We start from the raw sequence: 57,671 nt of genomic DNA on the forward strand, positions 1-57,671 counted from the left end.
GGTAGCTGTGAAATCCGTGGATAGACTTCCATTCCACCATGAGTATGGAGGATGGAAATTATGCACCCAGGTCACCTCAGAGTCAGACTTTTCGAAACTATGATCAAAATCATTGGATTCAAGGAAATTCACTACTTCGTGAACAAGGTCAACTTCAGTAAAACTATCTACTTCTTTTTGATCGGCAGATATCAAATTACCCCCGACAAAACTTACGTTGACCTGATCATCAGAATAAACGGTTTCATTATCCAAAGTCAAGATGATTTCGGCAGGATTATCCGGATTGGAGGCTGCCTCTAAAATTGATGGCGTGATTGTACCTGCCCCTACTGTCTCTATGACTACAGAGAAGTCACTTGCCTCCACAGTTGAAGGATCAATGTCTCTCGAGAACTCAACAGCAATACCACCATCTCTGTCAGATATCTTGAATACATCTACTGGTTGTGTAGAACCAATTGTCTGAACAAAATTGGTGAATCTAATGGTATCTGCACTTCTTGGCTGAGGGCGAGTAAACGCCGCCGTCATATCGTATGTACCTAATGATCCATACTTCACATCAAAATAACCTACCGCAGCCTCATCTTCTAGATAAGTTGCACCATCAAAGTTTCCAGAGATCACTGTAGGGTCTCCAATAGACTCATATGTATACCTTAATGTAGTACCAGCAACGATCTCTAATTTCGATTCACTCTGAAGAGGTATTGCTAATCCTATTGATCCATCTTTGTTAAGCACATTTGCCTTGATACTCGTAATTTCGACTCTAGGCAAAACTGTAACCGCTATCAAAGTGTCAAGCTCTGAACCTAGCTTCTCCTCTTCTCTTTCAACATAGGCAGAATCTTCGAATACCTGATGAAGGTTTACATCAAAATTACCCGCTTGTAGAAAGTAGACCGCTACTTGAGCATCTGAAAGCTCCCCTTCTAGTAAAATTGAATCTGGAAATGTCCAAAGTCTTTCAATTACCCCTTGAGACACATCCGCAAAATCAATTCTACTCCCAACCGTAATGGTATTAGCATTCTGTTCCTGATTGGTATAGAATATTCTGTGACTGGTCGTAGGACCAGCTGGTCCAATTTCTTCTTCACAGCTCACACATGCAAGGATCAAAAATAGACCCATGATGTATTTATATATGTTTTTATTATAGTTCTTCATGTTTCCCATTTTTATAGACCGTTGTTCAACTGAATTTCCAATGTCGGAATTGGCAAATAATCGTGTGCCTCAGAAGTATAGGCATTTGCATTATTCACATAATCCAATCTAAACTTACCATTGATGTACAACGGTGGCTGATTGTCACCACTACCACTATTGGTTGAATATCTTGCTATTCTGATATCCTCTACAGCTTTGTTTGCGTCGAGCACATCTTTGACGATCCCCCACCTCACCAAATCATTCCAACGACCACCTTCAAAACACATTTCAATTGGTCTTTCTACCATTCTCAGGTGAGTCAAAACGTTTGCCGCACTGGCTGATACTTCTGGTCTCACACCATAGGCATCCTTGCTCACATGTAATTGTGGAATCGTACCATTGGCATCAATATAATCTTGTAAGAGTACAACACCAGCCCTATTTCTAACCATGTCGATATAATCTATAGCAGTAGCAACATCAGGAGTAGCTTGAGACAATAGTGCCTCAGCATACATCAGATAAACTTCTGCTAACCTCATAATTCTCACATTAATCGAAGTCCGACCTTGGCCGTCCTCACTTTCCTTCCAATACCAATTCGTGTACTTCTTGATATAGGCACTTTCTCCAAAACTCCAAGGCTTATCAGCTTGCTCTGCAGGTACCTTGTTGTAATACAGCCCTTCATAGTTAGACGGTACGATTGAAGCATTGAATCTAGCGGAGTGACCGTTTGAACCTGCTACTGAATCTGTTAGCATTAACTCATGAATGAAGTAAGAAGCAAACATTGAACGATACCCTCCTAATGCCTCTGCGGCTGCCTGTCTAGGCATGTTGGTCGTCTCAGTACTGGTATTATATGGTGTATTATCCACCTGAAATGCGTTGGTAACCCCAGAATTAAAATCCTCATTATAAGGGACCTCAAATATCGACTCAGCATTGAGTTCAGTCAAATGAGAAAAATTATCAAGAGGATCAGAAACAAGGCTGTATGGGCCATTGTCTATGACATCCTTTAACTCGGCTGCAGCCAATTCGAACTGATTATTGAACAAGTACGCTTTGCCCAATAAGGACTTAGCTGCTCCCCAAGTAGCTCTACCCAAGTCTTCACCAGACCATGACATAGGAAGCTGGCCAATAGCGAATTGTAAATCGGGCACAATTACACTATCCATCACCTGATCAATAGTAGAAAGTTCCAAATGGAGTTCTTCTGTTAGCCCTTCTGCGCTGGTAGTAAGAATGGCTTGTCCGAAATTGTGAACAATCTTAAAGTAATAGTAAGCTCTCAAGAAACGTGCCTGAGCAATTATTACATTTTTATTGTTTTCTTCAAACTCGGCATCATCGATTTCAGTCACATTGTTAATGACTTGATTCGCTCTAAAAACACCTATGTAAGGTTCAGCCCATGCACTGGTTACATTTGGATTGTTATCGGTAACGTTCAAGTCTTTGAATGTCAACCAAGGTGTCCAATTATTGGTAGAAAGCATATCACTTCGTATATCCAATCCCCATACAATAAGTCCGTTTACTGCTGGAAACTGAAGCGCACCGTACACAGTAGTTAACGCAGCATTTGCATCCGCTTCATCCAACCAAAATACGTCAGAAGAAATTGCGTTAGGATTTACTTTTTCTAAAAAAGTATCCTCATTGCATGATGTAGCTACTACACCAAAGGCCAATACAAGGCCAAAAATTTTAAATATATTTTTCATGATCAATACTTATTTTAATTAAAAGTTTAACTCAAGCCCAAGCATGAACTGACGTGTAATCGGATAACTTCCGCTGTCAACACCTCTGGTCAAAGGACCATTTCCGCCAATTTCAGGATCGTATCCTTCGTAATTAGTAAACGTAAATGGGTTCAAGGAACTGAAGTAAACTCTCATATTTCCTACACCATATTTTTGCAGTGCTTTGATATTATACCCGAGCGACAACATTCTAATTCTAAAGTAAGTGCCATCTTCCAAGAAATAATCCGAACGTGATCTAACATTGGCATGTGTTGGGGACCTGTAAATTGGAATGTCAGATTCGGTGTTTTGAGGACTGTACATGGTGTATAGGTCTAGGTGTCTGCCACGCGCATAAGCGAACATTTTCGCACCATTGAACACTTTGGCTCCATGTGAGTAATATCCTTGGACTGCGAAATCGAAATTTTTGTACTTCAAGTTCACATTGATTCCCATTTCGAAATCAGCCTGACCTGATCCCATATAAACTCGATCGTTGTCGTTAATTTCCATGTCAGTGGTATCTGTATTTACATACATCAAATCACCCATGTTAGCGTCCGGATCAAGTTCTTGATATTCTGCCAATTGCTCTGGTGTCTTTATGATACCGTTGGTAGGAATGAGAAAAAATGCTCCCGCTGGATAACCCACTGCGAAAAATGTTGTATTATCATCTCCAGGAATGGTTTGCACTGGGCTACCACCAGGATATCCACGTTCTGGTCCATTCAAACTGGTCACCGTATTTCTATTCCTTGTAAAAGTTCCTGAAATAGAGTACTCAAGTCCAAAACTGGTTTGACTTCTATAGGACAAAGCAAGTTCTATTCCTTTGTTTGTCATATTACCTGCATTCGTGTTTCTAATTCCGAAATCATTTACCGCACCAGGTACGTAGGTTCCTGCACTTAGAGGTAATAATTGCCCTAAGAGCATATCCTCGCTATCAGTGATATAGTAGTCAGCAGTAAATTGTAGTTTATTGTTAATGAACCCGGCGTCTAAGCCTATGTTTTTAGAAATCGATGTCTCCCATTTTAAATCAGGATCAACATGAGTCCTTTGAACTAACCCACTGGACAGTGCCTCTTCAGCTCCGAACAAATAATTCACACCAGATTCTATGATTGGTGTATAGCTGTATGGCGCAATATTACTATTACCCACTGTACCCCAACTGGCTCTAAACTTCAAATCATTGATGAATCCAACATTAAAGAAAGACTCCTCAGCCACGTTCCAACCTAAAGAAACAGACGGAAACGCTTCGTATCTATTTTCTTTGCTAAATCTGGATGACCCATCATACCTAACTCCCATTGAAATCAAGTATCTATCTGCAAAGTCATATTCCACTCTGGCATATTTCCCCGTTTGTGACCACTCTTGTAAATCGCTGGTCGGAGATCCTGGTGTTTCACCCGCTCCCAACACCTGGATAAAATTTCGTGATTGTTCCGACATGGACACACTCACACCGACTTGATCTTGCACATAATCTTCATAGGACAACACACCCGTAAAAGACACGCTATGCTTGCCGAAATCCTTTTGATAGGATAAAACATTTTCCCAAGATCGGTTAGTTCTCCATAGATAGTTTTCTCTTAACGTAGCATTCGGACGACCCGCACTAGCACTCAGGAGACCTTCGTTATTATAAACCAGGTATTTAGGTTCAAATCGTACTCTCCTATTCTGGTAAGTATTTTGACCTAATCTCACTTCTAGGTTCAATCCGTCAATTACTTGATATCTAGCGCGCATCGCAAAATTGTATCGATCTCCATTGGTCTCATCTGTATTAGCCAAGTTGGCAGACAGCTGACTATAGTTGATTTCCCCTCCATCCGGAACTAGTACACCGTCTCCAAATTCTGGGAGATCTTTGATAGGTGTATTCCATGGCTTTTGTCTGATTGCATTCTCATAGATAGCCCATGGCTCCTGTTCTCTTTCTTCTTGACTCCACCCTAAACTTGTGAAAATTGAAAATTTTCCGTTTTCTGATCTATAATTACCTGTAAGACGGGTAGACAATCTGTCGAACAATGAATTTATAAGTACACCTTCTTGCTTGAAATAATTGACGTTTGCATTAAACGAAAATCCTCCATTGCCTCCTGAAACATTAAGGTCATAATTCATGATAGGTGCATTATCATTTTGGATATCACCCACAAAATCTGAATTGTTTTGAAGTGAATTGGGGTTTTGAGATAAAACAAAAGGGGATCTATTTTGCGCTGCCAATTGTATCTCATCATGGTAGAATTGTTCATGCAATCCCATCAATGGAGTACCCGAAGTGATCTTCTGAATCCCATAGTAAGAACTCATGTCAATACTTAGCTTGCCAGCGGCACCCTGTTTTGTCGTAATCAATATTACTCCATTGGCTCCTCTTACACCATAAACGGCAGCAGAGCCAGCATCTTTTAGTACGTCAATAGATGCTATCTGACTCGGCGCAATATTCGGATTGTCTGAATAAGGGATACCATCAACCACAAACAAAGGTGTATTATCTCCCTGCAGAGAACTAATACCTCTAATCTGAATATTAGATTGTGCCCCAGGCGCTCCACTAGACGCTTGTACATTGACCCCAGCAATCTGTCCTTGCAGTGCGTTGCCCAAATCTGGAACTGGAATGGCGGTTATTCTGTCGCCACTCAAGTTGCTAACTGCTCCAGTAACTTCCTTTTTCTTCTTTGAGCCGTATCCGATCACGACTACTTCTTCTAAAGATTTTACGTCAGATATTAAACTCACATCGAGAGTGGACCTGCTTCCCACTTCCACTTCTTGAGTCTGAAACCCAATGAAACTAAAAACCAAAGTAGCGCCTTCTGCCACGTCTATTTTATAGTTTCCTTCAATATCGGAGATTACTCCAGTGGTAGTACCTTTTACAAGTACATTCACACCTGGTAGAGATTCTCCTTCTCCAGACACTTTACCAGATACGGTATTATTTTGTGCCTGCACAAATCCAAAACTTATCATCAGCATCAGCGCTGATAATAGGCATTTGAATTTTGCTTGTTTTCTAACAAGTAGTTTTAGATTCATATTATTTTGTTTTTGTGTACTGATAATTAAGAGTAGAATGAACGCGAAGTCTAGACGACTTCCTTTCATCATTCTTCAATTACATTACTAAGCTTAGGATGTATAGCTATAGCTATAAAACAAATGTAGTTTAGGCCTTGAGGAAGCTTATTGCTAGATTTACCCTTCACTTCTTCAATATTACCCTACTAGATTTGCCCTAGCTTGTACAACTAATGGGTAGGCTCGTTTTGATTAGAAAACACATGCAAAATTCCTAATAATTCGGCTGACAACCAAAAAACAAGAAATGTCGAACGATGTCGTCAATTGCGGAATTAAGAAAAGCGCCCTAAAAAAGTGTTAACTCTTTTTAGACGCTTTCACATATTAACCCAAATATCTTTACTTCTCAATACCCATTCAATTCTTCATAAATACTATCTGTATTTATCCATTCTGTCAATATCGTATTTTTCATATTTTCTATCCAGAAGCCATAAAGGCCGCTCAAGTGTAAGCTCCCACTCGAAAAGTTTCTTATACATGGCTCTTAACTTTTCTGGATATTGTCCGGCCAAATCATTGTGTTCGGCTATGTCTTGCGATAGATCAAAGAGTTCTGCCGGACGGTCCGGCATTCTTATTAGTTTCCAGTCACCTTCTCTTATCACTGCTCTGGTTTCTTTCTTCCAATAGAGTGTTTGGTGTGGTCGCTCTTGATTGACACCTTTGAGAAATGGAAGCAGATCTACCCCATCTATGTCTGACAATTCAGACTGATTTCCTCCAGCGGCCAAATAGAATGTAGGCAGTAGGTCGAGCGTACTCACCGGATAGTTGTATGTAGACTTCTTCTCGATCTGATCTGGCCAGCTCATCACAAATGGTACTCTTATACCGCCTTCCAGATGATTTGATTTGGTGCCGCTCAATGGTTTGTTTACCGAGGCATTCTTATCTGTTGGGCCACCGTTGTCATTGGTAAATACTACAATGGTGTTATCAGATAGACCTAGAGATTTTAGCTCATCCAGTACTCTACCGCAAGCCCGGTCCATGGCCAACGTCATTGCTGCTAGCTCCTGCCTCTTGCCTCCCAGTTTCGGAAACTTCATTAAATCTTCTTCAATCGCTTCCATTGGGGTATGCACCGCGTTGAAAGCTAAATAAATAAAGAATGGCTTCTCTTTGTTCTTCTGCATGAAGCTTACCGCTTCATCAGCCAGTACATCTGTCACATATCCCTTTGGCTCTTCATACTGTCCAAAGCCCCGCTCCATTCTTTTGTCGTGGTGAATCTTTTCCGTATTCTTATATTCGAAGTAGCTTCTATCCCCTCCTCTAAACCCATAAAATTCATCAAATCCTCTCTTGAGTGGATGAAACCTATCGGCATCTCCCAAGTGCCATTTGCCATATACCGCAGTTTTATATCCCAGCTTTTTCAAATAATCAGCCATGGTGATCTGGTTCAACGGCAAGCCCATATCATCTCCCAAGAGGCCTGAATTTTTACTCATATAACCAGGCACGTTGATTTCTTCGTAGCCAAATCTCTGCTGATACTTTCCGGTAATAAGCCCGGCTCGCGATGGCCCGCAAGTGGCATCAGATACATAACCTTGAGAAAACACTACACCGCTTTTTGCCAAAGCATCTAGATGTGGTGTCTTCATTTCTTTACTTCCCTGAAACCCGAAGTCAGCATAACCGGCATCGTCAGCAAAAATTAATATGATGTTTGGCTGAGTGTTTTGTCCAAAAGCGCAGACTGATAAAATCACTCCTAATACAACGGTAAATATTTTATTCATATGTTCTCTCTTTTCCATAGGCAAGCGCTGCCATACCAATTTATCCAACAAAAATCTAAATTAATCAGATGGAAGACGCTGCTGTGTTTAACCCAATTCAGCACTCAGTTACCTTAATGTTAAACAGCCAACCTATAGTCCGAAGGAGTTCTTCCCATGATTTGTTTGAATTGTTTGTTGAAATTGGTGATGGTATTAAACCCAACCATGTAACAAACTTCTGATACTGGCACTTGTTCTTGGATAAGTAATCTGGAGGCGTTCTTGATCCGAACTTCATTCAAAAATCTTGTGAATGACTTATTTGTCATCCGCTTAAAGAATCTACAAAAAGAGTTGGTGGTCATACAAGCCACATCTGCAATATCTTCAAGCGTAATGTCATTCACATAATTATCAGATATATACTTCAACACTCTATCAATTCGATCTGGGTTCTCGTTGGTAGACTGTCTCATGTCAGAGGTAGATAATAATGCCCTTTCCTGAATAAGAGAAAGTGAGTCCAACATACCTAACAATTTAATTGACTGTTGAACAGGAGATAGATTAGGAAGATTGAGTAACGTAGAATGAAATGCTCTACTTTGTTCTTGATCAAAGTAAACACCGAATTTTGATGAGGAGAGTAGCTGATTAATTTTAGAAAACTCGGGTCTATCAAACATACCTTCACCCAGTAGTTCTCTAGTAAACTTGATTACAATAGTTTTTACTCTATCATTATTTCCCTTCTTTTGATATGAAGTATCGTTTCTCCATAGATGCGGAAGGTTTGGTCCTACAAGTACGAGCTCGCCCGGGCTAAAATGTGACACATTGTCTCCCACAAATCGAGTTCCGAAGCTTTGCGAAATGTATATCAATTCGTATTGTGCGTGATAGTGCCAAACCGAATCCAAACAAGGCACTTCTCGTTTGATAATTTTAAGTGGAGCATCGACAATTCCCTCAGTGTTGTTAGCTAGTAGTCTCATGATTTTGTGATCATATTTGTAAGATCAAAGATGAATCAAGATCAAAAAAGCTGAGATTCTTAGCGTGTCAAAGGTGTCACTTTGCGTGTCAAATCACATATTAGCACCTGCCAAAGCGCATATTTGGCTGTTTTCAAAAACAGGAACTTCACCATCCTCAGGCTCCTCTGTATTCATTTGGACTCTGGCCATACTGCTCTTTAAATACTTTAGTGAAGTAGGCTCTGTTTTTGAAGCCTGTTTTGTAACACACTTCTTGTACGGTGAATCGCTGGGTCTTTAAAAATTCAGCTGCCTTTTTCAGTCGATAGGTTCTAATCAGTTCTTGAGGAGTATGATTGGTGATAGCTTTCACCTTTCTAAACAATTGGCTTCTGCTCATATACAATTCCTGAGCAAACTGTTCGAGATCAATATTTTCATTGTCTAGGTGTTCTTCCAAGAGCTTATATATCCTTTCTATAAAGACCTTATCATTCTGATTGAACTTCTTTTTATCCAGTGAAAGGACATCATCCATTTGAAAACGTTCTCGGAGTTTTTGTCTCGTATCAAGTATGCTTTTGACACTGGCTATAAGGTGACGCATCTCAAATGGCTTGGTGATGTAAGCATCTGCTCCCATGGCTAAACCTTCTATGGTATCATCAGTGGTAGACCTGGATGTAAGTAATATCACAGGAATATGACTCGTCCTGATGTCTGCCTTTACGTTTTTGCACAATTCCAGACCATTCATCTCCGGCATGAGTATATCACTAATAATAAGGTCCGGCCATTCGCTTTCCATGGCTTCCAGGCATTCTCTCCCATTTTCGAAAGACGTCACATGGAAATACTTAGACAGCACCTCTTGCACAAAAGCTCTCAATTCTTGATTATCCTCAACGTAATACAAATCGATTTCAGCATGCGTGCCACTTTCGATAATATCAGAGAAATCCATCTCACCTGATTTCACCCGCTGCTTTTCTTCGTGACTTTCTGTGGCTAACGCTGCTTCCAAACGTTGTGGGCTAAAAATATCTTCTTGACTATACTGGACCGGAAGTTTTACCAAAAATTTGGTTCCATGCCCAAACTCGCTGATCACTTCTATTTCACCATAGTGAAGCTCGACTAGCATTTTGGACAATTCTAGGCCAATGCCTGAACCCACCGAAAACGCTTCTTCTTTGGAGGATTGGTAAAACCGCTCAAATAAGTGGACCAAATCTTCTTCTTTGATTCCTCGCCCTGTGTCCTGAACCTCGAAAAACAAGCCGTCTTCGTATGTGCCATAAGCAAGGGTGATGGTATCTCCTTTTTTTGTAAACTTAAAGGCATTGTTCAGCAGATTGTTGATCACTACTTCTAGCTTTGACTGATCGGCCAACACGAATAATTGTCGAGCGTCTCCTTCTAACAGCAGTTGTTTTCCAGATTCTTGAGCCAAAGCTTCAAAATCCTGCATTACCTCAGAAACAAACCCAGTAAAATCAAATCCTTGCCTATTCAATTTGAGCAAGTTTTGCTCTCCTTTTCTAAGATCATGCACTTGATCAACCAACTGCAGCATTTTCTTAGATTGCCTTTGAACTAAATCAATGTGCTGAAAAGCATCCTGATTGTTCTGAAACAGATTTTTCAACACGGCAATAGGTCCTAATATCAATGTAAGTGGTGTTCGAAATTCATGTGAGATATTCATAAAGAGTTTCAATCTTGCTGAATCTATCTCTACCACCTTGTCTTTTTCTATCTGCTCCAGCTTCAGTCTATGACTTAAGGAATTCATTCGAAGTAGAGTACTCAATATGATGTAAATAACAACTCCTGAAAAAACTATGTACACCAAATATGCCCATCCCGTTCGCCACAGGGGAGGATTGATGATAATGTACAATGTTCTCGTTTCAGACCATTCGTTTTTACTATTGGTTACTGCCGCTTCGAAAGTGTATTTCCCAGGCGGCAGTAGGCTAAAGTTGGCTATTTTGTTGTGCGAAGGCGTAACCAACCAATTTTCATCTGAAGGTAGGAGACGGTATCTGACATTGTGACTTTCAGTATTAGAATAATGAAGAGAAATCAATTCTATAGAAAAACTACCTTGATCATGGTCCAGAATAATTTCTTCTGTTTTATTCAACAATCGATTTAGGATTACTCTAGAGCCGACGGTGTCTCCTACATGAACCTGCTGATTATGAATCCTAAAATCTCCAAATAGCAACTTTGGTATTTCATTTTTGGTTGGCACTTGTACGGGGTCAAAATATGAGATCCCCTTGTTGCCACCAAATACAAGGGTACCATCAGCCAATTTTGATGAGTATACTTCGAAGCTCGCCGGATAGAGACCGTCTTCTATGGTATAGTTACTAAAGGTCCTTGTCTTTAAATTGAATGAATTGAGGCCCCTGTTGGTCGCTATCCAAAGTGCTCCATTATTATCTGGTTGAAAGGTCATGACATCGTTGTCATCCAGACCGTCAATTTCCCGGTAGGTCCTAAAGTGAAATTGGTCTTCTTGTGCAATAAGCTGACTGATACCTCCTTCAACCGAGCCAATCCAAAGTTGACCATTTTTCAACCGCTTGATGGAAGTGACGTAGTAACTAGGGAAACTTTGTGGATTGTTTTGTTCGGGAACAAAACTCTTCCAACGTAAGTTGTATAATGACTCATTTATTGATGATAGCCTGATGAGACCATCATTTACAGTGCCTAGCCAGATCAAGTCTTCTAATGGGTCAGCATAAATCACGTTTACCAATAAATTGCCTTCAATCGCCGATGATCCAAAGTCACTAAATGTCTCCCCTTCCGTCACTTCACCATCTTCATTCAAGGTTATTCTGTATAGAGCCCTAAACCCAGCAATCCAAAGTCTACCTTGACGATCTTCTGCGAAAGCTCGGGCTCTAGCATGTTCCAGTTCAGGCATGGACTCTGAAGACAACAATTGCCAAGAGTCCGTTCTTTCGTTTTGGAAGTAGATTCCGGGATCTCTGCTACCCAGGTAGATTGTTCCATTCTTAGATTGAAATGCTCTGGTAAAGTATCTTTCACCTAGGTCTGCTGGTCCAATTTCATTCACTTCACCAGAATTAACATCAAAAGTTTTACATGTATTCACATTCAAAGTGGCCAAAATGCGATGATCATCAATGGTGATCAAATTGATCACTTGACTGGAGGTATTAGCGGCATCTTCATCCTTAGTTTTTAGGCTCGAAAATCTAAATACTCTCTCTTTGGTTCTAAACTTGAATAACCCTTGATTAAAACTACCAATCCATCCTCCACCAGAGTCGTCTATTATCAAACTACTGATGCGAGTGAACTCATCACTAAACACATAATCTCTTAAATCAAATTGATTTTTAAGCAATTGATCGGGTTTGGATATCATGCTTATCACATTGTTACTTTTGGTGAGCCACAGATGTCCCGCATCATCCATACTCAGCTGAGTATAGCCTCTTCCACCCAAGACGGACTTCTTTCTAGTAAAATTCGGCATCCCTTGTTCGAAGTTGATGGATAAAATTTCCACCTGCCAATTGGTCAAAACGTATACAAAACCTTCTTTGCCATGCGCAACATCTGAGCAAGGCCCTATCTGATCAGAAAGAATCGCGGTGAATTTCCTGAGCTGCGTATCAAAACGAAAGAGTCCCTGATTAGAGGCCAATAGAAAATATCTATCGGTCAGCATGTCCATGTTATTGACCGTAAACGATGAAAGGTCTACGCCTTCGGGCAAAAATCGCCCAACAAACTCATAATTTGATTTATTGAATAGCAGCACTCCCTGCGATTCAGTATTGCAAATGATAAATGAACTTGTCTGGTCAATTTTATTGATAATGGGCCCGGCCATTCTTCGGTTCTGATCGCTGTTCGAATAAATCTGAACAAACCGATCAGTCGTGTAATTGTACATAGACAAACCTCTTTCCGTACCGATCAGAATATTGCCATTGGAGTCCTGCAACAAGGATTGAATACGACTGCTAGTAAGTGGCCCGTTAGAATTCTCTGTATTAAAAGTTTTGAACTCATAGCCATCATATATGTTGAGGCCTTTGAATGTACCTACCCATACCAGACCATTGTGATCTTCGATCAAAGAAGTAACACCAAAATGTGAAAGACCATCCTCAGTCGTCAGGTGTTTAGTAATGTCGATTTTCACCTGATTTTGTTGAGCAACAAGCCGATTTTGTATCAGGAAGAAAACAATACAAATAATTAACCGAATCATGTACGACATTAGTTTGAATCAATCACATTAGCTGTCAAATATATAGTGATAGCTTATCAAAAAACAACAGGTGAACGCAGACATGGAGATAAAAACGTGCTAAGTATTGATAAAGTACGAGTATTCCATTTGAATTAAAATCTTCAAACTTGTGGTAGATAAAGGATTTGGTTCCCATGAATAACTATATGAAAAAATTCTCCCTAGCAATTTCGATAAACGCACTAGCGATAACTAGCTTATTTCTTTTTAGCACCAATAGTGTCGCTCAAGGCCAACCAGCAAAAGTAACTCAATCATTTACGGAAGTCATCAAAGCATTTCCTGTAGAAGAAAAGAATCGCCGAAAATGGGATGCACCAGTTGTAGCCGATCTGGATCAGGATGGCTACCCAGACCTGCTACTCAACGACCACGGCTATGGGGTGAGTGTGGCCTGGAACAATCAAGGAAAATTCGCCAAACCCTATGACATTATCATGGGAGATATGCATGGTGTCTCTGCTGGCGATTTCGACCAAGACGGCAAGATTGAAATCATCATTTCCAGAGGTGGCGGTAGCGGTTCTAATGCTCGAAATTCAAGAATTTTCAAAGTGCAAAAGGATAGGGCTATCTCTCCCATTGCTAATTTCAAAGAGCCACTTGCCCTGATGCGAGGTAGGACGGTGAAGTTTGTAGATGGTGATAATGATGGATATTTAGACCTGCTCAACTTTGCCTTTCCGGACAAGAACAAAAAAGGCGAAAGCGAAAATTATATCTACAAAAACGATAAGAACGGACAGTTGATTTTGCACAGCCACCTCCCTGCGATTAAAAGAAATGGACAAAAAGTATTGTTATCTGATTTTAATGACGACGGTACCCAAGACATTATACTTTATGGCCATGGGACAGTTAAAGCCTATCAAGGCAACGGAGATCTAACCTACGAAGAAGTGAGTAATTCCATCCTTCCAGGTGAAATTGAAGATGTGTTTGGCATAATAGAATTGGATTACGATAACGACGGAGATATGGATTTGTATTTGGCCAGAGGTCAAGAGTTTAAAAAGAGAGAGACTTTCTATGATCAAGATTCAAAGACATGGGGATTCTTCACTACTAGGGGGGCGTTTCAATTTGAAGATCTCCAAACCGGAGATGTGCTAGAAATAGAAAACTACCAAGCCCAATGGCCTGTCAATGACGAAGTTTTCTTAGCCGAGACAGGTTACAACTATGTGTTTGAAGGAGAAACTCATTCTGGCAAAGACATGAAATTGGTGAGCAGTGATATCTTAGGATTCCCGGATTCTCTGTCGAAAAAAGGTTTGTATGTTGGGTTTGTAGGTAATGAATCCTGGCGATTGGCTGGCAACATCTGGTCACCTACGACTGGCATTGTATATGGAGTAGCAGCCTACCCTGCTATGAATCACCATCCAGGTTTCAATGATATTTTACTTGAAAACAAAAACGGAAAATTCGTTGATGTAACCGCCAGTGCAAAACTTCAATTCAAGGCACACTCCATGGGTGTGACAACCGCCGATTTGGACAATAATGGTTTTCAGGACATCGTGATTACCTCTCGTGGCGATCTGGTTCACCCGGTAACCTACCAGGTGTACATGAATATGCGCGAGCGTGGTTTTGAAAAATTAGAAAATCATGGAATAACCTCAACCGAGCTCGGTGCAATCGGAATGGCAATAACCACCGTAGACTATGATCTAGATGGAAAAGTAGATGTGGTAGCTGGAAATGAACGTGGTCGGTGGCATTTATACAAAAATGAATTTGCAACCGCCAATGAGAACAATTTTCTCACGATCTATGCGGGCAATAGTCCAAAATCAAAGGCCTCACCATTGGGTGCCCGAATTGAGCTAAAAGGATGTGAGCGACAAGTTCGTGTAGTAGGTGCTACCGGTGCTGCCTATTCATTAGATCATAATCCATTAGTCCACTTTGGCGTAGGTACTTGCACGAAAGCTCAAAAACTAAAAGTGCGCTGGAGCAATGGTGAAGTACTAGAGAAGTCGATAAAAACCACAAATCAGCAAATTAAGGTGGGCATTTAGTCAAGCTAAGACAAGTTTCTCTTCGCATGGGGTAAAATCGTGGAATAAGTTGATGGTGAAAAACACGAATTTGCCATAAATACATTCTTGAAATTATCAGGCTGATTGGTATCAGCCATAAAACAATACGAGCTATGCATGTGATGAAATTATTGACACTTGTCGCCACCTATATTTTCATATCAACGACCGCCCTTTTCGCTCAGGATTATCCACTCTCTGATCCTGATAATACTGGCAAATGGATCCTCAACGGTGATTTTAGTGATGAGTTTGAAGCAGATACACTCAACCGTTCTCGATGGCACCTGCAAGGAGAGTACCTGCCTGGCTGTGAAGGAGACGCCTGCCGAGACGGCATTTACTACAATGGGTTTAAAGGAAGGTGGCCAGCACAATTTTCGAAAGACAATGCATGGTTAGCTCAAGGCAAATTGATTCTAGAGACCAGATGGGATTCAGATTTCAATTTTTTGAATGACTGTGATGACGGAAACACTGAATATTGTTACGGTAAAGACCTTGATGGCAATGCGCTGCCTATCACCACCGCAGGGGTCAATACCCTCAAGCAATTTACTTACGGCTATATGGAAATATCTAGCAAAGCAGCTGACGCAGAAATCACGAGTGCATTTTGGACCATAGGGAGTGGTGCCGAAATTGATATGTTTGAGATGTTTGGAAAATACGAGCCAGCAGCAAAAAAACATAAAGAAAAGGAACTAAAATTTAACATGATTGAGTGGGCTACTGGATTTGAGCCCAGGTTCGACACTTTTATTCCTACTGATTGGCGAGTAGCCGATGATTTTCATGTCTACGGTTTTGAGTGGGATGACAAATCAATTTCTGTCTATCTCGATGGAGAATTTGTGCAAACATTCACTGCAGCAGACTTCAATAAAGGAGAAGGAACGGATTGGTTTTTTACAGGTTCTCAAAGGCTATGGGTAGACCAGGAGTGCTTTCCATGGAACGGCCTCCCAAACGAAGAGGACCTGCCTGCACAATACGAAATTGAATACATTCGTGTCTGGCAAAAAGAAAATCAAATAGAGGATCAAACCGCACCTATTCTATCTGATTTAGATATTACCCTAGCTGAAACTGGTGGGCAAGTGTCTGCTATCACCAGTGAACAAGCACAAGTATATATGGTACCAGAAGGAACCGCCAAAGATTTGGATGAAATCAAAGCCAAAGATACAAACCCTCACGTATCCAATGAAGGACTCGCTACCGTAGAAACACGCGGCTATGACCCTAACCGATACATCCTATACGCCGTAGACTGGGCTGGCAATATCAGCGAAGCTTCTGCAGCATTTAAGGTAGAGAGTGCTCCTGTACTTGACATTGATCAGAGAAATTCAAATTGGCTATTGGCTCCAAACCCTGCCAGGTCTGAGATCAAAATACTGGGATTAGAACGGTATGCTTTGGATAGTTTAGATTTTCACAACACCATGGGACAAACATTTAGATTACCTGTTATAGGAAATAACATGATCAATGTTGAAACCCTACCTACGGGGATATATCTCATTAACGCACCACACCAGTCGCCTATCAAATTTGTTAAGGTAAACTAAAATAATGATCCATCATGGTTGATACCAACCATGATGGATTCTTCCGTTCATCTAAACTTACTCTTTCGCATTTTCATGCAATAAAGGAGTCATTCTTTTGCCTCAAAATAAGTACAATACTCCTTGGCAATAGATTAAGATCCCGGAGATAAACAACTTCAATTTTTACACAAGAGACATTTGAATCCACTCAATACATTTGGTCTAGATAACCGCTCCATTCATTGGTATACCAACGTGGCTAGTATGATGTAACAGGACAAAAAAAAAGGCCTAAGTTACTCACTTAGGCCACCCCTTATTCCAGACTAAACTGTTTCATTAATCAATTTCGAAAACTCCATGAAATTCGGCCATTTCCTTTTCAGACCAATCCTCCCTCAAAGATTCTGGGTCGAACCAGAGAGGTTCTGCATGCGTTTGGCTCCAAAGTTCAGCTCGCTCCACCATGGTTTTCAATCTTTCTTTGTTGCCCGCCGTCAAATCTATATTCTCAGACAAATCGGTCTGAACGTTGTATAATTTCCATGGCTCTTCGTCTTGTTTCAGAATTTTCCAATCGTCCATTCTTGCCCCCACATCGCTATACCCTGGCCAATGTCTCATTACATAGATCATTTCGCCAGGTCTTGCGCTGGTGTTGGTCGTTATGCCCTCCCAAATATTTTTACCATCCAGCGGCTCGTCTTTTGCTATAGTCGATTGGGCCAGATGTACAAACGTCGGGTAGAAATCCAATGCACTGACAGGATGAGAATAGGTAACACCGGATTTAACCTGATTAGGCCAATGAAAGAACATGGGAACTCGGTATCCGCCTTCACTGGTGCTTCCTTTACCTCTTTTCAAGGGATAATTATTAGCCCCTAATTTTAATTTCCCACCATTGTCACTCAAGAAAACGATAAGTGTATTTTCATACTCTCCGCTAGCTTTTAATTGATCAACAAGTCTTTGCACACCTCTATCCACAGCATACACCATGGCCGCATAGGTTTTGCGTTTCTTATCTTGAATATGACTAAACTTGGCCAAATCTTCTTCCTTGGCCTGCAAGGGTGAGTGAGGTGCGTTATAAGCCAAGTATAAAAAGAACGGTTTGTCTTTTTTAGATGCATCAGCAACAAAACGAGCCGCCTCACGAGACAGGGCATCCGTGATGTATTCTGTTTCCCGCTGATCCACTCCATTGCGCTCTAGTGGCTTTAAGTAGTCGAATATCTTTTTTACCCCAGCTTCTTTCTGCCTTTTGTAAGCCGCCTGATATTTCTCTGGAAAATAATCATGTCCTCCACCTAAAAAACCATAAAAGTCGTTAAACCCTCTTTCATTGGGATGAAACTGGGCATTGGCTCCCAAGTGCCACTTTCCGACTATTCCGGTATAGTACCCAGCCTCTTGCAATTCTTCACTCAGAAATTTTTCAGACAGCGGAATGCCATAGCCTTGGTCTTCGCTATTGGCTGGAATATTAAACTGGGAACCAAAAGAATGCGGATATCGACCCGTCAAAAGCCCGGCTCTACTTGGGCCGCAAAAGGGGTGAGCTACATAGGCAGATGAAAAAACAGTGCCTCCAGTGGCCAGCTCATCGATAGCTGGTGTAGTAATGTCAGTGGATCCGTTGAAGCCAACATCTGCATAGCCCAGATCATCGCAAATTATCACGACAATATTGGGTGGATCAATATTTTGTTGAGGCGTTGAAGCACAAGCTTCAAACAAGACCAACCCCAACGTAAAGCACACTAATTTCTGCATTCTATTAATTTATTTAGCAAGGCTACCTTGCCATCCTTTATCCAGTTGTACCAAAAGCTCCTGCACCAACTCCGGATGCTTTGAAGCCACGTTTTTAGTTTCATAGGGATCGGTGGTATGGTCGAACAACTCTACAAATATTGGTTTCTTCGCAAGATTTGTTCGGTCTTTCCAGGCCACCAGCCTATACTGATCAGTTCGCATAGCATAACCCATCAAATCATTTTCGAACAAAAGTCGATCCCACTGATCGCCCATCTGATCCTTTATTTTACCTTCAACATTTTCAATTAGTGGACCAAAATATGTTTCGCGCATGCCTTGCGACAACGGATTGGCTGCCCATTCTCTCAGCGCTGGACTTGGAAACTGACTAAAGGCTGCACGTTTCCATTCGAGACCTGGCTTTTTCAGCAATGGTTTGAAGCTTTGTCCTTCTAAATGATCGGGTAAATCCAACCCAGCCAATTCACTCAGCGTGGGATACATATCAACCAATTCTACCAAAGCGTTTGTCTTTTTTCCTCGGTTCTTATCTGGCATATCTGGTGTCCAAATAATCATCGGTACTCTTGTTCCGATTTCATAGTTGGTGGCTTTACCCCAAATACCCATGTCTCCCAAGTGCCAACCATGATCACTCCAAAGAATAATAATTGTATTCTCTCTTTGTCCTGCGTCGTCTAGTGCCTGAATTACTTTGCCAATTTGTGCATCCACATAACTAACGCATGCTAAGTAGGCATGGCGAAGAGTAAGTGCTAATGAATCATCTATCGGACCATATTTCGGAATACCATATCGCGCCCGAAGTTCAAACGACGGGTGAAGTCCCATCGTAGCTCCATCTGTTGGCGCCTCTGCCTGTCCTGTCAGGGTCAATGCTGAACGATCATACATGTCCCAATATTTCTTAGGGGCCAACCACTCGAGATGTGGTTTTTTCATTCCCAATCCTAGGAAGAATGGTTTCTCTGGATTTTTCTCCAGCATATCTTTCAAGGTAGCAATCGCCAACTCGGCATTGTACCCATCTTCATAAAAATAATCAGGCACCTCGGCACATTCGTAAGCTGGGCCTTTACCTAGTCCATTTCGCGGTGCATTTTTACCATATTTTTCTATGACCTCAGCTCTACTCTTTTTAAAGTAGTCCTGATTTTCTTTCAGTGCATACCCGCCTGGTGAGTTGGCTTTTTTGATTGTCATTTTATCAATGGCAGGTTCACGACTCCAAGACTTTTCTGGATCTGCAAATGCAGGTTTATGATATATTTTTCCGGTATGAACAGCCTCATATCCGTTGTTTATAAAATGCTGCGGAAGTGTTACTATGTTAGGATTAACTTCTCTAAAGTAGGTGAAATTTTCAATTACTTGTATCGTTTCAGGACGTGCTCCTGTCATCAAGCTTGCTCTAGAAGGACTACAAATGGCTTCTTGGCAATAGGCCCTTTCAAACTGTAGACCTTGGGCGGCCAGCGCATCGATATTTGGTGACTTGGCTACCTTAGAACCATAGGTACCAAGCTCAGGTCGTAAGTCATCAATGGCAATAAATAATATGTTTGGTTTTGGCTTTTGTATTGACTTGGAGGCACAGCTTATAGCCATCAGAGCCCAAACCATTAAGAGGATGTTTTTCATAGTTTGTATTTAATCATGTCCATCAGGTCGTTTCAAAACCTAATACAGAACACTACAAAAATGACGAATTCCCCTAACTAACCCATCAATTATATTACCTCCCATTGAGCCATTTTTAACTCTTAAAAGCCAGCTCTGTTTTTAAAACCTTATTTACCTGCGTATGTGATGGATTTAGTTTAAGTATTTTGAAACAAGTATTGAGTACTATTGCAAAATCAATGTCAACTAATAGACTTTACTGGTCACTAACAAGTGAAAATTAAAATTTAAAAATATTTTTGCCACCCTAAAAAGACAAAACCCCTGACAATCAATGGATTATCAGGGGTTTCAGTACCCAGGGCCGGAATCGAACCGGCACGGCCGTGAAGCCACTAGAGTTTGAGTCTAGCGCGTCTACCAGTTCCGCCACCTGGGCTTGTGGATGGTCAAAATCACTTTAGTTATTTTGACCTCTGGTAGCCTCTCTTTCAAAAGGGATGCAAACATATCTAAAGATTTTCAAGAAGTCAATAAGAGAAGGCCAATCAATCCAATTTTATTTTTTGAATATATGACTGCGCAATTGGTGGGGCTGCAAATAATCGCTTCGTTTCCGGCCAAACTGCTCCAAATAGCTCCGAATTACGGTATTCATTTAGGTCGTCTTCCTTTTCCCAAATACTGTATGTGGAGAACACATTTTTAGCATGAGCATCAACGAGCAACTGTAAATGTTGACAACCTGGAAAAGATCTAATTTTATCTTTACTATTATCGAATATTTCCAGGAATTGCTCTACAGCTTCTTCCTTGAAAGTCATTCTTACTACTCTTATGATCATGTTTCTAGTGTAAAGTCTATGAATACCTGGTCGCCTATCATGAGACCCAGAAGTTCTGAGCCCCTTCCTTGATTGATGCCAATCTGAAGGCGTCCCATCGAGTTGAAAAGCACAAAACACTCTCCGGAAGTAACATCAGAATAATGATTGTGCAATTGCAAGACTTTCTCCCTTCTGAAATTGATTACATAAGGGAAGTTATCATTGATTTTCCAAATGGCATCAAAGTCCGTCTTCATAATATTGGTAATCAAATTGCCATAATGATCGATGCGAATCACATTACCAGCTATTTGCTTTTTAGTTGCCTTGGCTCTGGAAGGCATCAACCTTTCAATATCCTCTAATCGCTTTCCAAAATCCTGAATGTCCTTTCCGCTGGCTACCTTTCCAGCTAAGGGTCCAAACAGTGTTTTTGCAATAAACGGCGACCGTACTGGCTTAACTCCATTGATATCCACCACGGCTGCGGGTCGCTCATCACTTAGCAACGAAATCAATCCCGAATCTTCTCCAATGAATATATGATTCTCCAATTTGACAGCAACATTTTTAACTATACGCTTCGTAGTATTTGACACTGCAAAAAGGTGCACCGTACCTTCGGGAAAATCTCTAAAAACGGCATCCAATACAAAAGCGGCATGCCCCACATCTCCAACAGCAATCTGATGAGAAATGTCTACAATATTAATGTTTGGGTTTTCTTTCAAGATGCTTGCTTTTACTGCAGCCACGTAATGATCGGATTGCCCGAAATCAGAAAGAAATGTAACGATGGCCATACAAGCTATTGAAAAATCTGTTTATTTTGTCTAGCAAAAATATAATTTGACCGCAAATTAGATACTTCATTTGGTAGAAAAAATTATTACCCTAGAGAACATTCCACTCACTGAGTTTTTGGGTGTTGAAAACCAAAATATCAACGATATTGCCTCGGCTTTTCCAAAGTCGAAAATAGTATCGCGCGGTAACGAAATTCGGATTCAGGGCTCGTCTCCCGAAATCATACAAATCAATGCCATTCTCAATTCCCTGGTCGAACACTATCACAAATTTGGAACGATAACCAATGACCAAATTAAGACCTATCTCAATCAAGAAGAGGACAAATTTGTTGACACAGATGCTGATGTATTGGTCTATGGCACCAAAGGGTTTAAGATTGCACCAAAATCCAAGAACCAAAAAAAGCTGGTTGAAGCTGTCAATAAAAAAGATTTAGTCTTCGCCATTGGTCCTGCCGGTACTGGGAAAACATATATTTCTGTTGCATTGGCGGTTAAGGCATTGAAAGACAGAGATGTCAAAAAAATTATCATAACTCGCCCTGCGGTAGAAGCTGGTGAAAATTTGGGATTTCTGCCTGGAGACCTCAAAGAGAAAATCGACCCCTATTTGCGCCCTATCTATGATGCGCTTCACGATATGGTACCCGGAGAAAAGCTCCGATACTACATGGAAAATGGAGTAATCGAAATTGCACCCTTAGCCTACATGAGGGGTAGAACCTTGAATGATGCGTTCATCTTACTAGATGAGGCCCAAAACACCACACCTATGCAAATCAAAATGTTTTTGACTCGTATGGGACCCAATTCTAAGGTAATTGTAACTGGAGATATGTCCCAGATAGATTTGCCTACCAAACAAAAATCTGGATTAGCCGAATCACTAAAAATTCTAAAAAGCATTAAGGGAATTGGTTTTATAGAGTTAGATGGCAAAGATGTGATACGTCATAAACTAGTACGCTCTATTATTGAGGCCTACGATAAGGAAGAAAACTCATAAAAGCAACTTCCATTTTCTATTAATTAAGTAGATTTAGGTCAGCAGCATTTCAAGATATTTATTGAAATGTTCTTTTGGGCCAACCATCCTTTTCTAAGAATTACTCTGGTGTTTGCACTTGGCATTCTTGCCGCACGCTTTGGTTTACCTACTACGACTAGCACACTCTCCATTCTCTCTTTAACACTGCTTTTCTTTTCTTTGCTAGGAAGGACAATTTTCAAGAAGTCGTCTAACCACCTATGGGGCAATCTTTTGTTGGCTCTCATTTTTCTAATGGGTGCACTACACTATAAGCAAACCAAACTTCGTAATTCGAATGAATTCGGTTTATCCAAATGGACTGAATGTCAGACCTACATCGGAACTCTCAGCTCTTTCCCTAGTGACAAAGAAAAATTTAGAGTCTTCCAAATGGATTTAGTTCTGGGCCTACAAGATTCCTCCTTCGTAAGATCACCGACTCGATTATTACTTTATGAGAGAAAGGACAGCACATTCACGTCCAGTTTAAATTATGGAGATAAGATAGTTATTACTGGTTCCCCATCTCTTTTTCCAAAAGCCAAAAACCCTCACGAGTTTGACTTCAGTAAGTATATGGCAGATCAACATATTCACTTACAGCACTTTGTCTCACCCGATCAAATCAAATTATTAGAAAAAAACCAAGGAAATAAACTAATGAGCGCAGTTTACCGATTGCGATCCCACTTTGAAAAAGTAATCAAAGCACAAGTCAGGGGAGAAAACGAACAAGCTATTGTACTGGCTCTTCTTTTGGGTATCAAAGACCAATTAAACTCTGACACTAAAGCAGCTTATGCCGCAGCTGGTGCTATGCATGTACTTGCTGTTTCGGGGCTTCACGTTTCCATTATTTACTTCATACTTAGCTGGATTCTCAAGGGCATGCCAGCAGGAGACCTCAAGCGGTTCCTCGTTCCAACCGTTAGTATCTCGGCACTTTGGATATATGCTCTGTTGACTGGTTTTTCACCATCAATTCTACGAGCGGTTTCCATGTTTAGCATTATCATATTTGCCCAAATTTTAAACCGAAGAGCTCAAATATTTAACTCATTAGCACTTGCTGCTTTTGTCTTACTCTTAGTGGAACCTTTCTATTTGTTTAATATCGGCTTTCAACTTTCCTTTCTGGCAGTGGCAGGTATAGTATATGTCTATCCAAAAATTTATTCAATTTGGAATATTAAAAATTGGGTTGGTAATTATTTATGGAAATTGACATGCGTTTCCATTGCTGCTCAAATAGCCACTTTCCCACTCAGTTTGTATTATTTCAATCAGTTTCCATCCTATTTTCTTCTGGCCAATATTGTCGTTATCCCAACCGCTTTTGCTGTAATGATACTTGGCATTTCAACTTTAGTTTTAAGTCCCATCGTAGGTTGGATTGGATGGCTACTTGAAAAGCTAACTTTGTTCATGAGTTGGTGCGTCCATCAGGTGGAACAATTGGATGGAAGTGTAATAGACTGGATATACATTTCAGCATTTCAAACCATACTTATCTACTTGATCATCATCGCATTTTTTTCCCTCTTAAAATTTAGAAAAGTAACTTATGCCTGGATCATTTCCCTCGTTATTTTAGCCTTTAGTCTTGACAGAATTTCGTTTATCCTTCACCAATTCAAAGCAAGACAACTCATTTTCTATTCAGCGGGTAGAAACCCAATAGTAGACCGAATACAAAGTTTTAAGGCAGGTTTGGTTTCACCAGACACCCTTTCAAACTTCAGTAGTCAAACGCCACATATTTCACCCTTTAGAATTCATCATCTCTTACCAAAACCGAAACCTCCTCAAATTATATCTACTCAATTAGATGATATCGCCAAGATGGAAGTGTTTGAAGGCAAAAAACTACTCTTCTTTTTCAAGTCTTTTGATGTTGAAGAAATCAAATTTCGTCTTCGTGCAGATATTATAATTATTTCAAATCAGTCCATTCAATCATTAACTGATTTGGAGAAGATTGTTGACTGTAAGCAGGTGATACTCGACAACTCAAACAGTTTCTCTTATACCCAAAAGTTGAGAGCTGAGGCGAAAGCTACGGAAATTGAATTATACAGTTTAAGAGATCAATCACATTCGATCTCTTTATCAAGGAATGAGAAATTCTTGGATTTGCTTTTTTAAAGACTCTTTGTCGGCACAGAGATCTGGATCAGCATAAATTTTCAGCATAAGCTCAAATAATACGTCTTCTTCATATCCAAGTTTGGCAGACATTTTTGCACAAAATTTAATCTCCTCATTATACAGCTTTCCATCAATTTTCATCAGCTGTACAATCGAATAGATCAAATCATATTTTTTGTCATCTGTAAGGGAGGACAAATCTCCAATAGGAAGCTCTTCTTCAAAACACGAAGCTATTTCCTCTTCGGACATGCCATTAGCCTTGCCGACCTCATTGATGAGATCAACCTCCTCCTGTACTACGATGCCATCTACTTTAGCAAGTTGAACAAGAATATTTAGATGTGATTTTGACATGATCAGCTGGTTTTGATTTTAACAAATATAAGAAATCAGAGGAAAAGCCCTATATTATCTTCGAATGAACTATCTATCGCATCTATACCTGTCATTTGGTGACGAACCCATCACGATTGGCAACTTCATTGCGGACTTCGTCAAAGGGAAAAAGTACCTCGAATATCCCTTGGGCGTACAACATGGTATTCTTATTCACCGTGAAATCGATAATTACGCAGACAATCACCCAATATTTTTAGAAGGAAAAAGAAGACTGGCAAAAGAATACCGTCACTATGCAGGTGTGATCATGGATGTTTACTATGATCACTTCTTGTCTAAAAATTGGTCTGATTATTCAGAAGAGGAATTGAAGGTCTTCTGTCAGAGACACTACAAACTTCTTAACGACAACCAATCTCTTCTTCCTGAAAAGTGCAGTTATTTGCTAGGCTATATGGAAACTGGAGATTGGCTATACAACTACCAATTTTTAGAAGGAATTCAATTTGCGCTGAGTGGTATGTCACGGCGAACTTCCTTCAAATCAGGTATGGAAAGAGCTGTAAAAAACCTTACGGAGGACTACGACAGATTCGAATTGGAATTTCAGGCATTTTTTAAAGAAATATTAACCCATATCCATAATTTTACCGATCAAATAAAAAGTAAATGATCGTTTCCAAACCAAAAATCGGCACACTGTTTTCTGTCGGATTATTCATATTCATTGCATTTGGCATATTCATTTATGGAATCGTTCAGATTCAGTCCGCTACCGATAGACTTTGGTGGTATATATTGATTTATACCTCAGGCCCCATCGGGCTTCTTGTTTTGTTGAAAATTCTATTTTCATTAAAAACCATAAAAATTTCCAAAGAAAAGTTCGAAGCCAAGTTTCCTTTCAAGTTTAAAAAAATCTCATTTAGCGGAAAGGATATTGATCATTGGTTTCATACATCGATAAAAACCTATGGTGGACTTTATGAGGAGTTAACGATAAATTTATCTTCTGGCAAACAACTCGTTCTAAGCAAACAAGAAAATACCGAGTATGACAAAACGCTCAACTACCTTAAGAAGAAATTTAAGAAACTAGAAAAATGATCCGATTAGCGCTGTTTGTTGGCCTTGGTGGAATGCTGGGGAGTATCCTAAGATTTTTAATCTCCCAATGGGTGTTAAAATTCACTCCGGGTATTGCACCTTCGGGCACGCTACTTGTCAATGTAATTGGGTCTTTCCTTTTAGGATTTCTCTTTCATTATTTCGGTAAGATGGATCGATCTTATTATGTATTACTCACTTCCGGTTTCTGTGGTGGGTTTACCACTTTTTCCACTTTTAGCGTAGAAAATATTGACCTAATTGTTACCAACAATATGAGTTCGGCCTTCTTGTATATGGGACTTAGTCTCATTCTAGGATTAACCGCCGCAGGATTGGGCTGGTATCTTGGTAAACTCTATTTAGCCTAAAAAATTATGATAAAATCTGCAAACAACTACTTCCTCATTTCAATCATTTGCCTTCTCATATTTTCTGGCTGCAATTCTGAACGAGAACCCTATGTGCCATTTACGGCGGCAGAAGATTCTGCTTTTGTCTATAAGAATTATACAAAAAAGGAAGTTTACATTCCAATGCGAGATGGCACCAGACTGTTTACCGCCATATATACACCAAAAGATTCTTCAGAACAATATCCTATCATCATGTATCGCACACCTTATGCGATTCAGCCGTACGGAGAGAACAACTACAAAATTGACCTAGGCCCCAATATGCGCATGACTCGCGACAAATATATTTTCGTCTATCAAGACGTTCGAGGGAAGCACATGTCAGAAGGTCAATTCGTAGATATGACGCCTCACGAAAGGAGAACCAATGAAAGTCTGGACACCTTCGATACTATTGAGTGGCTTTTGGCCAATGTGAACAACAACAATGGAAAGGTTGGACAATGGGGTATATCATACCCAGGATTCTATACTGCTGCGGGGATGATCAACTCGCATCCAGCGTTGGTCGCTGTTTCGCCTCAGGCACCCATTGCTGACTGGTTTTTCGATGACTTCCACCATCATGGAGCGTTCTTCTACCCCCATGCATTCAACTTCTTCTCAAGTTTTGGCAGACCTCGTCAAGAACCAACTAAAGTGAAAAATGCAAAATTCAAACACGGAACAAATGATGGCTATGCGTTCTTCAAGGCAATGACACCGGTTTCATTGGCTAAAGAAAACTATTTAGGAGACAGTATCTCCTTTTGGAATGATTTGGCAGCTCATCCTAACTATGATGATTTTTGGCAAGACCGAAACATTCTTCCTCACCTAAATAATGTCCATTGTGCTGTACTAACTGTTGGCGGCTGGTTTGATGCGGAAGATCTATACGGACCATTAAAAATTTACGAAACCGTAGAAAAAAACAATCCTGATATCATCAACACTCTGGTAATGGGTCCCTGGAGTCATGGTGGATGGCGCAGAACTGATGGAGATGTCTTAGGTAATGTCCACTTTGGAGCAAAAACATCCAACTTTTACAACGACAGTATTATTGAACCATTTTTCGCGTATCACCTCAAAGGGAAGGGTGATAATAAAATCCCAGAGGCCTACATGTTTCAGACAGGGACCAACGAATGGAAAACCTTTGACGAATGGCCACCTAAAAATTTGAAAAAGGTAAAATTCTATTTCAAAGAAAAAAAGAGATTGTCACAAACTCCTCCCGGAAGTAACCAATTTGGAGTTGATATTTTTGAAAGTGACCCAGCTAATCCGGTTCCTTTCATTTCTTATGATGACATTGGGATGCCTAAGCCATACATGACAGATGATCAGAGTTTTGTAAATGACAGGTCGGATGTACTCTATTATCTCTCGTCACCACTTGAAGAAGATCTAACCATTGCGGGTTCAATTTTGGCCAATTTGGTAGTAAAAACGGATCAAACTGCTGCAGACTGGGTAGTCAAACTCGTTGATGTGTACCCAAGCAGTCATCCTCCGTATCCACATCAACCTGATGTATCTATGAAAAGGTATCATCAAATGGTGAGAAGTGAAGTGATAAGAGGTCGATTTAGAAACAGTTATGAGCATCCCGAACCGTTTGTTCCAAAAAAGGAGGAAGTGATAAAATTACCACTTCAAGATGTATTACACACCTTTAAAAAAGGCCATCAAATCATGGTTCAAGTGCAGAGTTCTTGGTTCCCGATGGTGGATATCAACCCACAAACTTACGTTGAAAACATCTTCGAGGCTCAACCTGAAGAGTTCGTAAAAGCCAAACATTTTGTAGGTAGGTCCGGGGTAGCTCCTTCCTATATTGAGGTGGGCGTGTTAGAAAATGTGGAGAAAAAATAAAACCATCCTGGGTGGGATGGTTTCATCAACTGAATTAGGTCAGTCTGATTTTTGGAATTTTGTGATTCTAAAGTATCGAAAATTTTGGAGGAATCAAACTTTTTTATCGACGAATTAGCTGTTTTCTTCGACAAGTGAAATATACTCTAAGAAAATTATAGTGAATCTTGACTATCTGACAATATCCCTTTTGATATTCTTGCCTTCAAAATATCTTCTTAGTAAAGGGTACATAATAACAGACAACACAATAATTGATGTTCCCCAATAAAAATTGTTGTCCATTTTCTCATCTCCACCAAATAGAAAAACAGCTACAGTTATTCCGTAAACTGGCTCCAGATTAATTGTCAAGTTAATGGCAAACGCCGTCAATCGTTGCATCAACTTCACAGCAATGGAATACGCATAAACGGTACAAATCAAACTCAGTATCAATAGATATATAAAATCTTGACTAGTGAACGTCAAAGTCAAACCATCTTCGACAAACCAATAGCCATACACTGGAAAGAAGAGTACGATGGTGCCACAAGCACCTACCATTTCGTAGTAGGTAATGGTAAAATGATTTTGCTTAGCCACCAGTTTTCCATTGATAACTGTAAAAACTGCCGCCAAAAAAGCAGAGGCAATGGCCACGATGAAGCCCATGGCTGCATCAATTGTAGATTGAAACACCACAACAATCCCAATAACCGAAATAATGGCCACGATAGGTTCGTAAAACTTCACCTTCCGCTTGTTTACAATAGGATCGATAAAACTGGTCCAAAGGGAAGCAGTAGCCATGCCAGCGAGACAAACTGACACATTAGAAATTCGAGCTGCTAAAAAGAAAAGAATCCAATGCACTGCAATAAGCAACCCCGTTCCAAGGATGATCCACAATTCCTTTCTCGGCACCTGAATAGGGAGTTTCCTCCATTTCAAAAGAATAAACAATCCGACACTGGCCATCAGCGTTCTATAGAAAACTACCTCAACAGGCGGTATTTCTATCAATTTGCCTAGAATAGCAGTAAATCCCCAAATGAACACGATAAAGTGTAATTGAAGGTAAGCACTTAAAGTAGAAGGCATTTTATCGGCCGACATAAGAAATTATTTGGGTACAAATCGGTACATCACAAGTGCCGCCACCAAACCAACTATGTTAGGTATCCAAATAGCCAATATGGGATGCATTGACCCTGCCTCAGCAATAGCCTTTACAAGTACAAAGAGCAGGATAAATACAAAGGCAATTACGAAACCCAGAGCAATTTTGAAGCCTGCGCCACCCCTGGTTGATTTTTCAGCAGACACCGATACACCCATTAACGTGAGAATAATGGCTGTAAAAGGCAACATATATCTAATGTACTTTTCTATTTCATAGAGACCTACTTCGCTTGAACCTCTCGATTTCAGCAAAGCAATGTACTCTTCCAGCTCATCCATATTCATAGTAGCATTGAGCTGATATTTGCTGTCAAAATCTGAGGGAGACAAATTAAAGGCCGAATCTAGGTGTTCTCCCTTGGTAATTATCTCTCCGAAATTTTTCAATTCTCGCTGTTCCCAATTTCTAAACCGCCAAGCCTGGAGTGAATCATTCCAAGTCATCTTTTTGGCAAATAGCTTGGCTTCCAACCTATGGTCTACTATCCTCTCCATAGTCACCCTATAGGCAGATTCTGTTCGATTATTGTAACGTTGAATATAGATATAATCGTTTTTAGCCACCTTTAAATGGATGTCTCTCTCATTGAAGTAAAAAGGCTTCTTTAGGTATTCAATTTCAAATCCAATCCTATACTTTTCAGAATTAGGAATAAGCCAACCATTGACATAAAAACTCACCGAAGCGATCATGCAAGCCCCTATAAGGTATGGGACTAACATCCTACGAAAACTTACTCCTCCAGATAAAATAGCTACAATTTCTGTTTTCACAGCCATACCAGAAGTGACCAGTACTGTGGTTATAAAGACTGTAATTGGAGATATAAGATTAGCAATCCAAGGTGCAAACGCCAAATAGTACTGAAAAATAGCCTCTGCGGGTACATCATTCTTGATGTACTTTTCATTCTTTTCAGTGAAATCTATGACCATAATGACCACCACTAAAAGCCCCACCACAAAGACATAGGTTTTAAGAAATTTAGACAGTATGTATTTATCGAGCAGTTTCACTTTTCAATGGTTATAGTCTCGTGGAAAGCTTGGGCAATATAGTGTTTTTCCAAGAGGAGAAATCACCCTGCAAAATATGTGCCCTAGCCTCCTTCATCAGCCATAAAAAGAAAGAAAGATTATGAATACTTGCGATTTGTGCTCCCAGCATCTCTCCGGTCCGGATAAGGTGTCTCAGGTAGGCCTTCGAATAGTTCATATCTACATGACCGGCAAGGTTCGGATCTATTGGAGAAAAATCCTTCTCCCACTTTTCATTCTTGATGTTGATGATGCCTTCAGAAGTATACAACACGCCATGCCTGGCATTTCTTGTTGGCAATACACAATCAAACATATCCACACCCAAAGCAATACATTCAATCAGGTTACTTGGGGTTCCCACACCCATCAAATACCTTGGCTTATCTTCAGGCAAAATGTTACACACTAAGTCGGTAGATTCGTACATCATTTCTGCGGGCTCCCCTACTGAAAGCCCACCAATGGCGTTACCCTCTCTACCAAAAGAGGCAATGGTCTCCGCCGATTGTGTTCTAAGATCATGGTAGGTACTTCCCTGAACGATTGGAAATAGCGTCTGGCTATATCCATATTTCGGTTCAGTTTCATCAAATCGATCGCAGCATCTCTTTAACCAACGATGGGTCATCTCCATCGAGTTCTTAGCATACTTTTTATCGCATGGATAGGGTGTACATTCATCGAACGCCATAATGATATCCGCACCAATGGTACGTTGAATGTCCATCACATTTTCAGGTGTGAAGTTGTGCCGAGATCCATCAATATGAGATTGAAATTTCACTCCTTCTTCTGTGATTTTCCTTCTATCCTTCAATGAATAAACCTGATAACCTCCACTATCTGTCAACATCGGACGATCCCATCCATTGAATTTATGCAAGCCCCCTGCAGACTCAATGACATCCAGCCCTGGCCGCAAGTACAGGTGATAAGTATTACCCAGTATGATCTCAGCCTTTACATCTTCTTTCAACTCTCGTTGATGCAATGCCTTCACTGTGCCGGCAGTCCCTACTGGCATAAAAATGGGGGTTTCTATCTCACCATGATCAGTGGTGATCTTGCCAGCCCTTGCTTTAGACTTAGGATCTTTTTGGAGTAATTCGAAATTCATGTCGCGGGCAAAAATAGGTTGATTTATAAAATAATCTTTTCCCTTAGAGGCATATCTTTGCCACCAATTTTAAATAGGAGTTTGAATGGTGAATCTAGTAGTGGCGGTAGCAGCAGGGTCGTTGACAATTTTAACGATATATTGGTTGGTGATTTTGGTTAAAATCCTTGGCTACAAATCCAAAACCAAACGAGAACAACCTGTTTCTGTAATTGTCTGTGCCCACAACGAACTCGAGAATCTCAAGACGTTGATTCCAAAGTTGCTCAGTCAAGAACACAACGATTTTGAAGTTATTATTGTAGACGACAGATCAGATGATGGCACCTATGACTACCTCCTTGAAAATAAATCAGACAAACTCAAGTTTGCCAGAGTAGACCAGGTTCATGATCACATCAACGCAAAGAAGTTTGCACTAACCATGGGCATCAAGGCCGCTTCCAATGATATTTTATTATTGACAGATGCTGACTGCGAACCATCCTCGTCACAATGGATCAAGGAAATGACAGGTACATTCACCAAAGAAACTGACTTTGTATTGGGTCTTTCTCCTTATGAAAAAGGTAAAGGTTTCTTAGGCCACTTTATACAATTCGAAACACAGTGGACGGCTATGAACTATATGGGGTTTGCACTTGCCGGAAATCCCTATATGGGAGTAGGCCGTAACTTAGCCTACCGGAAATCTGCTTTTCTCAACAACAAAGGTTTTAGCAAAATTCAGCATGTTACAGGAGGTGATGACGACCTACTTGTTAATGAATTGGCCAATAAGAAAAACACACGCTTAACCATTGGCTCTGAGTCACTCACCTATTCTATACCAAAAACAACTTGGAGCGAATACCTGGCGCAGAAAACCAGACACTGGTCGGTAGGCAAGTATTACAGACTTAAAGATAAGATTCTATTAGGTTTACAAAATGTATCTAATCTAGTTTTTTGGTTGGCTTTGATTATTTTAGCCGTACAAACCAATAACTATTTCATCCCTGCTGGATTGTTGATTTTCAGAATGGTATTTATAACCATTTTGGTCAATTCGACATCCAAAAAGTTCGGCTACCGTATGAACATTTGGCTTGTACCCATGATGGACATTTTGTACGCAGGATATGCATCTATTTTCGGCACGATTGCGTTATTCACTAAGAAGGTTAGATGGAAGAAATAAAAAAACAATTTTCAGATAAGGCGCTTAAAGACTTTAAACTCATTGATCATGCGGTAAATGAAGGTGATGAACAAGCTTTTGCTGAGCTCATGGAGCGGTACAAGCGGCCTGTTTATCATATGATCTTGAAAATGATCCGAAATACTGATGATGCCGAAGATCTAACCATCGAAGCATTTGCAAAGGCATTCAAGAATCTTCATAAGTTCAAGAAGGATTATACTTTCAGTACCTGGCTTTTCAGAATTGCGACCAACAACACCATTGACTTTATCCGGAAGAAGAAACTGAATACTTTCAGTTTGAACACTTCTTTTACGGATGATGGAGGCGAAGCTGTGACCATTGATGTAGAAGACAAAAACAGAAACCCTCAGGATGAAGCGATCAATACACAAAAGAAAGAACTCGTTCAGATGTTCGTCTCCAAGCTTCCTCCAAAATATCAGCGTCTGGTAAGGTTGAGATACTTTGATGAATTGTCATACGACGAAATTGCTAAAACTTTGGACGCTCCACTGGGTACGGTAAAAGCCCAATTACATAGGGCCAGAGAATTAATGTACGACTTGGTTAAAGACAAAAAGAGACACATCTAATCTTTTTTCAAGTTGGTATCTGACTAGTTTTGCGTCATGACTGACAAAGACGTAATCTTTAAGTACTTTCCTGATTTATCCGACAAGCAAAAAGAGCAGATTGGACGGCTATTCCAACTCTATAATGAGTGGAATACAAAGATTAATGTTGTTTCAAGAAAGGACATTGAAGAACTATACATTCGGCATGCACTTCACTCCTTAGGGATAGCGAAAATTCAGTCATTCAATCCACAATCTCAAATTCTCGATATTGGCACGGGTGGTGGTTTTCCGGGTATACCGTTAGCTATTCTTTTTCCAGAGTCGGAATTTCTACTTGTGGATAGTATTGGAAAAAAAATAAAGGTAGTGAATGAAGTAGCTAAAGGACTTGGACTTACCAATGTAAAAGGAGTACACTCCAGAGCGGAAGAAATTGAGGGCCAGTTTGACTTCATCGTCAGTCGAGCGGTAACAAGGATGAAAGGCTTCTATAGCTGGACTAAAGGTAAAATAAAAAAGGAGTCCAATCATGAACTCCAAAATGGTATCTTGTACTTAAAAGGTGGTGACCTTACTGAAGAGCTCAAAGAATCTAAATTGAGATATAAGCTCTATGAATTGCCAGATTATTTTTCTGAAGAGTTTTTCGAGACTAAAAAAGTGGTATATGTACCTCGACAGTGACTATATGTATCCCCAGTCATATTCGATAGTAAAAACAACGCTTCCTCCTATGCTATCCCCCTCTTCTATGATGTAATCCACTGATTCATCTTCCTGATATACTTCAAATTCTACTTTCCATCCATTGCCTGTTTCACAAGTATGGCATTTAGAATTAGTTAACTTAATTTCTACTATGGGATCTATTTTGCCCTTAATAAATGGATTTAGGTCAAACTCAACTTCTTCACCCAAATTACCTTCAGCAGCGGCCTGCCTAAATACTTTCTTTCCATCCACATAAACATCTACCCAATCGTCAACTTCGAAAAAAATGATTGAGTTTCTCTTTGGTGCTTCGGCATTTGACTGCAAAACCCCAAAAGTGAAAAACGAAACAGCAAGTGCGATTTTATAGATAGTAGTCTTCATGGCTCTATACTCAGTTGTGATATAATGCAATAGCTCTTCAAACACCATACCAAATAAGTTTAGGTGTACTTAGCAGTTGTCGTACATCCTTATGATATCACCATTATTTTTACCTTCCAAGCTTCGGATATAACCATTCACTACTTTGCGCATAGGTATGGCATTGTGTCCCGGAAAATGATCTTGGTATTTTTCGATGGCGTCCTCCACCAAACCTGAAGAAACAGCATTGATCCGAACGCCATTGGTCATTTCAAGCGCGGCAGCACGAACAAAACTATGAATACCTCCATTGACCATTGCTGCACTCGTCGTTAGATCAACCGGATGATCGGCCAAAATACCTGTAGTAAGTGTAAATGAGCCATTAGGCTTGATATACTCCATACCCACGCGTACCAAATTGACTTGTCCCATCAATTTACTTCGAATCCCAACATAATAATCACCCTCTTTCATTTCCTTCATAGGTGCCCACTTGGCTTCACCGGCAATACATATTACGGCATCAAAATCACCAACCGTTTCGTACAGCTCACGAATAGATTCAATATCCACTAAATCCACATTTACATTTCCCTTCGATCGGCTTGCGGTAATGATGTCATGCTTTTTCGCCAAAACGTCTACTACTCTGCGACCAATTGATCCGTGACCTCCTACAATAATTATCTTCATACCTTTTCTAAATTAAAAACACAAAAGACGGGCTAATACTAAAGCCTAACTCGTAATTTATGAATTATCACTAATTATTTCATTTCAGGCAACATTTCTTTGGGAGTTACCGGGCTGCTCAACAACACACCTAAAGGCTTCCATCGATCTTCCAGAGTTTCTGATTGAGATTCAATATACGCTTTCACCATGTCTTTGCCATAGTTATAATTGACAATGTAGGTTCGGTTTTGCTTGATAAATGGTCGTGAAGTTGTAGTCAAAGCGAAGTCTTCCAACCAATGATCCACCTCAGCTTCGGTCATCGTTCCGTTGATCATTCCCCTTGCCGCTTCATTTCTGGCATAATTTAATTGTTCTCTTATATCGATATACTCGAAGTAGACAGACGCACCTGTAGTATCTAACCCTGACAAAGGCATCAATACTTCCGTAGCAAATTTGTCGTACTCCTCTTCCGGAAATGCCATTTCAATGCCATAGTTAGCACTACCCTCAGCAATCAAAGACTGGGGGCTAAACAAGGGGTACATAGATATTTCTACCCAACCTTTTTCATTATATAAGTTCTTTTCCAACATCATGTTGTACACATGATGGCCTGGGTAGCCCTCATGGCATGCCAAGTCAATTGCTCGATCAATGCCCAAAGGATTGTCGGTATTGATTTGAATTAAACTGTTGTAATTGCCTTGGTACCAGTTGTACCCTCCCCAAACCTTATCCTGAACATACTCAAGCGTAAAAGTTTCTTCTTTTGGCAAGTCAAACTTCTCAGAAGTTATTCTCCGCGCCTCACCGATAGCCACTTGAAAAACGGTATCCAAACGATCCTCTGGAATAACGAATCTATCAGTCAATGTTTCTACCCGCTCAGTAATTGCACCCGTTCCCGGTAAAATACGATCTAACTTTTCGATCAAGTTGATGAAGTGGGTAGAGTCATAAGTAGGAATTTTCACACCAAACAGTTCCTCCGCTTCTTCATCGAAGGTTCCATAGTCTTCTGCGAATATTCTGATTCGCCTATCAAAGGCAATCAATTGAGATGATATCCAATTGGCCCTCATTACTTCATCTTTAGTAGCCGTTGGCTCATTGGCTATTAATTCCAGCTCTGCTTTTAATGCAGCTACCCTTTTTCGAAAAGTTTCTTTTGGAAATGAATCCATGACTTCGCCAGTGTAGGCCAAAGAATCTGGTCCATAGTAGGCATCTACAAATACCGGGTCGTATTTTCCAATTTCTAACCCCAGCCTTACATAATCTATTGCTAGATCATTCAGGTTCTTTTTCTTTTGAGTTGGCTCGCAAGCGGCCAAAAGTGTACCTACTGCGATAAGGTAAATGGATAATTTTCTCATAGTTTGATACGGTTAATGAACGAATCCACAATAAGTCCATATCAAATCAGAAATGCAAGTTTATTTTGGGAATGGTAAGTATGGTACAATCAACGGAAAATATCGATCTTACCTTTACTCGGTCTGTAAGAAGTGAAAAATCCCAGCCATACTTTTTCTTCAATACAAAAAAGAAAACAACACTCAACACAACAAGTGTAATCGTATCACGCATCGGGTTTACTTCCAGCTGCTCGAAAACAGCAGGCGTTTGAAGAACCGAATCTTTATTCGTAAGAAATAGAGCAAGAAAAACGTTATTGGCGGCATGCGCACCAATAGCCAATTCAATTCCGTCGTCTAGCACTGAAATAAGACCAAACAAAATCCCAAAAGTGATGTATTGTGGCATAACAGTCCAAAATCCATGCGCCTCCACTTCAGGATTGAAAGCATGTAGCAGTGCAAAAACCAATCCCGGAACGAGCACAGCGAGCCATCTACTTTTTGTAACGCCAGCCACACCCTGTGCAAAATATCCCCTAAGAATATACTCTTCAAATGTGGTCTGAATAGGAATGAGTAAAACGGCTATCAGCACCAAGGGCAAAAACGAAGCCCAATTCATTTGAAACTTAAAATTCCCAGGATTGATCGAATACTCGAATATCAGATAAGCCACCATCATCATTGACCAAACCGCTACTGCATACCAGATCCGATTCCATCGAATGTCATTTGATCCATTAATTATTTGTTGAAATTTTCTCTTGTGCAACCACTTGACTAATACAAGGCAAAGCAAAAAGGAGATCGCAAAAGGAAGGATCATCAACACCAGCCCGAAGTTGGGATCAAGACCCATCTCAACAAAATCTAAGGTTTGGACACCAGACTGGCCAGCGTAATAAAGAAAGGGAATAGCACCTAATAGTTGCCCTAAGACAAAACCGATAACAATAACTACGATATACTTCCATGCTTGATTATTGCCATCAAGCCCTTGTTCTAAAAACTTCATATTATTCAACTGGTTTAGCGGACAAGATACTCAAGTGCTTCCTTTTCTGTATCAAAAGGTTGAAGACCTTTTTTCCCTACAAACAGTCTGTTGAATACTTTCAGTAATACTTTCTTACCACCATTCAGACCAACGATGGCTCCTTTAATGGTTAAATGTCCTGTTCTTTCTCCTAACACCCCCGCTTGTTTCAAAAAACCTTTCGTGGCAAAAGCGTCTGAAATATTTGTCAGAGTTAGGTAGGGCTTGTTGTCTTCGAGAATAGTTTTTTCGGCTTCTTTAAGGTGTCCGATCATCTGCTGTTCTGATTGACCACGATAGTCCAAGTAGATAATTTCCCTTCCCTGAAAATTGATTTTTTGCAATCCTGGCATAAATAATTTTGCTTCATTTTGTTAAGATTTTCTAAAATAGAAAATTTCGTTTTTCTGCGCAATATCATTCGCCGTTTGGGTTGGAAACCAAGGATGAATAGTCCTATTTTTGCCGCCTTCATTTTTTAATTCTTAAAAGCATATAACATGAAAATCTGGTATCAGTGTAAGGCAAAATATTCAAAAGAAAACGAAGAAGGTATCCTAAAGCAAACCTCAGAATTGCATTTGGTTGACGCTGTATCGTATACCGACGCTGAGTCCAGAATCTACGGTGCCATGGAAAGAACTGTAAGTGGAGAGTTCCAGATCATGACCATTTCTAAGACTAATATTAGTGAAGTGATCAACTTTGAGGACGCTGATTATTGGTATAAGTGCAAAGTCCAATATTCGACTGTAGACGGCGATTCAGAAAAAGAAGTGAAAATCACCACTTACATTCTTACTAGCGCTGAAAGTGTGAAAGATGCGTATGAAAAAGTGGAAAAAAGCCTAGATAATATGCTTGTCCCTTTTGAAATCTCGAGCATAACAAAAACCAACCTTGTAGAAGTCTTCCCAGAAATGGATGAAGAAGAAATTCCTGATAATCTTACTCCCGTATCAGAACTTCAGGATGAAGTATCTGAAGAGGAAGAGGAATTGATTGATTGATCTAAAATATCTTTAATCTCCTCCTCATCAATGAGGGTGTCTTTTTTTAACTTCTGATTGATGTCATATAGCACGGCATCTACATCTTCGACCTGCTCTTTTATTTTCTGAATGTAATCTTCTTTTTCTTCAGGGGTCAGGTCAAGGTTCATCAGCTGGATCAGTCCTTTGATATTGGCCACTGGAGCTCTCAGATTATGTGCATTTAAAAAAGCGTAATCAGAGAGTTTCTTGTTTTTCACCACTAGTTCATTGGTACGTTCTATTACCGTCTTTTCTAGGTTTTCATTCAGTGCATTTAAGGTATCATTGAAGGTATTGAGTTCCTCTGCTTGCATCGTAATTCGCTCATTCTTCTCCTCTAGCTGCTTTGTCCTTTTGCTCACCAACCGTCTAAGCCTTACTTTCTGTGCTAACAAATAAGATGTTCGTAGTCTTACGATAGCCAATATCATCAAAATACCAAAAGCTAAAAAAATCGCATAAGCGGTCTTGGTGCGCCACCAAGGCGGGTGTACGGTAATATCCAGCGTTCTTACTTTGTTACTCCAAACTCCGGCATTGTTTGTAGCTCGTACCAGAAATTTATATTCGCCAGCCGGTAGATTTGTGTAGGTTGCTGCGCGAACATCCCCCACTTCACTCCAGTCCGGATCAAATCCATCTAACTTGTATTGGTAGTGATTTTCTTTTGGAAAATTCTGTTCGTCTGCGGCAAACTCGATAGTGAAAATATATTGATCGTAGGCAAACTCGAGTTTTTTAACCTGATTAATTTCCTTTTTCAACAAACCATTAGGGTCTATATCGACCGGTCTATTGAAGAGCAAAAAGTTGGTAAACAAAATTTTCGGCTCTTTGGTATTGTTTCGAATTTTGTCTGGGAAAAAAGTATTTAGACCATTTACCCCACCCATTAAAATTTCACCAGTAGATATTTTGGTGGTCACATTGTAATTAAATTCCCGGCCCTGCAATCCATCCGAGCCATTGTACTTCACAATTTCTTTTGTCGAAGGATCGAAACTAAAAACACCGTCGCTGGAGCTTAACCAAAGTATCCCTTCATTCTCAACTATACCTTTTATAACATCACTGGGCAGGCCATCAGATTTGTAGATCTTTTCAATTTTTTTTGTCTGAGGGTCGTATTTATTCAACCCTAAAGTAGTGCCAATCCAAATGCTTCCATTTTCGCTCTGATACAAGGACCGAATTTCTCTATGGCTCAACTTATAAGGATCTTCTAAACCTGATAAAAAACGCTTAGACTCTCCAGACTCAGGATTGTACCTCAATACCCCATGCCCACCTGTTCCTAACCAAATATTTCCTTCAGCATCTTCCATCAAGCAGACCACATTGAGCGCAGTAATTGATGGATCTTCGTCATATGCTGTAGAAATTTTCCTAATACTTTTGGTATCCTCATTCCATAGGTGAAGGCCTCCTCCTAAAGTACCTATCCATAGTCTTTCTTTTTTATCCACAAGAAGAGACCAAATATTGCTGCTCTCCAACCCTGAATTTCCCTCGTGGTAGCACTCAATGTCTTTAAAATCTGCTTGGACTCTTGTCAGTCCATCGTTGAACGCCCCCACCCAAAGCACCTCATTTGCACCTATCGCAAGAGATTTGATTACTGTTCCGCCAATGTATCTTTGTTTTTCAGTTAAGAATTCAAAACCGTTTGCCTCCGGGTTAAAAAGGTTGAGACCGCCTCCATCAGTTCCTAACCAAACTTTCCCCTTATTATTCTCCGCAACTGACAGTATAGAACTGTGACTAAGCCCTAATGGATCGAATTCATTTTTGGTATAATGAGCAAAATTTTTGCTATTTACATTTAGCACGAAAAAGCCATATCCGTAGGAGCCCAACCATAAATTCCCATCTTTGTCTTCATGAATCTCATATAATTTCTCTATTACATCAGTATCCAAGTTTGAATTATCGAGTATAGTATGAAAAAGGCCCGTTTCTCGATCCAAGAACTGAAATCCAAACCCATCCATTCCTATCCAGAGATTGTCTTGAGTATCGATAAACAAACTTCGTATATAGGCTCTACCTAGGGAACCCTTCGCATTTGGTTTTACTCCATAAAAAATAAACTGATCATTTGCAGGCTCATATTTCAACAAACCCTTACTTTCCACGCTCACCCAGACTGTACCATCCTTTTCGGCAATCATGTTTCTAACCTGGCCTTCAACCAAGCCTAAGCGTCCTCCTCCTTTGATTCTTCTAAGGCACTTCCCAGACAGGTCAAATATTGAAATACCCGTGGCAGACCCCACCCACACCTCATGATTAGGAGTTTCTAAAACAGAATATACGCGGTTATCAAGTAGACAATTGACTATTGAAGAATCAGCCATAATTCTTCTGTTGGTTTCATTAGCTGGATTGAAAATATTCAACCCCCAATTGGTGCCAATCCACAAATTCCCATCGCTTGATTCAATAATACCTGTTACCGTGTTCTGGCTAAGTGAGGTACTATCCTGGCTGTCATACTTAAAGCATTTGAAGTTGTTGTTATTTTTATCGTATCTGCAAAATCCACCCTGACTTGTTCCTACCCATAGGTTCTGATTAGAATCCTCAACCATACAATTCATCTTATTGTCAGAGATAGATGTGCTATCGTCCGGATCATATTTGTAAACACTAAACTTATAGCCATCAAAACGATTGAGTCCGTCGTCTGTTAGAATCCAAACAAATCCGTCACTGTCATCAATAATTTGATAAACATTACTTTGAGATAAGCCATCTTCAGTTGAAAACTGGTTGAGATTGAACCTTTGATTTACTCCAGGCAGTTGTGCAAACACGCATTTAAATATGAATACGCTGCTTAGTACAAACAGATGTCTGAAATAATTAGAGCACATGAATAAAGGGTTAGACTATAAATATAGTCATTCTCGATTCAATCTAATAAACTGAAATTTCCCTCGAGGTTTTGATACAGAATCAGACATTTGCCTCCCATTCGAAGCATCCAATAAGCTACATCACATAGAAGTCTTCATGTGCTTTTTGATCCGAAACTTCCATCTGACCTACCAGCTGTCTGAGATTGGTCTGAATGGTATTGGCTATAAGCGTAACGGGGATGTCGGTCGGTCTATTTTCAAACGGGTCTTGTAGATAATAAGCTGTCTTCTCTAATAAGAAAAAAGGAATGGTAATTAATAGCAGAAGTGGAATATCACCATAACCATCCGTCTCTGCTAATGTAATAGACAGCAAAATGACAAATATGTAAATGAACCAACGCAGAAAAAGCCGATAGGTCGTTGGGAAAACCGTATTCTTAATCCGTTCTGCTTTACCCATGGATTCACACAAACGAACGATGGTGTCATCCAATTGCATCTGCTGATAGTCATTGATATTTTTCGAGCCGTGCAAAGTGCTAATATCTTGGGAATGAAAATCTAATAATCCCAGTGGTACATTTTTGTGGCTTCCAATGCTTTTTAGCTCGTCTGATGATAGAAAACCATCTATCCCTTCCAAAGGGGCTAGTTTTCTCAAAGATTGACCCAGAGCATAACACCAGGCGATTTGACGCTCTGCCATTCTGTTCACTATTTCAGGTTCCTTTCCGTTGGTAAAACTGCGAAGTTGCAGTACTAAAGTTCTGGAATCGTTGACAATGGCTCCCCAGATTTTGCGTGCTTCCCACCAGCGATCATAAGACTGACTCAACTTGAATGCAATAACCAAAGAAATGGAGGTACCCACCAAACCAGTAATATTCGGTGGAATATTGGCTATGTCATAAAAACGATAGGCTACTACCGCGACTAACGCCACACAAAAAATGAAGAATATGTCCTTTTTAGTGTTTCTAAAAATATAACCTAATGGAATTTTGGTGGTGAGTAGCATAACAGTCGCAACTTACAAAATAAATTGACTCAAATCTTTGTTTTCAACCATTCCATCCAACTTCTCTTGAACCTTGGATTTGTCAATGACAATTTTCGCATTTGGACCAATTTTATCCGGAATGTCGAATAAAATATCATTGAGCAATCTGCTCATGACAGTGTGCAACCTTCTGGCGCCAATGTTTTCAATTTCGGCATTGATATTAAAAGCTATTGAAGCAATTTCTTCGATGGCTTCTTCATTGAAGACAATATCCACATCTTCAGAACCGATTAAAGCAGTATACTGCTTTGTTAGCGCATTTTTCGGCTCATTCAGTATTCTTACAAAATCTCCTTTGGTCAGATTTTCAAGTTCTACTCTGATAGGAAATCGGCCCTGAAGCTCAGGGATCAAATCAGATGGCTTAGCAAAATGAAAAGCACCTGCTGCGATGAACAAAATATGATCAGTATTAATCACACCGTATTTGGTATTGACTGCACTGCCTTCTACGATTGGGAGTAAGTCTCGCTGTACACCTTCTCTACTGACATCTGGCCCACCTTTCTTAGAAGCTCCCACAGCTATCTTATCTACTTCGTCGATAAAAATAATCCCCGTGTTTTCAGCCTTCTCAATAGCTTCTTCTTTCACTTCGTCCATATCGATGAGTCGAGAAGATTCTTCTTCCATAAGAAGCTTTCTGGCATCAGCAATGGTCACTTTTCTTTTTTTGGACTTCTTAGGCATCATTTGCCCGATCATCTCCTGAATATTCATCATGGAGGTCTCGTCCATACCTCCGCCACCAATCATACCCACACCACCAGTAGAGTTTTGGCTCACACTAATGTCGATCTTTCGGTCTTCGAGTTCTCCATTTCTGATTTTTTCTCTGAAGCGCTCACGGGTTTTTTCATTAAGTTCGGCATCATCTACAGGGATTGACTGAGTCCCCTCAGGATTTGTAGTAATCGTAGAGGGCGCTTTCTTCACCGGAGGAATGAGAGCATCCAAAATGATATTCTCAACAATCTCTTCGGCTTTTTCTTTTACCTTTTCTTTTTGGGCATGCTTCACCAGACTTACAGACTGTTCCACCAAATCCCGCACCATACTCTCTACATCACGACCTACATAACCTACTTCTGTAAACTTGGATGCTTCCACCTTCACGAAAGGAGCATCAGCCACTTTGGCCAGTCGACGTGCTATCTCTGTTTTACCCACACCAGTGGCACCTATCATCAAAATGTTATTCGGTACGATTTCGCCCTGAATTTCGGTTTTCACGTTCATCCTTCTCCAGCGATTTCTAAGTGCAATGGCCACATTCCGTTTGGCATCCTTTTGCCCAATGATGTATTTATCTAATTCGGCTACAATCTGCTTAGGGGTGAGATATTGATCTTTATTTAACATTTTATATGATTGACTTTTTCTTAAATACTCTATTCAAATTACTAGTTAGGGTGAAATAGCTTCGCCCGCTATCTACATGATACGTGGTAAACGTATAGGAAAGTTCGAAAGCTTTGATCCTCGCCATTAATCCCATGGACATCCCGGATAGTCCTGATTTTTCTGATAAGCTAAGTTCTTTTCGTACCAGATGGTTGTACCCAAGTCGAATATTAAAATTGCGACTCAACAATATTTCTGTACCTATATTGATATGACGAAATATGCGATCTACCACATCTGGTTCTTCATTGCTAGCAAGATTTTCATCATAATAGGTTTCGTTTAAATCAAACAAGTTGTGCCCAGTAAATGAGAACCTGAATGGCATGTGCTCTGGTTTGAATGTTAATCCCACTTGCAAGTCGGTGGGTAAAGAAGAATTCGATGTGTCCGAATATTCAGACATGACGAAACCTACGTTTTTGAACAACACAGAAACCATAAATTCCTTTTCTGGATGAATAAAAGCTCCCCCGATGTCAAGGGCTAGTGCTGAACTATTGTAAGTGTATATTCCTGAATAGGCATATTTTAGGTTCATGCCCAATTTGAACACACTCAGCTGATGACTGTGTGAAACCACTAGCGCTGTCTCATTGGCATCGAAGCTGCCTATCGAGTTTCCCGAAGCATCATAGCTGTCGATGGAACCATATCCCAGATGCTGAATGCCTATGCCAAATGTACCCGCTTTTTTAAAAGTCTTGGCGTAGGCCAACGTATTGTATTTTACATCTGCATAAAACCCAAGGTAGCTCCACGAAACATGGTTGTCATTGGCCGAATCGAGCAAGGCCGGATTTGATAAAAATAAGTTGACATCGTCATCGGTAGACGTATTAATGACACCTCCTAGTCCAGCTACACGGGCACCTATGGGAAGATCCAGATATTGAAAGGAATTATCTATTTGAGCAAATAAAAAACCTGCTTGTATCCATAACAAAATGACAACAGCAGGTTTTTTCATATTCATAATCTTAAATCGAGAATAGACCTTGGTTACGCTTTTTGCTCTACAGTTACCAGCTCCATGGCATTCGGAACCTTCTGTGTCAGCAAAGCCACTTCCAAGACTTCTTCAACAGTTTCAGCAAAATGAAACTTCAAGTCCTTGACGTATCTATCATCTATTTCATCTATGTCCTTCTTGTTCTTTTGACAAAGAATAATCTCCTTAATCCCAGCTCTCTTCGCAGCCAAAATCTTTTCCTTGATTCCACCTACCGGAAGCACTTTACCTCTGAGTGTGATTTCACCCGTCATAGCCAGTTTCTGCTTTACTTTTCTTTGGGTAAATACAGAGGCCAAAGAGGTCAGCATGGTAATACCAGCCGAAGGGCCATCCTTCGGCACAGCGCCAGCAGGCACGTGTATGTGCAAATCATAATTATCAAATACGCGATAATCAATTCCCAATCTTTCGGCATTGGACTTCAAATAGGAAAGCGCCGTCATAGCGGATTCTTTCATTACATCACCTAGCTGACCGGAAAGGGTCAATTTACCTTTCCCTCTACTCAAACTAGATTCTATGAATAAAATCTCACCGCCGACGGATGTCCAGGCCAAACCAGTGACCACACCCGCATGTTTGTTGTCTTGATAAAGCTCTTTATCAAACACCTCAGCACCAAGAATTCTTCGAATTTCGTCTGGAGTTACTTTCTTTTCATACTCCTCTTCCATCGCTATAGACTTTGCGGCATCTCTTACCACAGCGCCTACTTTTCTCTCTAGGTTTCTTACTCCAGATTCTCTGGTATAGTCATCTACCAATTTGGAGAAGGCCTTTTTATCCATGGAAAGCTGACTTGACTTCAATCCATGCTCTTTCAGCTGCTTAGGCAACAAATGTTTCTTTGCAATCTGAATCTTTTCTTCCAGCGTATATCCGGTGATTTCAATGATTTCCATTCTATCACGAAGTGCAGGCTGAATGGTATCCAATGAATTAGCTGTAGCTATAAACAGCACTTTAGATAAATCATATTCCACCTCAAGGAAATTATCCTTGAACGTTTCATTTTGCTCCGGGTCCAACACTTCAAGCAAGGCGGAAGAAGGGTCTCCTCTAAAGTCGGAAGATACTTTGTCAATTTCATCCAATACAAAAACCGGATTGGAATATTTGGCCTTGTTAATGTTCTGAATCACCTTGCCTGGCATAGCGCCAATATAAGTCTTTCTGTGTCCTCGAATCTCTGCTTCGTCATGTACACCACCCAGTGACATTCTCACATATTCACGATTCAAAGCCTTAGCAATTGATTTACCCAAAGAAGTTTTACCTACGCCAGGAGGGCCAAAAAGGCACAAAATAGGGCCCTTGAGGTCATTTTTTAGTTTTCGAACCGCAAGGTACTCAATGATACGATCCTTCACCTTTTCGAGACCAAAGTGATCCTGATCTAGTATTTTTTTAGCACGTTTGAGATCGAAATTATCCTCGGATATATCATTCCATGGGAGCTCTACCAAAAGCTCGGCATAATTCATAGCTACCGGGTACTCAGCCGCCATTGGATTCATGCGCTCAATCTTACCCAATTCTTTGTCAAAATGTTGAGCCACTTCTTCAGGCCAGTTTTTCTTCAGACCTTTCGATCTCAATTCGTCCAGTTCTTGCTCTGCACCTCCTTGCCCAAGCTCATCTTGCAAGACTTTCATTTGCTGGCGCAAATAATAGTCCCGCTGCTGCTGGTCGATGTCAGTATTTACCTTATCGTGAATTTCATGCTTCAGCTCTAAAACCTGAATATCCTTGAGCATGTATTTCAAAAGGGCCTCAGCTCTTTTGTTTCCATCATTGATTTCAAGTAATTTTTGCTTGTCTTTTACCTCAGTATTTATGTTGGAGCACAAGAAGTGTGTAAGGAATTTAAAACTGTTGATGTTCTCTAAAGCGGCTTGTGCTTCTTTAGGAATCTCAGGGTTAAGCTTTAATATCTTCTTGGCCGCATCCTTTAGCGAATAGATAATCGCTACAGTTTCTTTGTTTTCGTCTTCAACAAAATTCTCCGTCAGCAAATCTACCTTAGCAGTCAAATACGGATTCTCTTGCACCACCTGCTTGATCTCCATTCGACTCTTGCCTTGGATAATGATTGTGGTATTACCATCTGGCAATACCAACATCTTCAATATTTTGGCAACGGTACCTACTTTATATATCTCTTTCTCTCCCGGGTCTTCTGCGCCTGCATTCATCTGAGCAGCAACACCGATGATTTTGTTCGTTCTATACGCTTTCTTCACCAATCGAATCGACTTAGATCTTCCTACCGTGATAGGAATGACCACGCCTGGAAACAAAACGGCATTTTTCAAAGGTAAAATCGGCAGTTCTTCAGGAAGGTCAGCCGGATCCAATTCATCATCTTCTCCTGTTAAATCCAGCGGAATTAACTCCTCCGCATCCTCACTAGCCAGTTCTGAAAAAAGATAAGAATTATAAAAATTATTCAACTCCATAAACTATTCGCTCCAATGCTGTCATATTGGCACAATTGCACGTAAACAGCTGGTCTATTTTTTAGTCGTACTATAATTACAATCGGTATGCCAAACTAACTATATTTAATCGTGGCTTTCATTCGTTATCAAAGTTGCCTGTACTAAATTTGAAAAACCTAACGCGATCCTAATCTAACTTAAGATAGCTGATGTGGATGTAACGAAAAAAGGAATTTTAATTGATTAAATTTTTATCCCAAAATATCTTCTTGCTACTGAGTGTTCTGACACTGACCTGTACATCGTCAAATGCTCAACTATTGGGTAAAAAGAAGGAAAGCAGTGCGCTATTGCAGATTGATACCCTAGGTACAGAAGGTCAGTTCAGCATTTACAATTTCAAGAACATCAACAAGGTCAATGAGTACTACGACAAGTCCAAACTTAACCACATTAAGAAATTGGAGTCGGAAAAAAAATGGTCTGAACTTTATCCTGCGTTACAAGATTACGTGATGCAATTTGGTATCAGAAATTTTTATATCGACACGTATTGGATTTGGCGACTAGCCAAATTGACAGAAGTCTATGGCACAGAAGAAGAAGCAAGGGCACTGTATAAGCTGGTACTTAGACACCACCACCAAAGTATAGATATTCGGGAGATCGAATTGTACTATGATTCACTCAATACGCAAGAGACTGATAATTTTGTCCCGCTCGATTACTACTACAAGCTCGTAGAGCACCGAAAAGCCATTGACACCATTCGTCCACCTCGAGGTGTATTGCTCAACATGGGAAGAAAGATCAACTCAAGACAAGCAGACTATGCACCTACGCTAGGTATGGACAACCAAGTGATGATTTTCACCTCCAAAAGAAATGAACGCTTTCAGGGACTGACCTATAGGAAAAATGAAGACCTGTTTATCTCCAAAAAAATAGACGGCTATTGGGAGCTCAGTACCGACCTAAAGGAAATCAATACGCAATTCAATGAAGGCTCGGTTTGTATATCGAAGGATGGTAAAACCCTCTTCTTCTCACGTTGTGATTCTCCCGGATCTATGGGCAATTGTGACATATTCATTGCCAAGTTGAATGCAGACAGTGTTTGGACGGATATAGAAAATATTGGATTTACCGTAAATAGTGTGAGCTGGGATTCTCATCCAAGTTTATCACACACAGAGGATACGCTCTATTTCGCTTCCGACAGAATTGGTGGGTTTGGTCTGTCAGACATCTATTTCACTTACAAAAACGATAAAAACGAATGGATGCCGGCGCAAAACCTTGGCCCTGTGGTAAACACACGAAAAAATGAAGTGAGCCCATTCTACCACCCTAATCATGAAGTGTTGTTTTTTAGCTCCAACGGACAGCTTTTCAAGTTTGGGGAATTCGACATTTACAAAACTTATCACGAAAATGATCAATGGAGTGAACCTATCAACATTGGACCGCTTGTGAATGGCAGGGGAAGTGAATTTTACTTCTCCATTGATTCAGAGTCCAAGGATTTGTTCTATTCGCGATCGGCTACGCACGATCTAAACATGTTGGATTTGTACTCTTTTCCATTACCCATGGAGGCACAGCCGGATGCTTTGACTAAAATATCGGGATCATTGACAGACTCTTTGACGGGAAAGCCATTTACAGGTATAGTGTCAGTGATAGACCTTGACGAAGGTACAGCCGTTGCTCCCAAGTACCTCCGACCTGACGGAAGTTTTGAATTTGACCTGATCAACCACAGAAACTACCTATTGATTATTCAAGGGGATGAATTCTTTAGAATAGAAGAGATGTTTTATCTCGACGGACCGGTTCAGTTTCACGAAGTCACAGAGCCCATCGCCAGTAAGGTTAAATTCGAATCTATTGAATTCGATGCCGGACAAGCCAACTTGAAAGTAGAAATGTATGGAGATCTAAATAAGATTATCAACTTTATGTATGACAACCCCGATTTCTACCTACGAATCTCGGGACATACGGATAAATATGGCTCAGACGATTTAAACCTTCAACTTTCGAAGGATAGGGCACAAACCATCCGCGATTATGTAGTAATCTTCGGAGGAGTCGGGTCTAACCGAGTAGAACACAATGGCTATGGCAGTTCGCAACCCATTGTAGATGAAGTAACCGAAGAAGATCGTAAACTCAACCGCAGAGTTGAGTTTGAAATCTATCGACCAGCCATTGAAGTAGAGCAGGACATTGACAGTCAGTTTGACGATCAGTAGCCCGCTTTAATTGTCCACTGAACCAAGTAGGGCAATTTGCTATTGTGCATTTCTTATCAGCTGATATACAAATTCCAGTTCTGGCTTTTTGCCAGATAAAATATCCTCCACACTCCTATCTACCGGAAGGTCCGGAATCACCCCTCTTTGTGGGTCTTGGCCTTTAGAATTAATTTTAAAACGCCAGACAGGATAGGAAACCAAGACTTTTGAAAATGGCAAGTTGAATGTGGCGCGCCATCTTCCATCTAGGTCTCTGAACGTACCACCAGACTCTTGCCCGACAATTGTCCCGACCTGATGGGTCTTAGCTAGGGCAAGCAATATATTGGTAGCTGACCTCGATCGGCCGCTAGAAATGAAATATACATTTCCTGTAAACTTATGTTCTTGTTTTGGCACATACCTTTTAAGAACCTCTCCCTTCTGCAACACAAAGCATGAGTCGGCGTACGTGAAATTTTTCTTGGGAAATTTTAATTTGGAAGAATTAGGCAGGCTGTTGGTAAAACTATAATCTAGTGTCTTCGTACTGACTTGATTGTATATTTCAAAAGGATGATCTATCAAATAGGTCAGCAATTCCGCCCCTATCATTTCCTCACCTCCACGATTTTCGGAAACATCAATGACGAGATTTCTAATATTGTTTTCTTCAATAGATGAAAAAAAATTCTTTAAAAATACCTTATAGTCATTTATGCTTTTGTCCACTACCCAATAGGCAAAAGTGGTAATGGTGAGTCGAGCTGCATCCGCCTCTTTGTCAATGACGAATGTATATGGAGGAATAGGCTCTGATGGAAACTTCGGGAAATTGTCAGCTAAATCGTCATCGCTTCCATGTAGCAATATGCTACGGGATTCTTCACCATCCTGATAAACAATTTCAAACTGATTAGCCTGGCTGATATTGAAATAATAGGCAAAAGAGAAGTTGTCAAAACCAGACAACTCCTTGTACATGGCCGAATTGTTATTCCCTGAATTCAACAAGGAAAATGTTTCTAATGAACTTATTATGGATTCCACCGATTGCCCATTGATACTTTCTATCTCCTTTCCAATCAAGTAGTCATACGCCTCTTCTCTGCTCCCAGTCACTAATATCCTACCTTTAGCTAGCCAAATTCGTAACGGAAAAAGCTCCGCGCTTCTGGCCTGAATCATTAAATCCTTTGAAGCGCCTAGATAAGAGTGACTCTCACGAATCATCGCATGGACACCGGTCAATGCCCGGAAAAACTCCCATTCGTTTGTTTCAGTATCTATAGATTTCTCAATAGAATCGAGAACATCATGGAATTGATCCTTAGTTGTAAATCTATATAATGAAGGATGTGTCTCTAAAAGAGCTTTTTTATAAAGCTGAAAGTCCTCCTCATAACTACCCGGATGCTGAGCTGATAAACTCAGCGCCGAGAAAAATCCAATCAAAAAAACAATCAGCTTCACTTCTGGCAATAATGATTACAACCCGAGGCTCTTCATATAAGCCTCATTGTTGGAAGGACGGCCTAGAAACTCCTCTACGGCTTCAACAATATCTCTTTGAGAGCCATTGGCTAGGATCAATTTTCGATACTTCACACCCGTAGCTTGATCTTGCAGCCCATTCTTTTCAAATACACTGAACATATCCTGGGCGTATACATCCGACCATAAATAGCCATAGTAGTACACCGGATGCGTATTGATGTGAATCCAACTAGCTTGCTTGTGTGTGCCCTCCACATAAAGATCTTTCACACCTAACTCTGAATCTATTTTCTTCCAAAGATCATCTGTAGGTATTTTATTTTCAGGATTGTATAAGTTGTAGAGGTTGAGATCATACATGCATCTTCTCAGTGAGCTTATAGCAGAAAAGCCTGAAGCGACATTTTTTGCCTTCAACATGTTGTCAAAAGTTTCTTTCGGAAGTACCTCTCCAGTTTCGTAATGCTTAGCAAATGAACTTACGGTTTCATAATCCCAAATCCAGTTTTCAAAAATCTGAGACATGGCTTCAGTAAAATCAGACTTAGAATCGGACTGCAATGAATACTCTCCTTCATAAGCCATCTGGTCCATGATGTGTCCAAATTCATGAAACAAAGTACTCAACTCACCATGACTCAACAGAGAAGGGAGCGTTTCTGTAGGTCTGGTGAAATTACCCAACAGCATCGCCTCAGGCACTTCATATCCTTCAGGCTTTTGTTTTCCGCTTACCAGCGGCACACAATAGAACCAAGTTTCTTTATTGGGCCTGGGATAAAGATCTAAGTAAAATCTACCCTTGAGTTTTCCTCCTTCATAGACTTCATACATCTCCACTTCCTCATGCCACACACTACCATTTTCTACTTTTCTAAACTCGTAGTTCAACAAGTTTTGATATACGGCAAACATGCCCTTTAGGCAGTCATCCATGGGCAGGTAATTTCTGATCTCCTCCGGGTCCACATTGTATTTTGTTTTCAAGATCTCATTCTTATAGAACGATATATCCCAGGTATCCAGCATCTCATCTGCTCCGTTTTCATAAGCTGCTCTGGCCTGATCCAATTCCTCGAGATCAGCTATGGCTTTGCCTTTACTAGCCTCTACCAGTCCATTGACAAAGTCCCAAACGTTAGTCGGGTTCTTGGCCATTTTAGGCACTAGATTGTAATCGGCATAAGTGTCATAGCCCATCAACTGCGCCAACTCATATCTCTTCTGTACCAACTCATCTAGGATAACCAAATTCTTATCAGCTGCTCTGTTGTTGAATTTTGTGTAATAACTCTTTCGTGTCATTTCACGAGAGGCATTTTTCATTACGGGTCCATTGGTGGCGTTGATCACGGGTATTTCATATCTACCCTCTCCAGCGGCATAAGTCTTTTTAAAGTTTTCTGGTAGCCCTTCAGCACCAGTTTCGTTCAGCACCACCAGCTCGTTAGCCGTATTCATATTGGTAGCATATTCTGCAGTGAGATCGTTAATTTCTTTATTCAATCTTTTGTAGGTCACCAGGTCTTCTTCGCTCAACCCCACACCAGATAATTCAAACCCATCAATCAGATCATCTACCAACAATTTTTGTTTGGCTGAAAGTCCTTCATATTCTGACGTTTCGGTGTAACTCACCATTTTATTATACAACGCTTTGTCTGAGTAGATACTGGTAAAGAGTGAATCGATGCGCTTGTAGCCCTCCAGTCCTGTCGCTCGAATAGCTGAGTCCGGTGAGGTCCAGTACATCAAAAAGCTTTTGTTGGAAGCAGTAGCAGCGTTATTGCTCAAATCATCAAAGACACCGAAGATGTCGTCAAAAGTCGGATTATCAACTGATTTGATTTTAGAGACTGCATGAGCGGACTGGCTAATGGTGTACTCGCCATAGGCGGCAACGTCATCGGCCGTGACACTCGCAAAGTCAACGGGTTCGTTGAGTTCTACTACGAAGGGGTTGTCAATGGTTTCGGTAGTATCCGAAGGCTGACAGGCGAATACGACACTAAGAATAGAAAGACAGTATAGAAATTTCATTTTTGGAATGGTTTGAAGTAAATAGGCTAAAAATCAAAGGCTTAAAAGATTAAACCAGGACCAATTTACAACCAAAATGAAAAACTACCTTTCCTCTGGAGGGATATTCTGGTTTTTCTCCATGAGTGGTCGGAATGCAGCTTGATCGACTGGTTTATATACCACCTCCTCGCTAGCAGGATGTTTCACCAGCCCTGCCTTCGGGCGGATGGGCCTTTTTTCAAATCCTCCGCCACAGTTGGGGCAGACGTTGTGAAGAACATTGCTCACACAGTCAGCACAAAAAGTACACTCGTAGCTACAGATCATCGCCTCGGTGCTATGGGGAGGAAGCGGCTTGTTACAGTTTTCGCAGGTGGGTCTTAGGGTGAGCATGGGGTTTGGGGACTATGGATAAAGTATGGTGCGTATCCCGTAGGGTATGCATTATACACTTTGTTACCTGCTTTTTTAATTCAATAACACTAAATTTCCAACACCAACATGTCTCCATACAACAATTTGGTAACCTCCTTTTGTTGAGGCTGATAGATTTTGATTAACTTCTCGTTTGAAAGAAATAGAAATATCACCTTTAACACCATATTGAGTTGCCAAATCAGCTTGTAAATCGGAAGCTATTTTGTCCAAATTAGTCTCGTCAAAAGTAATGTCAAAATACACCAACCCTATTGCAGTAATAATTCTGTAGTTTTTTTCTGTCAAAAACTTTTTACAATCTTCAAATCCATCATCTTTGATTAGGCGTTCTATTGCATCCCTGCTCAATCCCCATTCCGAATAACGGCCTTGTATGGACAGTTCCTTATTATTGATTTTCGTGTAAGCTGCTGTCAATTTTGCTTCAATTTCTGGGAGATTCGTATTTGAAGGATTGAGTTCCTTTATTTGCTCCATATTCCCTTTCACAGTGGAATTTACATCTAATTCAAGCTTTTCCGTTCTTAAATAATCAAATTTTCTTCCTGTAGGATTTACAAGGTTCACTACATCATTATCTCCAAATGGATTAGCTGTTTGGAATGAGCATGTCAAAGCCCTGTCACCATACATATTCGAAGACGGAAAAGTGTGACCAATAACGGAAGCAGCAATATCCTTTGGTGTTTTTATGTTATCGACTTCTAATGAAAATGGCTTTTTATAAAAATGAAAAACAGTTCCAATATTTCCTGGTTGACAAGCATCATAACCGCAAACCTGGTCAGGCTTCAATTTTGCATCAGGAAGTTTATAAGTTTTACAAGCTGAGATTGAAATAATTGCTCCAAGAGCAATTGCGAATTTTAGATGTTTCATATTTTTAGTTTCTTTTAATTACAGGTAACATTGGGATATCAACTATGCACTATATATATATATATATATATACGCTGCACCATTACCACAATTTTTAAAACTTCGGTTTTTTTTCTAAAAGAGCTGCTACTCAAGGATAAAACTTTTTGAAGTGAGATCAAACAATCAATTGTCATTTCGCAAAGTACAAGATGATGGACGCTGCGGTAGAAGACCGAAACACATAGCCCGGATAAACTGGGCTATGACTTAAGTCTAAAAGCCAATTTTTAACGAAGCATAAAAATTACGGCCAGGTCGTAGCACTCCTCCCCAATCTAAATGCTCGCGGTAGCTTTCGTCCAGCAGATTTTCTACGCCCAATGAAGCACCCAATTGAAACTTGTCAAACTTCCAGTCTTTACTCGTTCGGAGATGGATCAGCTGATAGGCAGGCGTGGCCACTTCACCCGTGTTTTCACTAATATTCTTCTGGGCTATAGACCACTCACCTTCAGCCTGAAATTTGAATCCCTTGGCTTGCCCTACTAACGTCAGGTTATTCTTCAGCGGCGGTATCAAAGGCAGCGGCGTACCCTCGCCATCCTTGGCGTAGGTGGCCTTCACAGCATACATCATCTGAAAGTATTCGGATGCGCTATACAGCACTTGTGCATCGAACCCTGAAAATGTAACACCATCTATGTTTTCATAGACCTTTGTGCCTTTTGCACCTATGGTCATGGCGTCCAGGCTTTCATCTACGAAGCCAATGATATAATCATTGAACCAATAGTGAAATCCGCTGACATTTACTTCTAACTTATCCAACAGCTGATACTTAAATGATCCAGTCAGTTGATATGAGCTTTCCTTTTTGATTTCGGGATTACCTACATAATCATAACCATCGAAGTTGTTGTACAAATAGAAACCATACATCTCAGATACGGACGGTAATCGTTCGCCATAGCTGCCTCCGATTTTTATTGAGAATTGGTCGGTCCATTCATAATTCAAAGAGATGCCAGTATTCAATACAAAATGGTTGACCGAAAAGTCATCTTCATCATAACCAAACACGGCGAACTGTCCTTTACCCATTTCGCTTTTCATTAGAGTAAAAGCTTGTTCGCCTCGAATACTCAGTTGAGTAGTGAGCTTGTCGGTAGTCTGCCACTGATCTGAAACGAACAGACCGATATCCTGTCGATCTACATCCGGCCAGGTGAGCATGAACATGTCTCTTTCGTTAGGGATGAACATGGTCATTTCGGCATAGGCATTGGTGGCATAGCCATCCAACTTTCCTTGAATAGTATGAGACCCACGAAGCCCTGTAGCTTGCATGAAACCGCCATAGGTTTTGGTATTGCCAGGCATATCCATTCGGACTGGCACATCAGCTCTTTTAGAATCATCCATCAAATGATCCACTGCATTGGCATAGGCCTTTACTTCCACCTCCTGTAACCACTCGGTAGGCTCAAACAGCGTATAAGTAACCGCTCCAATTTTCGCTTTAGCGAAAGCGACATCCATAGGCAAACCAGGGTATCCTACATCCCTGGCATCGTCTATAAGAAAGTCAACATGAATCAACTGACTGTCAGAAAGGCGATAAGCGCCGCTTACAGAGTAGTTGATTTTTTTATAGCCTGAGTGGTAAACTTCTTCGCCATTTCCATCTGTATAGTCATGAAAATTGCGGTAGCCACCATTCATCCTGATGGCCAATTTGCGAGTTCCATAGCTCAGGCTAGCCGATTGGCTCAATCCGTTCGAGACTGATTCGTACCTAGAATTTAGACTACCGCTCAAGGATTGATCAAACTTAGGTCTTTTGAGTTTAAAGTCTATGGCTCCACCAACTGTGCTGCCGTGCGCACTTCCTCCTCCTCCTTTTTCGATTACAATACTTTCCAGGTTGTTCGGCTCCACGTATGAGGACACAGGATCCATTTTATCTGTGCAGGCACCAAACATACGCATGCCGTCTATGGCTACATTGACTTGTCCACTACTGAGTCCGTTAATCGTGGGTTCCCAGGCGTAGTTTCCTCGACGGATCATGTTGATACCTGACAATCGGGAAAGCACATCTTCTGTGCTATTCAGAGGGTTATTTTTATAAAAACCATAGGCCACCGCCTCACCGGAATATTTAGATTCCGATAATTCTAAATCATCTAGCCAAACCTCCATACCGATATAAGAATCGCTTTGGATTGAATCAAGCCAAGCCTCATGATCCATCTGTGCATATCCAAAGAATGGCGTGCAAACGAATACTAATAAAAGGTTAATTATATGCTTGAACATAATAAAATGAGGCTGTGTCAAAAGTCATGACACAGCCTCTTAAAGGTTATAAAACCACTTCGAATGAATCCTCTAATATCAGTACGTCACCGTCCATCACGGTTACGTTGATCACCCAATCACCTGTCATGGTGAAATTCACTGTACCTTGATAATGTCCGTTTCCAACGTGTGTAGGATTTACATTGTTTGGAGAACCATGACCCATAGCTGGCATTTCAGGTTCTATCTCAATGGTAAAATCTTCAACCGCTGGCCAGCTCATACCGGACTCGCGTTTGTGCACGGTAAATTCTATATCGTTGCTGTCTACTGCAAAATCGGGATTGTTTACCATAGAAATCCAATACCCTTCCGCTGTAGATTTTAACCTTGTTAACTCAGGAACTGTGACTGTCACCGGAAGTGAAACCTTGCCTTGAAAATCAGAATCCATTTCCATAACAGATACATCAAGTGTCCAATTGCCCATCATTGATGGCATAACAAAAACGGTAGCAAAAGTTTGCAACATGTCCATGCTGGCGTCATGTTCATCAGCTTCATGTGGCGCACTGTGCATCATATCCATATCTGTCATATCCATCATCGGCGTGATACTCAGAT

At 40.5% G+C, this 57,671-nt stretch carries 43 protein-coding genes and 1 tRNA gene (2 of these 44 only partly in view); 13 read left to right on the forward strand and 31 right to left on the reverse strand.

The features are described from left to right. The 6 genes from ACO6S2_RS18990 to ACO6S2_RS19015 all read right to left on the reverse strand — a co-directional run. A protein-coding gene (locus ACO6S2_RS18990; RefSeq protein ID WP_422360140.1) for a hypothetical protein crosses the window boundary here: on the reverse strand, positions 1–1,176 show its 5' portion. 429 nt of this gene lie to the left of the window's left edge; 1,176 of the gene's 1,605 nt are visible here — the first part of the coding sequence; it begins with the start codon at positions 1,174–1,176; its stop codon lies off the left edge, out of view. A gap of 11 nt (positions 1,177–1,187) precedes the next feature. Next, positions 1,188–2,900, reverse strand: coding sequence for a RagB/SusD family nutrient uptake outer membrane protein (locus ACO6S2_RS18995; RefSeq protein ID WP_422360141.1), 1,713 nt, complete (start codon positions 2,898–2,900; stop codon positions 1,188–1,190). Between the two features lie 18 nt (positions 2,901–2,918). Further along, positions 2,919–6,005, reverse strand: coding sequence for a SusC/RagA family TonB-linked outer membrane protein (locus ACO6S2_RS19000; protein ID WP_422360142.1), 3,087 nt, complete (start codon positions 6,003–6,005; stop codon positions 2,919–2,921). Positions 6,006–6,424: 419 nt separating this feature from the next. Continuing rightward, the gene (locus tag ACO6S2_RS19005; RefSeq protein ID WP_422360143.1) at positions 6,425–7,801 is read right to left on the reverse strand and encodes a sulfatase; all 1,377 of its coding nucleotides are present in this window, start codon (positions 7,799–7,801) and stop codon (positions 6,425–6,427) included. A gap of 119 nt (positions 7,802–7,920) precedes the next feature. Beyond that, positions 7,921–8,778 carry an AraC family transcriptional regulator gene (locus ACO6S2_RS19010; protein ID WP_422360144.1) on the reverse strand — a complete coding sequence of 286 codons (858 nt, stop codon included), beginning with the start codon at positions 8,776–8,778 and terminating at the stop codon, positions 7,921–7,923. 157 nt (positions 8,779–8,935) lie between these two features. After that, complete coding sequence (locus tag ACO6S2_RS19015) at positions 8,936–12,961, reverse strand: response regulator (protein WP_422360145.1); 4,026 nt, start codon at positions 12,959–12,961, stop codon at positions 8,936–8,938. 257 nt (positions 12,962–13,218) lie between these two features. On the opposite strand from ACO6S2_RS19015, the gene ACO6S2_RS19020 reads away from it, so the two are divergent. Next, the gene (locus ACO6S2_RS19020; RefSeq protein ID WP_422360146.1) at positions 13,219–15,099 is read left to right on the forward strand and encodes a CRTAC1 family protein; all 1,881 of its coding nucleotides are present in this window, start codon (positions 13,219–13,221) and stop codon (positions 15,097–15,099) included. 134 nt (positions 15,100–15,233) lie between these two features. Next, positions 15,234–16,694 (forward strand): family 16 glycosylhydrolase, encoded by a 1,461-nt coding sequence (locus tag ACO6S2_RS19025; RefSeq protein WP_422360147.1) that lies wholly within the window; start codon positions 15,234–15,236, stop codon positions 16,692–16,694. Between the two features lie 321 nt (positions 16,695–17,015). Here ACO6S2_RS19025 and ACO6S2_RS19030 read toward each other — a convergent pair whose 3' ends face one another. From ACO6S2_RS19030 to ACO6S2_RS19050, 5 genes are all read right to left on the reverse strand, one after another. Continuing rightward, positions 17,016–18,455 (reverse strand): sulfatase-like hydrolase/transferase, encoded by a 1,440-nt coding sequence (locus ACO6S2_RS19030; protein WP_422360148.1) that lies wholly within the window; start codon positions 18,453–18,455, stop codon positions 17,016–17,018. 9 nt (positions 18,456–18,464) lie between these two features. Next, entirely contained in the window at positions 18,465–20,102 is a 1,638-nt protein-coding gene (locus ACO6S2_RS19035) for a sulfatase (protein WP_422360149.1), read from the reverse strand. A gap of 337 nt (positions 20,103–20,439) precedes the next feature. Further along, positions 20,440–20,523, reverse strand: a tRNA-Leu gene (locus ACO6S2_RS19040). Between the two features lie 109 nt (positions 20,524–20,632). Then, positions 20,633–20,929 carry a putative quinol monooxygenase gene (locus ACO6S2_RS19045; RefSeq protein WP_422360150.1) on the reverse strand — a complete coding sequence of 99 codons (297 nt, stop codon included), beginning with the start codon at positions 20,927–20,929 and terminating at the stop codon, positions 20,633–20,635. Beyond that, positions 20,926–21,714 (reverse strand): SAM hydrolase/SAM-dependent halogenase family protein, encoded by a 789-nt coding sequence (locus ACO6S2_RS19050; RefSeq protein WP_422360151.1) that lies wholly within the window; start codon positions 21,712–21,714, stop codon positions 20,926–20,928. The genes ACO6S2_RS19045 and ACO6S2_RS19050 overlap by 4 nt, the downstream gene beginning before the upstream one ends. 70 nt (positions 21,715–21,784) lie before the next feature. Between ACO6S2_RS19050 and ACO6S2_RS19055 the strand changes: the two genes are divergently transcribed. Continuing rightward, entirely contained in the window at positions 21,785–22,726 is a 942-nt protein-coding gene (locus tag ACO6S2_RS19055; protein WP_422360152.1) for a PhoH family protein, read from the forward strand. 66 nt (positions 22,727–22,792) lie between these two features. After that, a complete protein-coding gene (locus ACO6S2_RS19060; RefSeq protein WP_422360153.1) occupies positions 22,793–24,895 on the forward strand; it encodes a ComEC/Rec2 family competence protein in 2,103 nt (700 codons plus the stop codon). On the opposite strand, the gene ACO6S2_RS19065 is transcribed toward ACO6S2_RS19060, so the two are convergent. Further along, positions 24,860–25,255, reverse strand: coding sequence for a TerB family tellurite resistance protein (locus ACO6S2_RS19065; RefSeq protein WP_422360154.1), 396 nt, complete (start codon positions 25,253–25,255; stop codon positions 24,860–24,862). The genes ACO6S2_RS19060 and ACO6S2_RS19065 overlap by 36 nt on opposite strands. A gap of 64 nt (positions 25,256–25,319) precedes the next feature. Here ACO6S2_RS19065 and ACO6S2_RS19070 point away from each other — a divergent pair, with 64 nt between their 5' ends. From ACO6S2_RS19070 to ACO6S2_RS19085, 4 genes are read left to right on the forward strand one after another with little or no spacing between them, the layout of a single operon-like run. Continuing rightward, complete coding sequence (locus ACO6S2_RS19070) at positions 25,320–25,913, forward strand: ACP phosphodiesterase (RefSeq protein WP_422360155.1); 594 nt, start codon at positions 25,320–25,322, stop codon at positions 25,911–25,913. Continuing rightward, entirely contained in the window at positions 25,910–26,347 is a 438-nt protein-coding gene (locus ACO6S2_RS19075) for a hypothetical protein (RefSeq protein ID WP_422360156.1), read from the forward strand. The genes ACO6S2_RS19070 and ACO6S2_RS19075 overlap by 4 nt, the downstream gene beginning before the upstream one ends. Continuing rightward, a complete protein-coding gene (crcB, locus tag ACO6S2_RS19080; protein WP_422360157.1) occupies positions 26,344–26,718 on the forward strand; it encodes a fluoride efflux transporter CrcB in 375 nt (124 codons plus the stop codon). The genes ACO6S2_RS19075 and crcB overlap by 4 nt, the downstream gene beginning before the upstream one ends. A gap of 6 nt (positions 26,719–26,724) precedes the next feature. Beyond that, positions 26,725–28,623: a CocE/NonD family hydrolase gene (locus ACO6S2_RS19085; protein WP_422360158.1), complete on the forward strand. Its 1,899-nt coding sequence runs from the start codon at positions 26,725–26,727 to the stop codon at positions 28,621–28,623. Between the two features lie 171 nt (positions 28,624–28,794). Here ACO6S2_RS19085 and ACO6S2_RS19090 read toward each other — a convergent pair whose 3' ends face one another. Genes ACO6S2_RS19090 through tgt form a run of 3 tightly spaced genes read right to left on the reverse strand, consistent with a single transcriptional unit; the run spans position 28,795 to position 31,945 of the window. Beyond that, positions 28,795–29,721 carry a DMT family transporter gene (locus ACO6S2_RS19090; RefSeq protein ID WP_422360159.1) on the reverse strand — a complete coding sequence of 309 codons (927 nt, stop codon included), beginning with the start codon at positions 29,719–29,721 and terminating at the stop codon, positions 28,795–28,797. Positions 29,722–29,727: 6 nt separating this feature from the next. Beyond that, the gene (locus ACO6S2_RS19095; RefSeq protein WP_422360160.1) at positions 29,728–30,804 is read right to left on the reverse strand and encodes an LptF/LptG family permease; all 1,077 of its coding nucleotides are present in this window, start codon (positions 30,802–30,804) and stop codon (positions 29,728–29,730) included. Positions 30,805–30,814: 10 nt separating this feature from the next. Next, positions 30,815–31,945 carry a tRNA guanosine(34) transglycosylase Tgt gene (tgt, locus tag ACO6S2_RS19100; protein ID WP_422360161.1) on the reverse strand — a complete coding sequence of 377 codons (1,131 nt, stop codon included), beginning with the start codon at positions 31,943–31,945 and terminating at the stop codon, positions 30,815–30,817. An 85-nt stretch (positions 31,946–32,030) separates the two neighbouring features. Here tgt and ACO6S2_RS19105 point away from each other — a divergent pair, with 85 nt between their 5' ends. Genes ACO6S2_RS19105 through rsmG form a run of 3 tightly spaced genes read left to right on the forward strand, consistent with a single transcriptional unit; the run spans position 32,031 to position 34,393 of the window. Beyond that, positions 32,031–33,125: a glycosyltransferase gene (locus ACO6S2_RS19105; protein WP_422360162.1), complete on the forward strand. Its 1,095-nt coding sequence runs from the start codon at positions 32,031–32,033 to the stop codon at positions 33,123–33,125. After that, positions 33,113–33,724, forward strand: a complete 612-nt coding sequence (locus ACO6S2_RS19110) for an RNA polymerase sigma factor (protein ID WP_318170530.1) — start codon at positions 33,113–33,115, stop codon at positions 33,722–33,724. The genes ACO6S2_RS19105 and ACO6S2_RS19110 overlap by 13 nt, the downstream gene beginning before the upstream one ends. 36 nt (positions 33,725–33,760) lie before the next feature. Further along, positions 33,761–34,393 carry a 16S rRNA (guanine(527)-N(7))-methyltransferase RsmG gene (gene rsmG, locus ACO6S2_RS19115; protein ID WP_422360163.1) on the forward strand — a complete coding sequence of 211 codons (633 nt, stop codon included), beginning with the start codon at positions 33,761–33,763 and terminating at the stop codon, positions 34,391–34,393. On the opposite strand, the gene ACO6S2_RS19120 is transcribed toward rsmG, so the two are convergent. The 5 genes from ACO6S2_RS19120 to ACO6S2_RS19140 form a co-directional block, all read right to left on the reverse strand. Beyond that, complete coding sequence (locus ACO6S2_RS19120; RefSeq protein WP_422360164.1) at positions 34,394–34,852, reverse strand: hypothetical protein; 459 nt, start codon at positions 34,850–34,852, stop codon at positions 34,394–34,396. Between the two features lie 21 nt (positions 34,853–34,873). Then, positions 34,874–35,482: a short chain dehydrogenase gene (locus ACO6S2_RS19125; protein ID WP_422360165.1), complete on the reverse strand. Its 609-nt coding sequence runs from the start codon at positions 35,480–35,482 to the stop codon at positions 34,874–34,876. 74 nt (positions 35,483–35,556) lie between these two features. Beyond that, on the reverse strand, positions 35,557–36,846 hold the full coding sequence (locus ACO6S2_RS19130) for a hypothetical protein (RefSeq protein WP_422360166.1): 1,290 nt from the start codon (positions 36,844–36,846) through the stop codon (positions 35,557–35,559). A 46-nt stretch (positions 36,847–36,892) separates the two neighbouring features. Further along, entirely contained in the window at positions 36,893–37,846 is a 954-nt protein-coding gene (locus ACO6S2_RS19135) for a CPBP family intramembrane glutamic endopeptidase (protein ID WP_422360167.1), read from the reverse strand. A 14-nt stretch (positions 37,847–37,860) separates the two neighbouring features. After that, entirely contained in the window at positions 37,861–38,220 is a 360-nt protein-coding gene (locus ACO6S2_RS19140) for a hypothetical protein (RefSeq protein ID WP_422360168.1), read from the reverse strand. Between the two features lie 147 nt (positions 38,221–38,367). Between ACO6S2_RS19140 and ACO6S2_RS19145 the strand changes: the two genes are divergently transcribed. Beyond that, positions 38,368–38,877 (forward strand): DUF4494 domain-containing protein, encoded by a 510-nt coding sequence (locus ACO6S2_RS19145; RefSeq protein WP_422360169.1) that lies wholly within the window; start codon positions 38,368–38,370, stop codon positions 38,875–38,877. Here ACO6S2_RS19145 and ACO6S2_RS19150 read toward each other — a convergent pair. The 5 genes from ACO6S2_RS19150 to lon form a co-directional block, all read right to left on the reverse strand. Next, positions 38,835–41,777 (reverse strand): ligand-binding sensor domain-containing protein, encoded by a 2,943-nt coding sequence (locus ACO6S2_RS19150; protein WP_422360170.1) that lies wholly within the window; start codon positions 41,775–41,777, stop codon positions 38,835–38,837. The two genes, ACO6S2_RS19145 and ACO6S2_RS19150, sit on opposite strands and share 43 nt — an antisense overlap. Positions 41,778–41,895: 118 nt before the next feature. Next, on the reverse strand, positions 41,896–42,783 hold the full coding sequence (locus tag ACO6S2_RS19155) for a bestrophin family protein (protein ID WP_422360171.1): 888 nt from the start codon (positions 42,781–42,783) through the stop codon (positions 41,896–41,898). A gap of 12 nt (positions 42,784–42,795) precedes the next feature. Then, a complete protein-coding gene (gene hslU / locus ACO6S2_RS19160; protein WP_422360172.1) occupies positions 42,796–44,190 on the reverse strand; it encodes an ATP-dependent protease ATPase subunit HslU in 1,395 nt (464 codons plus the stop codon). Between the two features lies 1 nt (position 44,191). After that, positions 44,192–45,202 (reverse strand): type IX secretion system protein PorQ, encoded by a 1,011-nt coding sequence (porQ, locus tag ACO6S2_RS19165; RefSeq protein ID WP_422360173.1) that lies wholly within the window; start codon positions 45,200–45,202, stop codon positions 44,192–44,194. Positions 45,203–45,234: 32 nt separating this feature from the next. Continuing rightward, on the reverse strand, positions 45,235–47,706 hold the full coding sequence (gene lon, locus ACO6S2_RS19170) for an endopeptidase La (protein ID WP_422360174.1): 2,472 nt from the start codon (positions 47,704–47,706) through the stop codon (positions 45,235–45,237). 251 nt (positions 47,707–47,957) lie between these two features. Here lon and ACO6S2_RS19175 point away from each other — a divergent pair, with 251 nt between their 5' ends. Then, positions 47,958–49,946 (forward strand): OmpA family protein, encoded by a 1,989-nt coding sequence (locus ACO6S2_RS19175; RefSeq protein ID WP_422360175.1) that lies wholly within the window; start codon positions 47,958–47,960, stop codon positions 49,944–49,946. A 39-nt stretch (positions 49,947–49,985) separates the two neighbouring features. Here ACO6S2_RS19175 and ACO6S2_RS19180 read toward each other — a convergent pair whose 3' ends face one another. The 6 genes from ACO6S2_RS19180 to ACO6S2_RS19205 all read right to left on the reverse strand — a co-directional run. Next, positions 49,986–51,401, reverse strand: a complete 1,416-nt coding sequence (locus tag ACO6S2_RS19180; RefSeq protein ID WP_422360176.1) for a S41 family peptidase — start codon at positions 51,399–51,401, stop codon at positions 49,986–49,988. A gap of 15 nt (positions 51,402–51,416) precedes the next feature. Next, positions 51,417–53,465, reverse strand: coding sequence for a M3 family metallopeptidase (locus tag ACO6S2_RS19185; RefSeq protein WP_422360177.1), 2,049 nt, complete (start codon positions 53,463–53,465; stop codon positions 51,417–51,419). A gap of 84 nt (positions 53,466–53,549) precedes the next feature. Beyond that, positions 53,550–53,840, reverse strand: a complete 291-nt coding sequence (locus ACO6S2_RS19190; RefSeq protein ID WP_422360178.1) for a DUF1272 domain-containing protein — start codon at positions 53,838–53,840, stop codon at positions 53,550–53,552. 75 nt (positions 53,841–53,915) lie between these two features. Continuing rightward, positions 53,916–54,764: a hypothetical protein gene (locus tag ACO6S2_RS19195; protein ID WP_422360179.1), complete on the reverse strand. Its 849-nt coding sequence runs from the start codon at positions 54,762–54,764 to the stop codon at positions 53,916–53,918. A gap of 255 nt (positions 54,765–55,019) precedes the next feature. Beyond that, positions 55,020–57,065, reverse strand: a complete 2,046-nt coding sequence (locus tag ACO6S2_RS19200) for a TonB-dependent receptor (RefSeq protein ID WP_422360180.1) — start codon at positions 57,063–57,065, stop codon at positions 55,020–55,022. A gap of 46 nt (positions 57,066–57,111) precedes the next feature. Then, positions 57,112–57,671, reverse strand: the 3' portion of a protein-coding gene (locus ACO6S2_RS19205; RefSeq protein ID WP_422360181.1) for a FixH family protein. It continues 238 nt past the right edge of the window; only the last 560 of its 798 coding nucleotides appear in the window; the start codon falls outside the window, past its right edge; it ends in the stop codon at positions 57,112–57,114.

The organism is Reichenbachiella sp., assembly GCF_965233835.1.
GTDB lineage: Bacteria > Bacteroidota > Bacteroidia > Cytophagales > Cyclobacteriaceae > Reichenbachiella.

Coding starts and splice junctions, on each gene's coding strand:
- ACO6S2_RS18995 (WP_422360141.1), bottom strand. CDS start 2,900: ATGAAAAATATATTTAAAATTTTTGGCCTTGTATTGGCCTTTGGTGTA.
- ACO6S2_RS19000 (WP_422360142.1), bottom strand. CDS start 6,005: ATGAATCTAAAACTACTTGTTAGAAAACAAGCAAAATTCAAATGCCTA.
- ACO6S2_RS19005 (WP_422360143.1), bottom strand. CDS start 7,801: ATGAATAAAATATTTACCGTTGTATTAGGAGTGATTTTATCAGTCTGC.
- ACO6S2_RS19010 (WP_422360144.1), bottom strand. CDS start 8,778: ATGAGACTACTAGCTAACAACACTGAGGGAATTGTCGATGCTCCACTT.
- ACO6S2_RS19020 (WP_422360146.1), top strand. CDS start 13,219: ATGAAAAAATTCTCCCTAGCAATTTCGATAAACGCACTAGCGATAACT.
- ACO6S2_RS19025 (WP_422360147.1), top strand. CDS start 15,234: ATGCATGTGATGAAATTATTGACACTTGTCGCCACCTATATTTTCATA.
- ACO6S2_RS19030 (WP_422360148.1), bottom strand. CDS start 18,455: ATGCAGAAATTAGTGTGCTTTACGTTGGGGTTGGTCTTGTTTGAAGCT.
- ACO6S2_RS19035 (WP_422360149.1), bottom strand. CDS start 20,102: ATGAAAAACATCCTCTTAATGGTTTGGGCTCTGATGGCTATAAGCTGT.
- ACO6S2_RS19045 (WP_422360150.1), bottom strand. CDS start 20,929: ATGATCATAAGAGTAGTAAGAATGACTTTCAAGGAAGAAGCTGTAGAG.
- ACO6S2_RS19050 (WP_422360151.1), bottom strand. CDS start 21,714: ATGGCCATCGTTACATTTCTTTCTGATTTCGGGCAATCCGATCATTAC.
- ACO6S2_RS19060 (WP_422360153.1), top strand. CDS start 22,793: ATGTTCTTTTGGGCCAACCATCCTTTTCTAAGAATTACTCTGGTGTTT.
- ACO6S2_RS19065 (WP_422360154.1), bottom strand. CDS start 25,255: ATGTCAAAATCACATCTAAATATTCTTGTTCAACTTGCTAAAGTAGAT.
- ACO6S2_RS19070 (WP_422360155.1), top strand. CDS start 25,320: ATGAACTATCTATCGCATCTATACCTGTCATTTGGTGACGAACCCATC.
- ACO6S2_RS19075 (WP_422360156.1), top strand. CDS start 25,910: ATGATCGTTTCCAAACCAAAAATCGGCACACTGTTTTCTGTCGGATTA.
- crcB (WP_422360157.1), top strand. CDS start 26,344: ATGATCCGATTAGCGCTGTTTGTTGGCCTTGGTGGAATGCTGGGGAGT.
- ACO6S2_RS19085 (WP_422360158.1), top strand. CDS start 26,725: ATGATAAAATCTGCAAACAACTACTTCCTCATTTCAATCATTTGCCTT.
- ACO6S2_RS19090 (WP_422360159.1), bottom strand. CDS start 29,721: ATGTCGGCCGATAAAATGCCTTCTACTTTAAGTGCTTACCTTCAATTA.
- tgt (WP_422360161.1), bottom strand. CDS start 31,945: ATGAATTTCGAATTACTCCAAAAAGATCCTAAGTCTAAAGCAAGGGCT.
- ACO6S2_RS19105 (WP_422360162.1), top strand. CDS start 32,031: ATGGTGAATCTAGTAGTGGCGGTAGCAGCAGGGTCGTTGACAATTTTA.
- ACO6S2_RS19110 (WP_318170530.1), top strand. CDS start 33,113: ATGGAAGAAATAAAAAAACAATTTTCAGATAAGGCGCTTAAAGACTTT.
- rsmG (WP_422360163.1), top strand. CDS start 33,761: ATGACTGACAAAGACGTAATCTTTAAGTACTTTCCTGATTTATCCGAC.
- ACO6S2_RS19120 (WP_422360164.1), bottom strand. CDS start 34,852: ATGGTGTTTGAAGAGCTATTGCATTATATCACAACTGAGTATAGAGCC.
- ACO6S2_RS19125 (WP_422360165.1), bottom strand. CDS start 35,482: ATGAAGATAATTATTGTAGGAGGTCACGGATCAATTGGTCGCAGAGTA.
- ACO6S2_RS19130 (WP_422360166.1), bottom strand. CDS start 36,846: ATGAGAAAATTATCCATTTACCTTATCGCAGTAGGTACACTTTTGGCC.
- ACO6S2_RS19135 (WP_422360167.1), bottom strand. CDS start 37,846: ATGAAGTTTTTAGAACAAGGGCTTGATGGCAATAATCAAGCATGGAAG.
- ACO6S2_RS19140 (WP_422360168.1), bottom strand. CDS start 38,220: ATGCCAGGATTGCAAAAAATCAATTTTCAGGGAAGGGAAATTATCTAC.
- ACO6S2_RS19145 (WP_422360169.1), top strand. CDS start 38,368: ATGAAAATCTGGTATCAGTGTAAGGCAAAATATTCAAAAGAAAACGAA.
- ACO6S2_RS19150 (WP_422360170.1), bottom strand. CDS start 41,777: ATGTGCTCTAATTATTTCAGACATCTGTTTGTACTAAGCAGCGTATTC.
- ACO6S2_RS19155 (WP_422360171.1), bottom strand. CDS start 42,783: ATGCTACTCACCACCAAAATTCCATTAGGTTATATTTTTAGAAACACT.
- hslU (WP_422360172.1), bottom strand. CDS start 44,190: ATGTTAAATAAAGATCAATATCTCACCCCTAAGCAGATTGTAGCCGAA.
- porQ (WP_422360173.1), bottom strand. CDS start 45,202: ATGAAAAAACCTGCTGTTGTCATTTTGTTATGGATACAAGCAGGTTTT.
- lon (WP_422360174.1), bottom strand. CDS start 47,706: ATGGAGTTGAATAATTTTTATAATTCTTATCTTTTTTCAGAACTGGCT.
- ACO6S2_RS19185 (WP_422360177.1), bottom strand. CDS start 53,465: ATGAAATTTCTATACTGTCTTTCTATTCTTAGTGTCGTATTCGCCTGT.
- ACO6S2_RS19190 (WP_422360178.1), bottom strand. CDS start 53,840: ATGCTCACCCTAAGACCCACCTGCGAAAACTGTAACAAGCCGCTTCCT.
- ACO6S2_RS19195 (WP_422360179.1), bottom strand. CDS start 54,764: ATGAAACATCTAAAATTCGCAATTGCTCTTGGAGCAATTATTTCAATC.
- ACO6S2_RS19200 (WP_422360180.1), bottom strand. CDS start 57,065: ATGTTCAAGCATATAATTAACCTTTTATTAGTATTCGTTTGCACGCCA.